55 protein-coding genes and 4 tRNA genes (1 of these 59 running past the window's edge) are annotated in these 57,671 nt (G+C 43.8%); 24 read left to right on the top strand and 35 right to left on the bottom strand.

What is annotated here, in order from left to right; all coding sequences use genetic code 11:
* Nucleotides 1-276: 276 nt before the first annotated feature.
* The 7 genes from B0E43_RS29105 (at nt 277) to B0E43_RS29135 (ending at nt 11,248) form a co-directional block, all read left to right on the top strand.
* The gene (locus tag B0E43_RS29105; RefSeq protein ID WP_077348922.1) at nt 277-1,575 is read left to right on the top strand and encodes an ammonium transporter; all 1,299 of its coding nucleotides are present in this window, start codon (nt 277-279) and stop codon (nt 1,573-1,575) included.
* 103 nt (nt 1,576-1,678) lie between these two features.
* Nucleotides 1,679-3,133 carry a porin gene (locus B0E43_RS29110; RefSeq protein ID WP_168171928.1) on the top strand — a complete coding sequence of 485 codons (1,455 nt, stop codon included), beginning with the start codon at nt 1,679-1,681 and terminating at the stop codon, nt 3,131-3,133.
* Between the two features lie 829 nt (nt 3,134-3,962).
* The gene (locus tag B0E43_RS29115) at nt 3,963-5,231 is read left to right on the top strand and encodes a TolC family protein (RefSeq protein ID WP_077348928.1); all 1,269 of its coding nucleotides are present in this window, start codon (nt 3,963-3,965) and stop codon (nt 5,229-5,231) included.
* A gap of 5 nt (nt 5,232-5,236) precedes the next feature.
* Complete coding sequence (locus B0E43_RS29120; protein ID WP_077348930.1) at nt 5,237-6,349, top strand: efflux RND transporter periplasmic adaptor subunit; 1,113 nt, start codon at nt 5,237-5,239, stop codon at nt 6,347-6,349.
* Nucleotides 6,350-6,351: 2 nt separating this feature from the next.
* On the top strand, nt 6,352-9,474 hold the full coding sequence (locus B0E43_RS29125; RefSeq protein WP_077348932.1) for an efflux RND transporter permease subunit: 3,123 nt from the start codon (nt 6,352-6,354) through the stop codon (nt 9,472-9,474).
* 10 nt (nt 9,475-9,484) lie between these two features.
* Nucleotides 9,485-10,174: an outer membrane beta-barrel protein gene (locus B0E43_RS29130; RefSeq protein WP_139352721.1), complete on the top strand. Its 690-nt coding sequence runs from the start codon at nt 9,485-9,487 to the stop codon at nt 10,172-10,174.
* Nucleotides 10,175-10,492: 318 nt separating this feature from the next.
* Nucleotides 10,493-11,248, top strand: a complete 756-nt coding sequence (locus tag B0E43_RS29135) for a transporter (protein ID WP_077348938.1) — start codon at nt 10,493-10,495, stop codon at nt 11,246-11,248.
* A 285-nt stretch (nt 11,249-11,533) separates the two neighbouring features.
* Here B0E43_RS29135 and B0E43_RS29140 read toward each other — a convergent pair whose 3' ends face one another.
* Both B0E43_RS29140 and dnaK read right to left on the bottom strand, forming a co-directional pair.
* Complete coding sequence (locus tag B0E43_RS29140; RefSeq protein WP_077349356.1) at nt 11,534-11,908, bottom strand: co-chaperone GroES family protein; 375 nt, start codon at nt 11,906-11,908, stop codon at nt 11,534-11,536.
* A gap of 126 nt (nt 11,909-12,034) precedes the next feature.
* Nucleotides 12,035-13,948: a molecular chaperone DnaK gene (gene dnaK / locus B0E43_RS29145; RefSeq protein WP_077348940.1), complete on the bottom strand. Its 1,914-nt coding sequence runs from the start codon at nt 13,946-13,948 to the stop codon at nt 12,035-12,037.
* 431 nt (nt 13,949-14,379) lie between these two features.
* Between dnaK and B0E43_RS29150 the strand changes: the two genes are divergently transcribed.
* Nucleotides 14,380-15,189, top strand: coding sequence for an MOSC domain-containing protein (locus B0E43_RS29150; protein ID WP_077348944.1), 810 nt, complete (start codon nt 14,380-14,382; stop codon nt 15,187-15,189).
* Nucleotides 15,190-15,317: 128 nt separating this feature from the next.
* On the opposite strand, the gene hemE is transcribed toward B0E43_RS29150, so the two are convergent.
* From hemE to truA, 6 genes are all read right to left on the bottom strand, one after another.
* Complete coding sequence (gene hemE, locus B0E43_RS29155; RefSeq protein WP_077348946.1) at nt 15,318-16,343, bottom strand: uroporphyrinogen decarboxylase; 1,026 nt, start codon at nt 16,341-16,343, stop codon at nt 15,318-15,320.
* Between the two features lie 124 nt (nt 16,344-16,467).
* A complete protein-coding gene (locus tag B0E43_RS29160; protein ID WP_077348948.1) occupies nt 16,468-16,983 on the bottom strand; it encodes a hypothetical protein in 516 nt (171 codons plus the stop codon).
* A gap of 73 nt (nt 16,984-17,056) precedes the next feature.
* The gene (locus B0E43_RS29165) at nt 17,057-17,569 is read right to left on the bottom strand and encodes a hypothetical protein (protein WP_077348950.1); all 513 of its coding nucleotides are present in this window, start codon (nt 17,567-17,569) and stop codon (nt 17,057-17,059) included.
* A 3-nt stretch (nt 17,570-17,572) separates the two neighbouring features.
* Nucleotides 17,573-18,157: a hypothetical protein gene (locus tag B0E43_RS29170; RefSeq protein WP_077348952.1), complete on the bottom strand. Its 585-nt coding sequence runs from the start codon at nt 18,155-18,157 to the stop codon at nt 17,573-17,575.
* Nucleotides 18,158-18,189: 32 nt separating this feature from the next.
* On the bottom strand, nt 18,190-19,962 hold the full coding sequence (locus tag B0E43_RS29175; RefSeq protein ID WP_077348956.1) for an ABC transporter ATP-binding protein: 1,773 nt from the start codon (nt 19,960-19,962) through the stop codon (nt 18,190-18,192).
* A gap of 6 nt (nt 19,963-19,968) precedes the next feature.
* Nucleotides 19,969-20,727 (bottom strand): tRNA pseudouridine(38-40) synthase TruA, encoded by a 759-nt coding sequence (gene truA / locus B0E43_RS29180; RefSeq protein WP_077348958.1) that lies wholly within the window; start codon nt 20,725-20,727, stop codon nt 19,969-19,971.
* A gap of 104 nt (nt 20,728-20,831) precedes the next feature.
* Here truA and B0E43_RS29185 point away from each other — a divergent pair, with 104 nt between their 5' ends.
* A complete protein-coding gene (locus tag B0E43_RS29185; RefSeq protein ID WP_139352722.1) occupies nt 20,832-21,314 on the top strand; it encodes a DUF4293 domain-containing protein in 483 nt (160 codons plus the stop codon).
* A 119-nt stretch (nt 21,315-21,433) separates the two neighbouring features.
* On the opposite strand, the gene B0E43_RS29190 is transcribed toward B0E43_RS29185, so the two are convergent.
* From B0E43_RS29190 to B0E43_RS29200, 3 genes are read right to left on the bottom strand one after another with little or no spacing between them, the layout of a single operon-like run.
* On the bottom strand, nt 21,434-22,192 hold the full coding sequence (locus B0E43_RS29190) for a hypothetical protein (protein ID WP_077348960.1): 759 nt from the start codon (nt 22,190-22,192) through the stop codon (nt 21,434-21,436).
* A gap of 23 nt (nt 22,193-22,215) precedes the next feature.
* Nucleotides 22,216-22,896 carry a hypothetical protein gene (locus B0E43_RS29195; RefSeq protein ID WP_077348962.1) on the bottom strand — a complete coding sequence of 227 codons (681 nt, stop codon included), beginning with the start codon at nt 22,894-22,896 and terminating at the stop codon, nt 22,216-22,218.
* The gene (locus B0E43_RS29200) at nt 22,893-23,423 is read right to left on the bottom strand and encodes an RNA polymerase sigma factor (protein ID WP_077348964.1); all 531 of its coding nucleotides are present in this window, start codon (nt 23,421-23,423) and stop codon (nt 22,893-22,895) included. The genes B0E43_RS29195 and B0E43_RS29200 overlap by 4 nt, the downstream gene beginning before the upstream one ends.
* A gap of 150 nt (nt 23,424-23,573) precedes the next feature.
* Between B0E43_RS29200 and B0E43_RS29205 the strand changes: the two genes are divergently transcribed.
* On the top strand, nt 23,574-24,674 hold the full coding sequence (locus B0E43_RS29205; RefSeq protein ID WP_077348966.1) for a PLP-dependent aspartate aminotransferase family protein: 1,101 nt from the start codon (nt 23,574-23,576) through the stop codon (nt 24,672-24,674).
* 201 nt (nt 24,675-24,875) lie between these two features.
* Here the strand turns inward: B0E43_RS29205 and B0E43_RS29210 are convergent, their stop codons facing one another.
* The 5 genes from B0E43_RS29210 to B0E43_RS29230 form a co-directional block, all read right to left on the bottom strand.
* Nucleotides 24,876-25,640 carry a LytTR family DNA-binding domain-containing protein gene (locus B0E43_RS29210; RefSeq protein WP_077348968.1) on the bottom strand — a complete coding sequence of 255 codons (765 nt, stop codon included), beginning with the start codon at nt 25,638-25,640 and terminating at the stop codon, nt 24,876-24,878.
* Nucleotides 25,641-26,729, bottom strand: a complete 1,089-nt coding sequence (locus B0E43_RS29215) for a histidine kinase (RefSeq protein ID WP_077348970.1) — start codon at nt 26,727-26,729, stop codon at nt 25,641-25,643.
* Entirely contained in the window at nt 26,726-27,769 is a 1,044-nt protein-coding gene (locus B0E43_RS29220; RefSeq protein ID WP_077348972.1) for a sensor histidine kinase, read from the bottom strand. The genes B0E43_RS29215 and B0E43_RS29220 overlap by 4 nt, the downstream gene beginning before the upstream one ends.
* 67 nt (nt 27,770-27,836) lie before the next feature.
* Nucleotides 27,837-28,958: a hypothetical protein gene (locus tag B0E43_RS29225; RefSeq protein WP_077348974.1), complete on the bottom strand. Its 1,122-nt coding sequence runs from the start codon at nt 28,956-28,958 to the stop codon at nt 27,837-27,839.
* Nucleotides 28,959-29,159: 201 nt separating this feature from the next.
* Nucleotides 29,160-31,118, bottom strand: a complete 1,959-nt coding sequence (locus B0E43_RS29230; RefSeq protein ID WP_077348976.1) for a M1 family metallopeptidase — start codon at nt 31,116-31,118, stop codon at nt 29,160-29,162.
* A 158-nt stretch (nt 31,119-31,276) separates the two neighbouring features.
* Here B0E43_RS29230 and B0E43_RS29235 point away from each other — a divergent pair, with 158 nt between their 5' ends.
* Entirely contained in the window at nt 31,277-33,103 is a 1,827-nt protein-coding gene (locus B0E43_RS29235) for a TonB-dependent siderophore receptor (RefSeq protein ID WP_077349360.1), read from the top strand.
* A gap of 119 nt (nt 33,104-33,222) precedes the next feature.
* Here the strand turns inward: B0E43_RS29235 and B0E43_RS29240 are convergent.
* From B0E43_RS29240 to lpdA, 13 genes are all read right to left on the bottom strand, one after another.
* Nucleotides 33,223-33,292, bottom strand: a tRNA-Cys gene (locus B0E43_RS29240).
* Nucleotides 33,288-33,536 carry a GIY-YIG nuclease family protein gene (locus B0E43_RS29245; RefSeq protein ID WP_077348978.1) on the bottom strand — a complete coding sequence of 83 codons (249 nt, stop codon included), beginning with the start codon at nt 33,534-33,536 and terminating at the stop codon, nt 33,288-33,290. The genes B0E43_RS29240 and B0E43_RS29245 overlap by 5 nt, the downstream gene beginning before the upstream one ends.
* Before the next feature lie 45 nt (nt 33,537-33,581).
* A tRNA-Cys gene (locus tag B0E43_RS29250) sits at nt 33,582-33,651 on the bottom strand.
* Nucleotides 33,647-33,895 (bottom strand): GIY-YIG nuclease family protein, encoded by a 249-nt coding sequence (locus B0E43_RS29255; protein WP_077348978.1) that lies wholly within the window; start codon nt 33,893-33,895, stop codon nt 33,647-33,649. The genes B0E43_RS29250 and B0E43_RS29255 overlap by 5 nt, the downstream gene beginning before the upstream one ends.
* A gap of 110 nt (nt 33,896-34,005) precedes the next feature.
* Nucleotides 34,006-34,254: a GIY-YIG nuclease family protein gene (locus B0E43_RS29260; protein ID WP_077348980.1), complete on the bottom strand. Its 249-nt coding sequence runs from the start codon at nt 34,252-34,254 to the stop codon at nt 34,006-34,008.
* 45 nt (nt 34,255-34,299) lie between these two features.
* Nucleotides 34,300-34,374: transfer RNA gene (locus tag B0E43_RS29265), tRNA-Val, on the bottom strand.
* Nucleotides 34,375-34,422: 48 nt separating this feature from the next.
* Nucleotides 34,423-34,497: transfer RNA gene (locus B0E43_RS29270), tRNA-Val, on the bottom strand.
* A 159-nt stretch (nt 34,498-34,656) separates the two neighbouring features.
* Nucleotides 34,657-35,919 (bottom strand): replication-associated recombination protein A, encoded by a 1,263-nt coding sequence (locus B0E43_RS29275; protein ID WP_077348982.1) that lies wholly within the window; start codon nt 35,917-35,919, stop codon nt 34,657-34,659.
* A gap of 85 nt (nt 35,920-36,004) precedes the next feature.
* Nucleotides 36,005-37,018, bottom strand: coding sequence for a low specificity L-threonine aldolase (locus tag B0E43_RS29280; protein ID WP_077348984.1), 1,014 nt, complete (start codon nt 37,016-37,018; stop codon nt 36,005-36,007).
* Nucleotides 37,019-37,020: 2 nt separating this feature from the next.
* On the bottom strand, nt 37,021-37,470 hold the full coding sequence (locus tag B0E43_RS29285; protein ID WP_077349362.1) for a DUF2721 domain-containing protein: 450 nt from the start codon (nt 37,468-37,470) through the stop codon (nt 37,021-37,023).
* 97 nt (nt 37,471-37,567) lie between these two features.
* A complete protein-coding gene (locus B0E43_RS29290; protein ID WP_077348986.1) occupies nt 37,568-38,389 on the bottom strand; it encodes an anti-sigma factor domain-containing protein in 822 nt (273 codons plus the stop codon).
* Complete coding sequence (locus B0E43_RS29295; RefSeq protein ID WP_077348988.1) at nt 38,389-38,922, bottom strand: RNA polymerase sigma factor; 534 nt, start codon at nt 38,920-38,922, stop codon at nt 38,389-38,391. The genes B0E43_RS29290 and B0E43_RS29295 overlap by 1 nt, the downstream gene beginning before the upstream one ends.
* A 92-nt stretch (nt 38,923-39,014) precedes the next feature.
* Nucleotides 39,015-40,412: a dihydrolipoyl dehydrogenase gene (lpdA, locus tag B0E43_RS29300; RefSeq protein ID WP_077348990.1), complete on the bottom strand. Its 1,398-nt coding sequence runs from the start codon at nt 40,410-40,412 to the stop codon at nt 39,015-39,017.
* A 292-nt stretch (nt 40,413-40,704) separates the two neighbouring features.
* On the opposite strand from lpdA, the gene fabG reads away from it, so the two are divergent.
* Nucleotides 40,705-41,451: a 3-oxoacyl-[acyl-carrier-protein] reductase gene (fabG, locus tag B0E43_RS29305; protein WP_077348992.1), complete on the top strand. Its 747-nt coding sequence runs from the start codon at nt 40,705-40,707 to the stop codon at nt 41,449-41,451.
* 51 nt (nt 41,452-41,502) lie between these two features.
* On the opposite strand, the gene B0E43_RS29310 is transcribed toward fabG, so the two are convergent.
* The 5 genes from B0E43_RS29310 to B0E43_RS29330 form a co-directional block, all read right to left on the bottom strand.
* Nucleotides 41,503-41,880 carry a type II toxin-antitoxin system PemK/MazF family toxin gene (locus B0E43_RS29310; RefSeq protein WP_077348994.1) on the bottom strand — a complete coding sequence of 126 codons (378 nt, stop codon included), beginning with the start codon at nt 41,878-41,880 and terminating at the stop codon, nt 41,503-41,505.
* A complete protein-coding gene (locus tag B0E43_RS29315; RefSeq protein ID WP_077348996.1) occupies nt 41,840-42,070 on the bottom strand; it encodes a hypothetical protein in 231 nt (76 codons plus the stop codon). The genes B0E43_RS29310 and B0E43_RS29315 overlap by 41 nt, the downstream gene beginning before the upstream one ends.
* Nucleotides 42,071-42,151: 81 nt before the next feature.
* Complete coding sequence (gene pruA / locus B0E43_RS29320; RefSeq protein WP_077348998.1) at nt 42,152-43,786, bottom strand: L-glutamate gamma-semialdehyde dehydrogenase; 1,635 nt, start codon at nt 43,784-43,786, stop codon at nt 42,152-42,154.
* A gap of 72 nt (nt 43,787-43,858) precedes the next feature.
* A complete protein-coding gene (locus B0E43_RS29325) occupies nt 43,859-44,554 on the bottom strand; it encodes a YjjG family noncanonical pyrimidine nucleotidase (protein WP_077349000.1) in 696 nt (231 codons plus the stop codon).
* A 7-nt stretch (nt 44,555-44,561) separates the two neighbouring features.
* Nucleotides 44,562-44,945, bottom strand: a complete 384-nt coding sequence (locus B0E43_RS29330) for a metalloregulator ArsR/SmtB family transcription factor (RefSeq protein ID WP_077349002.1) — start codon at nt 44,943-44,945, stop codon at nt 44,562-44,564.
* Nucleotides 44,946-45,052: 107 nt separating this feature from the next.
* On the opposite strand from B0E43_RS29330, the gene B0E43_RS29335 reads away from it, so the two are divergent.
* The 12 genes from B0E43_RS29335 to B0E43_RS29390 all read left to right on the top strand — a co-directional run bounded on the left by B0E43_RS29335 (nt 45,053) and on the right by B0E43_RS29390 (nt 55,150).
* The gene (locus tag B0E43_RS29335; RefSeq protein ID WP_139352731.1) at nt 45,053-45,697 is read left to right on the top strand and encodes a carboxypeptidase-like regulatory domain-containing protein; all 645 of its coding nucleotides are present in this window, start codon (nt 45,053-45,055) and stop codon (nt 45,695-45,697) included.
* A 163-nt stretch (nt 45,698-45,860) separates the two neighbouring features.
* Nucleotides 45,861-46,106 (top strand): type B 50S ribosomal protein L31, encoded by a 246-nt coding sequence (locus tag B0E43_RS29340; protein ID WP_077349004.1) that lies wholly within the window; start codon nt 45,861-45,863, stop codon nt 46,104-46,106.
* 69 nt (nt 46,107-46,175) lie between these two features.
* Entirely contained in the window at nt 46,176-47,372 is a 1,197-nt protein-coding gene (locus B0E43_RS29345) for a GlmU family protein (protein ID WP_077349006.1), read from the top strand.
* Between the two features lie 11 nt (nt 47,373-47,383).
* Nucleotides 47,384-48,526 (top strand): DNA polymerase III subunit delta', encoded by a 1,143-nt coding sequence (locus B0E43_RS29350; protein ID WP_077349008.1) that lies wholly within the window; start codon nt 47,384-47,386, stop codon nt 48,524-48,526.
* Between the two features lie 4 nt (nt 48,527-48,530).
* Nucleotides 48,531-48,971 (top strand): RimK/LysX family protein, encoded by a 441-nt coding sequence (locus B0E43_RS29355; RefSeq protein WP_077349010.1) that lies wholly within the window; start codon nt 48,531-48,533, stop codon nt 48,969-48,971.
* Entirely contained in the window at nt 48,968-49,876 is a 909-nt protein-coding gene (rimK, locus tag B0E43_RS29360; RefSeq protein ID WP_077349012.1) for a 30S ribosomal protein S6--L-glutamate ligase, read from the top strand. Before B0E43_RS29355 ends, rimK begins: the two co-directional genes overlap by 4 nt.
* Nucleotides 49,873-50,814, top strand: coding sequence for a hydroxymethylbilane synthase (gene hemC, locus B0E43_RS29365; RefSeq protein WP_077349014.1), 942 nt, complete (start codon nt 49,873-49,875; stop codon nt 50,812-50,814). The genes rimK and hemC overlap by 4 nt, the downstream gene beginning before the upstream one ends.
* The gene (locus tag B0E43_RS29370; RefSeq protein ID WP_077349016.1) at nt 50,811-51,656 is read left to right on the top strand and encodes a peptidylprolyl isomerase; all 846 of its coding nucleotides are present in this window, start codon (nt 50,811-50,813) and stop codon (nt 51,654-51,656) included. Before hemC ends, B0E43_RS29370 begins: the two co-directional genes overlap by 4 nt.
* Nucleotides 51,628-52,563: an SDR family oxidoreductase gene (locus tag B0E43_RS29375; RefSeq protein WP_077349018.1), complete on the top strand. Its 936-nt coding sequence runs from the start codon at nt 51,628-51,630 to the stop codon at nt 52,561-52,563. Before B0E43_RS29370 ends, B0E43_RS29375 begins: the two co-directional genes overlap by 29 nt.
* 39 nt (nt 52,564-52,602) lie before the next feature.
* Complete coding sequence (locus tag B0E43_RS29380; RefSeq protein WP_077349020.1) at nt 52,603-53,991, top strand: sodium-dependent transporter; 1,389 nt, start codon at nt 52,603-52,605, stop codon at nt 53,989-53,991.
* 122 nt (nt 53,992-54,113) lie between these two features.
* Nucleotides 54,114-54,485, top strand: coding sequence for a response regulator (locus B0E43_RS29385; RefSeq protein ID WP_077349023.1), 372 nt, complete (start codon nt 54,114-54,116; stop codon nt 54,483-54,485).
* 65 nt (nt 54,486-54,550) lie between these two features.
* A complete protein-coding gene (locus B0E43_RS29390) occupies nt 54,551-55,150 on the top strand; it encodes a porin family protein (protein WP_077349025.1) in 600 nt (199 codons plus the stop codon).
* Nucleotides 55,151-55,233: 83 nt separating this feature from the next.
* Here the strand turns inward: B0E43_RS29390 and B0E43_RS29395 are convergent, their stop codons facing one another.
* Nucleotides 55,234-57,671, bottom strand: the 3' portion of a protein-coding gene (locus B0E43_RS29395; protein WP_077349027.1) for a glycosyl hydrolase. 73 nt of this gene lie beyond the right edge of the window; only the last 2,438 of its 2,511 coding nucleotides appear in the window; its start codon lies off the right edge, out of view; the stop codon is at nt 55,234-55,236.

Raw genomic sequence — 57,671 nt, forward strand, 5'->3', positions numbered from 1 at the left:
GTTTGATGCCTTCCGTAATCGTTTTCAAAAAATTTCCTGAAGATTAGCCGAATTTTATTTTTTGATATATGTGGTTCATGAAATATCCATCTTTTGATAAAAAAATGAAAAAAAGGCAAAAAATGGATGTAAATTCATCAATAAAACTTCAATAGTTTGATAAAAATTGAAATTGCAGTTTGTTTTTATGCTTTTTTTATAATTACATTCGAATGAAGCTTAGGCTTTCAAACCTATTTTAAATTCTGAAAACGTTCAAAATTTATCCTAAAACCTATGATGTATTTCTCTACCCTGTTAGCCAATGACTTGGCTGTGCCTTTAGAGGTTTCTACCGCCTTGGCCGAAAATCTGTTCACGACCAACAATGTCTGGATGATGTTGTGTACTGCGCTCGTGTTTATTATGCACCTTGGCTTTGCCACTGTTGAGACCGGATTCGGTCAGGCAAAAAACACCGTTAACATTCTGTTTAAAAATACGGTGACTCCAGTGATCGGAATTCTATCCTATGCTGCCGTTGGATTTTACCTGATGTATCCAGGATTTGAGACTCCCGGATGGTTTAGCTTCAATACTGCTGGCTGGAATATGTTTTGGTTCTCACCGGCAAGTGCCGATGTCTCTGCCGGATATGCTGCAGGTGGCTATACATATTGGACTGACTTTTTGTTTCAGGCTATGTTTGCTGCAACTGCTGCCACTATTGTCTCTGGTGCAATTGCTGAGCGGGTTAAGCTGTGGGCATATTTGATCTTTACCTTGGTTTTCGTTGGAATTGTTTATCCATTGATTGGCAGCTGGCAGTGGGGAGGAGGAGCATTAAAGGCTATGGGTTTCTATGACTTTGCCGGAAGTACTCTAGTACACTCTGTAGGAGGTTGGGCAGCTTTGGCAGGTGTGATTCTAGTTGGGCCAAGGATCGGCAAATACGTAAATGGCCACACAGTAAACAAACCTGCTGTAAGTGTGCCACTTGCCGTGATCGGAGCATTTTTGCTTTGGTTAGGTTGGTTTGGATTTAACGGTGGATCCGTTCTATCGGCAAATCCTGCATTGGTTTCCCTTGTTTTGGTTACCACTTGCTTAGGTGCTTGTGCCGGTGCGATTGGTGGATTGTTTACCTCGTATTTGGCATTCAAGCGCTTGGATCTAGGAATGGTACTAAATGGAATTCTTGCCGGATTGGTTGGAATTACTGCTGGTGCCGATGTAATCACTCCTGGATCTGCAATTTTAATTGGGCTAATTGCCGGAATTTTGGTGGTATTGTCATCCTTACTTCTAGATAAATTAAAGCTTGACGACGTTGTAGGAGCAGTTTCGGTCCACTTGACTTGTGGTGTTTGGGGTACTTTGGCTGTAGGTATTTTTTCAACGAACCCTGATCATACTTTTCTTACCCAACTCACAGGGGCGGCAATTTGCGGGACAACGGCTTTTGCATCTGCATTTGTGATCTTCTACATCCTTAAAGTGACCATTGGTATCAGAGTTTCTGAGGAGCATGAAATTTCCGGGCTGGATTCACATGAGCACGGAATGCGTGGATACACTATCGTATACGACAAATAATCAAAAAAAAGAGCCCCGTCCGGTGAAAAAAACGCGACTCTCTTTCGATCGGATTGGGGCTCTTATTGGTCAACTCTATCATTCACCAACAAACAAAATTAAAATGAAAAATTTTGCACTACTACTATTATGCCTGTTAATTGGAGCAGAAACATCGGTTTATGCTCAGGGTGAAGAAAAAACCAAGGGTCTTAATTCTCAGATTGCTGAATCGAATACTTCAGCAAAAGAAAATTCAAAGACTCCTAAAAAGAAAATAAATATAACGTCACCATCCACGTCCGGAGAAGATCTCGGTGATCCTTCAACGGAAACCACCTCTACGTCAGATTCTCTAAATTTAGCGAAGGAAGCCGAAATGGTGGGCAAAGAGGGAGAAGAGGCGGATGAGGAGGTTGAAGGCAAACTCTCAATTTCAGGCTATATTGACTCCTACTACTTTACGAATTTTAACAAACCTGCTTCCAGGGATAACATGGGGGTTTCAGGGGTAGGTCGTGGTTTTGATAGAAAAGTGGACCAGTTTGCTTTGGGTATGGTTCAAACTATGTTCACCTACACAAACCAAAAATCAGAAGCTGTATTAGATCTGGCATATGGGCCAAATGCTCAATATGGTAACTATGGTAACGTGCCTACCGCCCTGCCTGCCTATGGATACCAGTTTGGTAAGGATGATCTTTTTTCTGCTCTAATTATCAAGCAAGCGTATTTCAAATACCATCTTACAGAGAAGTTGTCTTTTACACTTGGTCAATTTGGGACTCATATAGGATATGAATACATCGATGCCCCGCTTAATTTCTTTTACTCCATCAACCACACGTTCAATAGCGGGATCCCATTCTACCATACCGGTTTGAAATCGACTTACGTGTTTAATGATAAAGTATCCTTGATGTTGGGTGTGGTAAATGGGTTTGACTATGTACAAGATAACAATCGGTCCAAAGGGCTAATTGGGCAACTTTCTTTGGCTCCAGTAAAAGGTTTGAGCATCTATTTCAATTACATTAACACCAATGAGGCAAGCGCAGATGAATTAGGTAAAACTCCCGATGGAAATTTTACTGTTTACGATCTGAATGGTGGATTTCAAGTTTCTGAAAAATTCAACATTGGATATTGGTTTATGCTTGGGAGTCAAAAAGGAGCTTTGGGCTCACCAGGAACATTTATCCCAGCTGACGGTGACGTAATTTCCAAGAAGGAGTGGTATGGTGCTAATTTGTACTTAACGTTTGCGGCATCTGACGTGGTTAGTTTTGGATTAAGAGGCGAACATTTTAACAACGAGGATGGAGCAAGAGGTCTCCGTAATTATGATAATGCCAGTGGTTCATATCTTGGTACGTCTGTTAATGCATTAACTTTTACTACAAACGTCACACTGGCAGGTGGTCATTTACTGCTTAAGCCTGAATTGAGGATGGATGTGTTTAAGAAAGTGGATGATGCTGGATATGAAGAAGGATCTCAGCAATTTATGGACGCGGATGGCTTATATACTAAGAATAGCCAGACCACTCTTGGTATGGCTGCGATCTATAAGTTTTAACCAAAATACTTGAAAACCATTTCCGATTCTAATTTTGCAGCCACTACGATGTTCCATTGAACTTAACAAAAGCATGAATTTTGGCAAGAAAACAAGAAAAGCAGATATTTTGCCGTCAGCAGGCTTTTCTCAGCAGGGATTCAGATGCTCCAAGACTACAATGGAAAACATATAAAAGTTAAACAGGGTCTATTGTTAATTAAGCCGGGGCGAATTTCGCCTCGGTTTTTTCAGCGGCCCGGTGACATGCTGATTTCCTTGATTTCATAATGTTTTAAATTTTAGGTTTTTTTTTGTTTGAATTCAATGCATTGGCGTAGGATTTTTAATTCTGAAAAAAATCATCTTTTCGATTGGGAAAAATATTCTTTCCTGTAAGTTTGCAAAAAAATTGGGCTAAATGATTCGAATAGGCCTTCTGATAATCTTGTTTTTCTCCACCTTATCTTTGGGTAGAGTGGAAAATAATGCTTTAGATCATCAGAATAGAATCGAAAGCGAGAGAACGGTCGATGAGATTTCTCAGGTCGACGGAGATTTTATTATGGGGGGAAGGGAATCCTCCAATTTTACCAATTATTCGAGTAACCAAAAACTCGTTGAAACCATTTCGTTTTTTTTAGTTTCTAAATTCTTTCTATTCTTTAATGCGAAAGATTTATTACGAGAGTACAATGCCCCTAACCCATTATCAACATTTGTTGAGTTGGTTATTTTTAATCGGGTATTGAGGATTTAAAAAACTTAATTTTTCTTGAATACTATTATAACGACCTAAATTAATAGGCCGTACGTTTTTCTATTTTATTTATTAACCAATCTCGTATTTATGTATAAATATTTACTGGCAATGCTATGCATTGCCATACCAGGAAAGATATTGTCTCAGGAATTGGAGGGAGATAAAAAGGTTCTTGAGTTGACTTATACGGAAGCTGTAGGTATTCTTTTGGATCAAAGCCTACCACTCCTAAGCTCACACTATGAAGTTGAAGCATCTGAAGGCGATTTGCTTCAGGCCAGAGCTTGGAACAATCCGCACTTCAACTGGAATCAAGACTTGTACAGTGCTGAGCGAAATGAATATTTCAATCAGAGAAATCAGCGATTGATTCAATTGGACATCATGTTCTCAGTCTCAGGGAAGCACACGAGGGCAGTGAAACTCGCAAAAATAGGGGTTGAACAAAATCAGCTTCTTTATGAAAACACTAAAAGAAGTCTCGTATTCGAGTTGGGTTTGAAATTTCATCAGTTGATGATGCTTCAAAAGAGAAATGAACTATACAATGTAGTATTTAGCCAATTCAAAACTCTTATCGATGCCTATGAGATTCAGTTTAAAGTTGGTGCAATACCTGGTAGTGAATTGATTCGACTCAAGTCAGAATTGCTTACTCTTCAGAATTCAATTGTGTCGAATCAGAACGAAACTGAAAAAGAGATGGCTGAAATCCGTGCCTTAATGAATCTGAGGCCGGAGGTCTATATCAAAACAAAAGAAACAGTTGTTGCATTGCCTGATTCAAGCATTTTGAATTATGGTGATCTGATCAGTCATGCAGAAGAAAACAGACCGGATTATTTAGCCCGACTAAAGGAAATTTCTTATCAGGAAATGAATCTTAAACTTCAGTCAGCAAAGGCTATTCCAGATGTAATGTTGGGATATCAGCCACATGACAAAGGTAGTAACTATGTAAGGCCATATTCGGGTTTGGTATTTGAAATGGACGTGCCCATTTTTAATAGAAACCAAGGGAATATTGCTTCTTCAAAGGCTAATGTAAGCCGTGTAAAAGTCGAAGCAGAGCAGGCTTTAGTATCACTTCAAAATGAGATTTTTTCTTCGGTGAATAAATATTTTCACTCTAGGACAGCCTTGGATAATTATAATTTAGAATTCTTGAAGGAGTTAGAAGAACTCAATAACAGTGCTCTTAAAAACTACAATAACAAGAATATTAATATACTTCAATATCTTGATATGCAAAGAACGTATATTAATACCATGTCAGAATATCTTGGGTTGCAATCTGAGATTTTACAAAGAGTAATTGACATAGAGTTTACTACTGGTTATCAACTTTACAACTAAAAAACATGAAATACTATAAATTTCCATTCTTAATATTACTGACTTCCCTTATATTCAGCTGTACTAAAGAAGAAGCTAAAAATGAGGAAATAGCAAATGCGATAAAGACTAGTGTACAAATAAGTGAAGAAGCACTAAAAAATGTTACTACTGTTAAAGCAGATAGTATTACAGATTACAGTAAGTTTAATACAGTAGGTGAAATTAGTTTTGACGAAGATAATGTTGTTAGAATCTTTCCTATTGTAAGTGGTAGTGTTGAGAAAGTATATGTATCACTGGGAGATTATGTTAAAGCTGGGCAAAGGCTATCTACTATTTTAAGTACAGATGTTATAGCCTTTCAGAAGGAATATGCCATAGCTAAATTTAATCTGGAAGTTGCTGAAAAGGGATTTGCCAGAACCAAGGAGTTGTTTGAGTCAAATATTGCCTCTACCAAGGATTATACAGAGGCAGAAAACCAATATAATAATGCGTTAGCAGAGTTTCGTGAAAAGGAGAAAAAGCTGGAATTGTATGGTGCATCCAATAATCCAGATGCTGTATTTGAATTGTATGCCCCAAAGAGCGGCTTCATTGTTGAGCGAAATGTCAATGAAGGTCAGCAAATTAGAACAGATAACAATGCTTCTCTTTTCACAATTTCTGATCTGAAGACTATTTGGGTTTGGGCAAATATTTATGAAAGTGATCTTTCCAAAGTACACGTTGGTGATACGATGGAGGTAACTTCTCTCGCTTATCCAGAAAAACTATACAAAGGGACAGTTTCCAAAATCAATACAATTCTAGATCACGATTCCAGAATAATCAAAGTCAGAACTGAAGTGAATAATTCCGATGCGCTGTTGAAGCCGGAGATGTTTGCCTCGGTCACTATGGTTTCTTCCATTGGACACAGAGTGTTAGCCCTACCTACTGAATCGGTTATTACAGAGAGTAACAAAACGTATGTAATGAAACAACTTGGGAAAAATGAATTTACCAAAGTTGAGGTAACAGTTGGTAAAACGATCGGTGACTACACTGAAATCCTGAGTGGTATTGTGGTTGGGGACATCATTGCTCAAGAATATTCTCTTTTTTTGATGACGGCATTTAATAACGCGAAATAAACATGAACAAGTTATTAAGTGGATTAATTTCCTTTTGTCTAAAGAACAAACTAACTGTTTTTTCGGCTACAGGAATTCTAGCAGCTTGGGGGTATTTCAGTTTTACAAACACACCTATTGAGGCCTTTCCGGATGTAATTAATACCCGAGTGGTCGTGATTACCCAATGGCCGGGTAGAAGTGCAGAAGAAGTAGAGAAGTTCATCACTATTCCCGTGGAAATAGAGATGAATGTGGTTCCAGATAAAACCAGTTTGAGATCCATTTCGGTCTATGGCTTATCTGTGGTGACCATGATTTTCGAAGATGATGTGGATTATTTTACTGCCAGGCAGCTTGTGGGAAATCAACTACAGAATATTGATTTACCAGAAAATGCTGAAGCCGAAATTCAGCCACCATCAGGTCCTACCGGAGAGATTTACCGCTATACCTTAAAAGGCGAAAATAAGTCCGTTAGAGAACTCAAGGAAATCCAAGATTGGGTAATTGATAAGCGGCTTAAAGCTGTCCCAGGCGTAGCCGACGTCATCAGCTTTGGGGGAGAGGTGAAAATTTATGAAGTCATAATTAATCCCCTTCAGCTTAATCAATACAATCTGGCTACGGATGATGTATTTAAGGCTTTAAGGGAAAACAATTCAAACGTTGGTGCGGATATTTTGGAAATCGCCCCCCAATCCTTTATTGTCAGAGGTATTGGTTTGGTTAAAAATATTCAGGACATCAAACAAATCCCAATCAAATCGGTAGAAGGAACACCAATCCTAATTTCAAACGTCGCGGAGGTAAAAGAATCTTCAAAACCCCGACTTGGAAAAGTAGGGCGCGATGGTCAGCCTGATGTTGTTGAGGGAATCGTTTTGTTGAGACGGGGAGAAAATCCAAGCGAAGTGCTCAAACTTCTCAACGAAAAAATCACCGAGCTTAATGAACGTGTTTTACCTGAAGGGACTGCAATTGATCCGTTCTATGATCGAACCACCCTGGTCAATCTTACGACCCATACCGTAATGGAAAACCTCATCGTAGGGGTATTGTTGGTCACATTTATCTTGTTGGTGTTTCTGGCGGATTGGCGTACGACTCTGATCGTATCTATCATCATTCCATTGGCTCTGCTATTTGCCTTCGTCTGTCTGAAGCTCCGGGGAATGTCAGCAAACTTGCTTTCTATCGGAGCCATTGATTTTGGGATTATTGTGGACGGTTCGGTGGTCATGGTAGAAGGAATGTTTGTCTATCTCGCTCACCAGCAAAGCCGGCTTGGCGTCAAACGTTTCAACGTGATTTCGAAAATGAGTATGATCAAGAAAATATCTGTGGAAATGGGTAAGCCAATTTTCTTCTCAAAACTTATCATCATAACCGCATTACTTCCAATTTTCGCCTTCCAAAAGGTGGAAGGCAAAATGTTTTCCCCGCTTGCCTATACCATTGGGTTTGCCTTGTTGGGAGCGCTGATATTTACCCTGACCCTAGTCCCTGTGCTGGGACATCTTCTTCTGAACAAAAATGTCCGAGAGAAAAGTAACCCGCTGGTGAATTTCATCGAACGTATCTATAAGCCAGGCCTGGAGTGGTGCTTGAAAAAGAAGAAAACAGCGCTAATGATCTCAGGCGGGCTTCTTTTTGGAAGCTTGGTCATCGGAACCAACTTGGGAACGGAGTTTTTGCCTCAACTCAATGAAGGCTCGATTTATGTCAGAGCGTCTATGCCTCAAAGTATCTCCTTTACCAATGCCAATCTTCAGTCTGAAAAAATGAGACAGATCGTCAGGAAATATCCGGAAGTGAGAGGCGTCATCTCTCAGAATGGCCGACCTAATGACGGGACTGACCCGACAGGATTCTTCAACGTAGAGCTGTTTGTCGATCTTTTTCCAAAGGATGAATGGGAAAGTGGATTGATGAAAGAGGAGCTGATTGCCAATATGCAAGGTGAACTTGAGGAAGCTTTCCCTGGAGTGGTTTTTGGCTTTTCCCAGCCTATCTCTGACAACGTGCAGGAAGCCGTGTCAGGGGTGAAAGGGGAAATGGCGATCAAGGTATTCGGGGATGACTTTACCAAAATCGAAGCCAAGGCAGACAGCATCAAAGCCATCATGGGAAAAATAGAGGGTGTGAGAGATTTAGGGGTGTTCAAAAGTCTCGGCCAACCCGAACTGAGCGTCAATCTAGACCATGCTAAAATGTCCCGATATGGAGTCAACATGAAGGAAGCCCAGGATATCATAGAAATGGCAATTGGCGGTAAAACTGCTTCCCTGATCTACGAGGGCGAACGGAAATTCGACATCAGAGTTAGGTATTCTTCAGAATATCGCAATAGTCCGGATGACGTCGGAAAACTATTGGTTCCGAGCGCAAACGGCGTGAAAATTCCTTTGAGTGAAATCGCGGATATTAGACTTGTCACTGGTACAGCATTCGTCTATAGAGAAAACAACCAGCGATTTGTACCAGTCAAGTTTTCTGTGAGAGAGCGTGACTTGGGTAGTACTATTGCAGAGGCTCAAGAAAAAGTAGCAGCAGCCATCCCTGAGGAAAAAGGCTACTCCCTAACATGGAATGGTGAATTTGAAAACCAGGTAAGAGCTACCCAAACCTTATCTTATGTGGTGCCGGTATCTGTATTCCTAATTTTCATTCTCTTGTATATCATGTTCGGTTCGACCAAAGATGCCAGTATTGTGCTACTGAATGTCCCTTTTGCATTGATTGGGGGAATTTTGGCCTTGTACCTTACGAATATTAACTTCAGTATTTCTGCCGGTGTTGGATTCATTGCACTTTTTGGTGTCTGTATTCAAAACGGGGTTATTCTCGTTTCGGTCTTTAACAAAAATGTCGAGCTGGGTATGTCCACCTATCAGGCAGTGATGGAAGGAGCGATGACCCGAGTCCGACCGGTAGTAATGACCGCGTTGATGGCCGGACTAGGTTTGTTGCCAGCAGCACTTTCCTCAGGGATTGGTTCGGAAACCCAGCGCCCTCTCGCAGTAGTAGTGATCGGGGGCTTAGTCACAGCCACAGTCCTTACCCTTCTGATTTTGCCGGTGATCTATCTGATTTTCGTTAGAAAAATCGAAAAGAAATCCTCCAAAGGAAGTGCAACTCATTAATGAAAATCTCATGAAAAAAACACTAATAGTTATAGCATTTTTGTTTGGTGCCAATTTGGCTTATGGCCAAAACCAAGCAATTGAAAATTCTGAACCAAAAAAAGACAAATTCAGATGGGGTTTTACCTTTCTAAATGTTTGGAGTAATGTGGAAGGCAATACACCAGATACCTACACCAAGCCTTCGCTCGGTGGAAATGTGAAAGTGGAGTATTTTCCATTGGACTTTCTTGGTTTTACAGCAGGTGTCGGATATCAGCAAAGGGGATATGGCCTGACTTTACCAGATACTGGATTTGTAGCACCCTCTATGAATACTTATCGAAATAGAATTCGAATGAATAGCGTGGAGTTTCCATTGGGAGTTATACTTAAGACTCCCAAGCCCCTCGGCGGGGGATCCACTTGGTTAATGGCCTCAGTCGGAGTCTCACCACTTTATATGTTTGAAGCCAATGATGTCTACTTAAGTGTGGAAGACGGTTTTCATGTTGTCAAAGATGTAACCAGTTCCTTCAACCAATCAGATATGCCGATTTTTGTATCCATTGGACCTGAAATTGACACATCTGCAGGGTTTTTTCAGGTTCAGTTAATAGGATCTTTCGGGACATCTGAAGTTTATTCCACTTCAAACAATCCGAATGGGTATTCCGGGAAAAACAAATATTTAGGATTTTCCATCGGTTGCACGTTCTAATCTCGATTTTAGCTGAATTGACAGGGGCGGAATGGCCAATCTGGTACTTTCCGCCCATTGTCCAACCGCTTGAATGAGCTCGTCAAGAAATGGGTTTATCCTCCCGATCAAATTGCATGATTACTATTCTGGACAAAAGAGGCCAATTTCCAGCCTCTTTTGTTTTGTTTCAAAACTCCGTCTGCACTTCAAGCATTCAATTCAGGATTTTTCTAAGGGTGAGTCCAAAATGACTAATCTGGCCAAATTCACTCTGTCCAAATCTTGACCTATTCTATAATCCGAATTCATCAAGAAATTCCAACTGCAAGATATTTAATGATTAAAAAGTCGATTCTTCTAATCTTTCTGGCCATTTATTATGGAGAAGTACTTTCCCAAGAGCTGATTCAGACCGACCGCCCAGATCAAACGGAAGGGGTTTTTGTAGTGGACAAAAGGACTTTACAGATCGAAACAGGATTTTTGGCCGGGAAAAACCAGGATCAAACATCCAATTACCTTATTCCTACTGCCTTGATAAAATTTGGCCTTGCCAAAAATTTTGAACTCCAATCGGTAATTGATGTCATTAGCATAAATGGGAAATACGGTTTGTCCCCTGTTGCCCTTGGCTTCAAAGCCAATTTTCTCAAGGAAAAGGGAATACGACCGGAAATTGCATTGATTGGAAGAGTCCAAATCAAGGATCTTGGTGGTAAGGAATATAATATCAACCGGACCCTTACCATGTTTAGGGTAGCTTTCCAAAACACACTCTCGGACTTGGTCGTCCTGGGTTACAATGTGGGAATGCAATGGAATGAATTTGAAAAACCGAGTTATATTCTTTCGGTGTCATCCAATTTCAACCTCTCCAAGCAACTGACTTTGTACACTGAACTGTTCAATTTCACCAGTGAAGATTCCTTTCTAAATCCCATTGTTGATTTTGGAGGTATGTATGCCTTCAAAAATCGATTCATTGTGGACGGAGCTTTTGGAAAACATCTAAACTCATCGAACAATCAGAATTATTATTTTACCCTTGGTTTCACAACTCGGTTTAAATTTCAGAAAAAGGATAAAAATTAGGGGAAAACCACTTTGGGAATATATCTCATGCACTCGGTTTTAAAATTTTAAACTTGAGATTTGGAATAATTTCCTTTCCTGACTGATCAAAAATTTGTTAAAAAAATGTGAAATGGATCGTAGGATTTGATTGGGGACTTCCCTGATTTCTGTTAAAAACTTCCTTCATAATTTTTAGGAGCTGCCCCCTTCGAAAGTGTCATTTTTAGGTTAATCTATTGAATCCTGTTGAAATCCATCGTTTTTCAGTTGAAAGGAAAAAACGAATTTGGCTGCATTTCTGGGTTACAGATCCTGCTCCCGCTCTAGCATAAGAATCGCTGCCTGTGATACAATAAAGTATTTTTCACCTTCATAGATTACTTCATGGGCTCCCGAAAGCAGGAAAATTGCCAAATCACCTTCTTTGGCCTGGAGCGGGACATATTTGACTTTTTCCTCCTGTTCCATCCAAGGCTCGCTGTCTTCTACTGCCATCGGAATCGGATAACCAGGTCCAGCTTTGATGATATAGCCTTGTTGGATTTTCTCCCTTTCCTGGAATCCTGGAGGAAGGTAAAGCCCTGATCCGGTTTTTTCGTTTGGTTTTTTTAAGCGTATCAAAACTCGGTCGCCTACTACGATCAGTTTCTTCAATTTATTTTCAGCTGTAAGTTGCATGTAATAGTCGTCTAATTCCAAGGAAAAAGAGCCAAGAGTCATGATTCTGTGATCTTGATTCTTGGCTCTCAAAAGTGGAATGGCACCTGCCAAAAACAGATGCCACTTCCTTTAAATTCGCTTGGATTATTTTTTGTCCTCGCTTACTTCTTCGTAATCAACGTCCGAAACCCCATCACCGGCACTGGACTCGGCAGAAGATGACTCAGGTCCTGGCTGAGCACCGGCACCCTGAGTGGAATTGTACATTTCCTGAGAAGCACCTTCCCAAGCCTTGTTCAAGTTTGCCATGGCAGCATCAACACCTTCAATGTTTTTGGATCCATGTGCAGATTTAAGGGTTTCCAAAGCAGAACTGATATTGGCCTTATTTCCATCGGAAAGCTTGTCCCCATATTCTTTCAACTGTTTTTCAGTTTGGAAGATCAGGCTGTCGGCTTGATTGAGCTTTTCAATTTTTTCCTTTTCAGCCTTATCAGATGTTGCATTTGCCTCAGCTTCACGCTTCATTCTTTCGATATCATCCTGAGAAAGTCCTGATGATGCTTCAATTTTAATCTTATGCTCTTTGCCAGTTCCTTTGTCCTTGGCAGAAACATTCAGGATTCCATTGGCATCGATGTCAAATGTTACTTCAATTTGAGGAACACCTCTCTGTGCGGGTGGAATGTCGGAAAGCTGGAATCTTCCAATTGATCTGTTGTCTTTTGCTAAAGATCTTTCGCCTTGCAAGACATGAATGTCTACGGCTGGTTGATTGTCAACCGCTGTTGAGAACACTTCAGATTTCTTTGTTGGAATGGTCGTGTTGGATTCGATCAATTTGGTGAAAACACCACCCATGGTCTCGATACCCAATGAAAGTGGGGTCACGTCCAAAAGAAGTACATCCTTCACTTCACCGGTCAATACACCACCTTGGATAGCAGCACCGATCGCTACTACTTCGTCAGGGTTTACACCTTTAGAAGGCTTTTTGCCGAAGAATTTCTCGACTTCTTCCTGGATTTTTGGAATTCTAGTGGATCCACCAACCAAGATTACCTCATCGATATCAGCAGCAGTCATGCCTGCATCTTTCAAAGCTTTGATACAAGGATCCATAGATCTTCTTACCAATTTTTCTGAAAGTTGCTCAAACTTCGATCTGCTCAACTGTCTTACCAAGTGCTTTGGTCCAGTCTGGGTAGCTGTGATGTATGGAAGGTTGATTTCTGTAGAAGCAGAACTGGAAAGCTCGATTTTGGCTTTCTCAGCAGCTTCTTTCAGACGCTGAAGTGCCATTGGATCTTTTCTCAGGTCGATCTGCTCTTCGGTTTGAAATTCAGATGAAAGCCAGTCGATGATTACTTGGTCAAAGTCATCACCACCCAAGTGCACGTCACCATTTGTGGATTTTACTTCAAATACACCGTCTCCCAATTCAAGGATGGAAATATCGAAAGTACCGCCTCCAAGGTCATACACGGCAATCTTCATATCCTGATGTTTCTTGTCCATCCCGTAAGCCAAAGCTGCTGCTGTAGGCTCGTTGATGATACGCTTCACTTCAAGACCTGCAATCTGTCCGGCTTCTTTGGTTGCCTGACGCTCAGCATCATTAAAGTAGGCAGGTACGGTGATGACAGCTTCAGTTACGGTTTGTCCCAAGAAATCTTCTGCAGTGCTCTTCATTTTTTGGAGAATCATCGCAGAAAGTTCCTGTGGAGTGTAAGATCTGTCGCCGATTTTCACGACAACGGTGTCATTTGATCCTTGCTCTACTTTGTAAGAAGCATGTTTTTTCTCCTCAGAAACTTCGGAGAATTTCTTGCCCATGAATCTTTTTACTGAGGAAATGGTGTTGGCCGGGTTGGTGATTGCCTGACGCTTTGCGGGGTCGCCCACTTTTCGTTCACCGTTTCCATTGTCAAGAAAAGCCACGATAGAGGGTGTGGTTCTTCTTCCTTCGCTGTTTTGGATGACTACAGGCTCGTTACCTTCCATTACGGCTACGCAGGAGTTGGTGGTACCCAAGTCAATGCCTATAATTTTTCCCATGATTATATAGATTTAGATAGTTGCATTAATTGTACAATCCCCTTTCTTCAAGGGATGTGCCACCAGAGAAATTCATCGATTTGATGTCAGTTTGTCAGTCAAACTGCCATGGTTTTTATGCAGGAAAAATCGAATTGTCACTTTTTGTGAAAATTGTGCTGTCGGTTATGGCAGGTTTTGGAAAAAGTAAATTTCCCCTGCAACCAATTATTGGAAATTTGCATCTAAGTAGAAATGCAACTTTTTTCCTCTCCCCGCAACCGTGACCGTGCCAAATGGCTTTTTGTTATTCTTCTTGGAATGACGGTGATTCAACTTACCCGACATTTTGAGGTTTTTCCATCAATTTGGCAATTACTCAAAGCAATGAGTTCTGGAAGATTCTTCTTTTTTGGGTAAAAGCACTTGCCGATTTCCCTTATTTTTAGGTAATGGAAAAGAAGCTAATTGTACAGGATATTTTTATTTATCCCATTAAATCGCTCGGTGGAATTCGGCTTTCCGAAGCAATAGTAGAGGAAAAAGGCTTCCGGTACGACAGGCGCTGGATGTTGGTTGATGAGGAAGGTGTATTTGTGACACAGCGCGAATACCCACAATTGGCTTTATTGGAGGTCACATTGGGAAAGGATGTACTGGTGGTTTCTCACAAAATGGATCAGGAAAAATCGGTTAGAATCCCTTTTGAATTGGCAGTCGGTCCGGAATTGATGGTAACAATTTGGGATGATCAGGTTTTGGCCAAAACTGTCGATCCTGAGCTTGATCAATGGTTTTCCGATTTTTTAGGATTCAGGGTGAGTCTGGTCATGATGCCAGAATCCACGCATCGAAAGGTCAATCCAAAATATGCCGTCCATTCAGAATCTGTCAGCTTTGCAGATGGCATGCCTTATTTGCTGATCGGTCAAGAATCGCTGAATGACCTAAATTCCCGCTTGGAAAACCAGGTACCCATGAACAGATTCAGGCCCAATATTGTCTTTTCGGGCGGAAGTCCGTATTTGGAAGATTCCCTAAGCAAAATCAAAATTGGTGAGTTGGAATTTCAGATTGTAAAGCCCTGTGCGCGCTGTGTGATGACGACTGTGGATCAGGAACATGGTGTCAAAGGAAAAGAACCGTTAAAGACACTTTCGACTTACAGGACTTTGAATGGCAAGGTTTATTTTGGTCAAAACGTCGTGGCGCTTCAATCCGGTAAAATCAGGATCGGTGATGTGATTTTACCGCAGGATTGAAATCAGAAATCAGGTCGTTTTTGGAATTTTAATCAACCGCTTTCAAAGCAAAAAGCTGTCCGAAATTGATCCGAACAGCTTTTCGTGCATTTTTAGTAATACTTCTTTTCTGAAAGAAGCTTCTTGAATTACCTAAACTCCTTTACGGTCCCAATGAAGACTTTAACCATTTCCGGATCAATATCCGGGTACACACCGTGACCGAGATTGGCAATATGTCTGGAACCGCGGAACTGCTCCATCATTTTGATTGTGGCAGCTCGAACCTGATCAGGATTTCCATAAAGTGCCGCCGGATCGAGGTTGCCCTGAAGTGTTTTGTTTGGTCCGACCAGTTTTCTGGATTCTTCAATTCCCATATTCCAGTCCAGTCCGATGGTTTCGCAATTGAGCTGTCCCATTTCTTCCCTGGCGAAAAAGGCCCCTTTTGCAAAAACTGTCACTGGTGCTTCAGTGATTGCATCACAGATCTGAGAGATGTAGTTAAGCGAAAATTCCTGGTATTGCTTTGGTCCCAAAATCCCCGCCCAACTGTCAAATATCTGCACCAGATCTGCCCCTGCACGGATTTGAGCTTTGAGGTAGTTGATTGTAGAATCGGTAATCAGCTGTAAAAGTTTGTGCGAGAAAACAGGATCCCGATAGAGCATCTCCCTTGATTTGGAGAAAGTCTTGCTGCCGCTGCCTTCGACCATGTAGGCAAAAATCGTCCAGGGTGCGCCTGCAAAACCGATCAAGGGGACTCTTCCGTTAAGTGCTTTTTTGGTGATTTGGATTGCATCAATGACGTACTTGAGATCATTGTCCCCGTCTGCAACTCTCAGTTTCTTCAAATCCGACATGCTGCGGACGGTATTGGGAAACCAAGGACCGCGCTTTTCTACCATTTCGTATGGCAAACCCATCGCCTCGGGGATGACCAGAATATCCGAAAAAATAATCGCCGCATCGACTCCCAAGATATCAACTGGTTGGATAGTGACTTCGGAGGCAAGTTCAGGGGTTTGAGCAAGTTCTATGAAACCGCTGACCGACTCACGTACCGCACGATATTCCGGAAGTATTCTTCCGGCCTGCCTCATTAGCCATACCGGAGTTCTTTCAGTCTTTTCACCTCTGGCTGCACGGAGCAGCAGATCGTTTTTAAGTTGCATGGCGCAAAGATAAGGACCAAATTATTTTTGGCAGAATTGGATAAAAATAAAAAAAACAAAGCCCGGAACCCCGAGCTTTGCATGTGGATATTAGTTGGTTTACTCTTGAAATTATCAGATGGTATTAAATTCTTTGAAAGTCCTCGTCTGTAATGCCGAGCATTTTGGTGACTGCGTCATAGTTAGAATAGTCAATTCTTCCCGATGGCAAATCCGATGGGACAACAATTATTCTGAAGATTTGATCGGTGGCCCATTGGGCGGGCAAAATGGAGCGATCTATTGCACCATCCAGAAATATTGAATAGTCATCTATTGTGAAGTCAAAATTATACATCAAAACGCCTTCGTTAAAAAAGTAGGTTTGGGGCAATAATCTCCAAACATCCCGACCATTGTCTATTGCCGATAAGCGATAAACAAGTACTGCATCGCCATCTACCAGTTTTTCAGGAAAAGTGTTAATCTTCATGTAGTCATTGGCTTCACTGAAGTCAATTTCTACTTCATAGGTATTGCCGACGATCACGATCCCAGGTTCACCCTGCGGACCTTCAGGTCCAATTGGGCCTTCAGGCCCTTCACAAGCTTGAAAGGCTGCCAGGCCAATCAGTGCAAAAATGGTAAGTATCTTCTTCATGAAACAGAGTTTTCTTTTTTCCTTTCACGGCAGGTTTCATGCCAAGGTTGGTTAAGAATCCTTAATATTTCATTTACTTAATCGGTGCGACCACCACTACCTCTTTATCGCTTATGATTTTATCAATAAAAAGTCCGGTTAAGGTGAGGTTGTTTTCCTTTGCAAAATCTTCAATTTTTGCCTTTACTTTTTCGGGACCGGGCATCACCCATTTACTGGCTTTGATCGTTGCCAAAATATACCTGCTTTCAGAAAAGGACTTGGACTCCATGCCCACGGGTGCAAAGGGCAAATCCAAACCTACAAAAACTTCCATGGTGTCCAGTTTCCCGGCGGGTTCCTGGAAGTATATTGTATGGATTTTCTTTCCTGGATTCAGAGACAAAAGGGTTTCAAAGTACTGAAATGTTTCACCCAGTTCTTTGTCTTGAGGAATTCCTTTAAAAGTTTTACCGGCAAGTGTCGGCGGGGTTTTGTCCACAATTTCTACCAAAATGGGGTTATTCCCCCCAAGTCGGTCAAAAGCAATATAAGCTAGGGTAAATAAGCCCAACAAAACAGCAAAAGCAATCCCGATTTTTTTCATCACTTAAAATAGATATCTGACTCCGATACCCCCTTGACCTTTGATATTAATGCGGTCAATCAATTCCAAAAACATCCCAACTTCAAGGAAAATACTGATTGGGGTTTCATCAAAATAGTATTCAGCCCCGGCAAACACTTCCGGACCAAAGTCGAAATTTGTTCGTTCTTCTCGCATCATGGTTTCTGGTATTCCGGGGTTACTTTGGATATAAGTATAATCCACATTGGTAGTTCTAACTTGTATCCCAGCACCGCCATATCCTAAAAGGTAGCCCTGGGTGATTTCAAACACATCCGTGATGTCTTCATGAAGAGCCATTCGGAAATTTATTGAAACGCCCTTGTTTGCAGAATGTCCCTGGTAAAAAGCATTGGAAGACGGTGGATTGTTTTCAAAATCCTTTCTATAGTAATCAGAACCATTTACTCCTGCGCCTCCAAGCATCACCTCATAGGAAAGATAATCTTCTATAAAGTCTTTGTAGGTGAGCGAAAGGGGTTCGCCTAGTCTGATTCCTGCGCCTCTTTCCTGGGCAAACCCAAGGATTGGTAGAAGTAGGAAAAGCAATGAAATTCGGTATTTCACTTGAATCTATTTTGGTTTAAAACTGATAAGACCTAGATCGCCATCATTTTTAGCTGCATCTGATGCAGTTGGGTATAGTAGCCCCCAAGTTCGAGCAAGGAATCATGGGTGCCAGTTTCTACGATTTCACCTTTATGGAGGACAATGATCTTGTCAGCTTTTTGGATCGTGGAAAGCCGGTGCGCGATTACGATGGAGGTCCTTCCCTTCATCATTTTCTCGGTAGATTCCTGAATCAGTTCTTCAGTTTCGGAATCCACGGAGGAAGTAGCTTCGTCTAGGATCAGGATTTCAGGATTGTAAACCATCGCTCTGACAAAGGAAATCAGCTGCCGCTGGCCTACAGAAAGGGTTGCGCCCCTTTCCATTACGTTGTAATCCAATCCTCCCGGCAATCTTTCTATGAATTTTCTGGCCCCGACATTTTCAGCAGCTTCCAGTACCTGTTCTTTGGTTATGGAAGGATTTCCCAGGGTAATATTGTGATAGATGCTGTTGGAAAACAGAAACACATCCTGAAGCACGACTCCGATGTGTTTACGCAAAGTTCCCAGTTCATATTCCCGGATTTCAGTTCCGTCGATGTAAATATGGCCTTGGTTGATTTCGTAAAATCTTGAAATCAAGTTGATGATCGAAGACTTTCCGGCGCCTGTGGCTCCCACTAAAGCGACGGTTTGCCCAGCTTTGACTTCAAAGCTGATGTTTTTCAATACATAATCTTCATTGGTGTAGGCAAACCAGACATTTTCCAGTCGGAGATTTCCCTGAATTTTCGCGGGTTTCTTGCTTCCTTCATTCGCGATGTGCTCAGTGCTTGCCAAAAGTTTGAAAATCCGAGACGAACTTACCACGCCCATTTGAAGGGTATTGTACCGGTCGGCGATCATTCGGATCGGTCTGAAAAACAGCTGCAGATACATGATGAATGAAATCAGGACCCCGATCTGCAGATCCAAACCCAATACACCCACTGCACCGTACCATACAACCAATCCAATTCCGATAGCCTGAATGATTTCTGCTACGGGAAAATAAACCGAATAATAAAGTACCGAGCGGATATGTGCAGACCTGTGCTCTCGGTTGATTTCTTTGAATTTTTCAAATTCACGCTGTTCCCGGTTAAAGACCTGGACGATGTTCATCCCGGTGATGTGCTCCTGAAGAAATGAATTCAGATTGGAAACGGCGTTTCTGACATCGTTGAAGGTGACTTTGATTTTTTCCTTGAATACATAGGTGGAAATAATCAAAAGCGGAAGCGTGCTCAGGCTGACTAGGGTCAGTTTCCAGTCGATGTAAAACATCACTCCCAAAATCGTGATGATCTGAAGTAAATCTCCAATGATCGCTGCCAAGCCTTCACTGAAAACATCAGCCAGGGTCTCAATGTCTGAGACATTTCGGGTCACCAATCTGCCGATAGGAGTATTGTCAAAAAATTTCAGGCGGAGTTTCAGCAAGTGCTTATACAGCCTGATTCGGATATCCTTGATGATCACCTGACCGATCCATCCGGAATAATAGGTGTGCGCCCATTGCACGATTGCCTGCAAAACCATCAGCCCAACCAGAATGTAAACAATCCGAATCAATCCTACGGTATCTCCCAAGGCGATGTATTCATCGATTGCAATTTGGATATAATAGGGTCGGGTCGGTGCCAAAACCGCCATGGCGATCGTCAAAAAAACCAGAAAGTAAAACTGGGGCTGGTAGGGCTTTACAAAGGAGTAAAGCTGCCTCAGTACTTTCATATCGACGATTTCGCCGGACGATTCTTTTTCTTTTTCTAAGCTCAAGGCAGGTTAGTCTAGGTATATTTCTTTGCGGTATTCAATTTTACTGAGGAAAAGTCCCTTGGCAGGTGCAGCTTTTCCGGCTTTTGCACGATTACGGGAACGAATCAATTCATCCATTTCTTCGACTTGTCTCAGGCCTGTTCCCACTTCCATCAAAGTTCCGACAATCGTCCTTACCATACCACGCAAAAATCTGTTTGCGGTAATATGAAATAACAATTGATCGTCCTTTTGTTCCCAGCGGGCGGAGAAAATTTGACAGCGAAAGTGAGTCACCGCGGTGTGTACCTTACTAAAACACTCAAAATCCTCATGCCTGAGCAGGGCTTCCGCAGCCAGATTCATTTTTTCCACATCAGGTTTGTAAAAACAATGCCAAGCCAACTGATCCAGAAACGGATTTTTTCGGAAAATGATGCGATAAAAATAAGACCGACGAACCGCATCAAAACGGGCATGTGCATCAGATTTGACCTCAAAGGCGGAATGAATAGAAATTTCTTTGGGTAAAATGGAATTGATCCCTTTGATGAAATTCTCTCCCAAGACAGCATCCACCAGATCAAAATGGCAAACCTGCATACTGGCGTGGACTCCGGTATCGGTTCTCCCGCTTCCCAAAATTGAAATAGGTTGTCTGAGGTAGGTAGAAAGTGCACTTTCCAGACATTCCTGAACAGTAAATGCGTTTTTTTGGATTTGCCAACCGTGAAAAGGGGTGCCTTTGTAGCTTAATTCCAGAAAATACCGCTTGGTCTCAGTCATACGGCTGCAAAGATACAATTCCCCGCCAAATCCTCAGGGAGACTTTTCCATCCTTGGTTATGATTGGATTTGATCTTTTCTTTGCCAAAAAAATTCAGAGAAAAATGATTCAGCGCGTTCAAACCATATTTCTTTTCCTCGTGGTCGTAGCCATGGGAATTACCATCGGATCTCCGATTTGGGAGCAAACAGATGCAAGTTCAGCAACGGCAAATTCCTGGAACCTTTCGGCATTTATGCTGACAAACTTAGATCCGGCTGGAGAGGAGATTCAATCTACCTCTAAGTGGTACATTGCAGCCTTGGCCTCCTTTGTAGGATTATTGGCATTGATTTCAATTTTTCAATACAAAAACCGAGGAAGGCAAATGATGCTCAATATGGTCAACAGCTTGTTGATGGTCGGCCTGGTGGCGACAGTTTTTTTGACAACGAATGGGGTCAATAAGGAAATTGCCTCTGAAGTGGCTGGCTCTTACAATATGGGTTTTTGGGCAATTCTTGCCGCAATGGTCTGCAATATGCTGGCTAATCGATTTATCCGAAAAGATGAAGCTTTAGTCCGCTCGGTGGACAGAATTAGGTAGAAACAAGATTTAAGACACAAGTATCAAGATTTGAGATCTGAAAATTCCCTAAACAAATTTCAAAATAGAGAAAGCCGACGATTCGCTGGCTTTCTGCATTTCATTCAGTTTGTACCGAATTACCAAAACCGAATACCTATCGTCGGATAGAAAGTCTTGAAGTTTTCGGTCGCGATGATTCCCACCTGGATTGAAATATTGTTGTTGATCCCTCGCTTATAAAACGCCTGCATAGTGGTGCCCGAGAAAAGCTGGCTTTTATCCTCATTAACTAAAATCCCAACTCCAAACATATTGGCACTGTTGGACTTGGGATCACTTTTGTCCCATCGGTATTCCAGATTTGCAAACCAATTGCTGTTTACCTTGACATTTCCGTCGATTCGTTCGGGGAAGAATATCTTGTTTGTAAATGATCCGCCGATGTCGAACTTCCTGAAATTGAACATCACTCTTCCGCCGATTTCAGGAGTAAAATCCCCTCCGGTATAGTCCATTCCTATGACGCCTCCAAATTCAAGCTGATCCAAATGTGGAAGGTAGTTTTTTTCCAAATCCAGAATCACTGCATCTACTTTAGTCTGCGGATAGTCCTCACTTAGCCGATAGGTGAGGGTCTTAAACTCCGGAAATTTGGTGGTTTCCTTCAGAACGGGCGTAAATTTTTCTTCCAAGAAGTCAAGCTCATATTCGGTGTTATTAAAGAATAGGAGCAATTTTCCATCGTTTGGAAAGTCAAAAACCAGGGTGTCAGTAACCGGGTATTTTTCATTTAGCTTATCCAAATAGTTTCCAAAAGGTTTGTTTTCAATGTCCTGGGCCATGGCGAGTTGGCAAAAGAGCATGGCAATGCCAGTGAGAAGGGTCAGTCTTTTCATTTTTTGAGCGATTTAAAAGAAGGTTAGTTGTTTATTTCTAGGGTGATCTGGCTGTTTTCGTTGGAAGATGCTTGTGGTTTTTGTCCCAGCCCAGATTCCATCCGTCCAAAGGAAGTCTTGATTTGCAGTCCTGGTTTGATCTTGCTCCAGGAGATGCTGACCTGGTGGAGGGTTTCCTGAATTTTCGCTTCCGGGACTTTTGTTTCAGGGATTATGAGGCTTTGGTTTTTGGACTGTGAAAGTTCAAGTTCTGGCAAAGTCATTTTTGGGGCCTCAATAATTTCAATTGATCGTTTGGTTTTCTTTTTAGGAGAAAACTTTCCGGGAGCATTTTCGGCACTTGAGGTGAAGGTTTCTTTACTAGTTGGCACTTCGGAGGGGACGACTTCAACTGCTGAATTGTCAATCTCGACTGGATTTTCCGTTAGCAGCTCCGCATCTTGGATTTTTTCTTCAGTCCTGTTTATGGAAAACAGGGAAAACAAAAGAATCGCTATCACTGCGGCCGCAGCACTCCAGCGAATCCAAAGAGGAATAACTTTCTTCCGATCCAGTTCCGTCGTGATTTTTTCCCATGCCGCATCCTGCGGAGCAAACTGGGGAAGTGTCGGCAGATGATTATCCAGCTGGCTTTGGAAGGTTCCTTTCTTCAGCAAGTCTTCCCAAGCGCTTGCCTTTGGCGAATGTTCAGGGAGCTTTTTCATGCTTGCAGGAGGGTTTTGATTCTCGTTTTCAGCAGGTTCTTGGCGTAATTCAGCTGGGACTTGGAGGTGCTTTCGCTGATTCCAAGCATCTTTCCGACTTCCTGGTGGGGGTAGCCTTCGACCTCTACCAGCATGAATACCGCCCTGGAGCCAGGAGGAAGACTTCGGATCGCCTGATCCAGAAGCTCTGCATCAAACCACGCTTCGAAATGATCTTCGCATTGATCCTCAGCCGAACTGAGTTTTTCGAATACAATTTGCTTTTTGGCTTTCTCCACCGCTTTTCTGGCAGTGATCGTTTTCATCCAGGAAACCAAAGCCTCGGGATGCTTTAAGTTTTTGATTTCCTGAAACACCTTGACGAACGTATCCTGCAGCACATCATGGGCTGTGTCCTCGTCATTGAGAATCCGGAAAGCAAGCGAATAGACCATCTTTTTGGTCAGTTCGAAGAGCTGGAATTGCGCCTTTCTGTCCTGGGCAATTACGGCTTCGATCAAGTTGTAGTCTATTCTTTCTTTTTCCATAAATGTGCTTCTGAATCAAAGAGGGGAAGAAGTTCCAAAAGGTTGGAATGGAGTCCAATTCTTTTAGGAAATTTTAAAAAGTGGTTTTCCTGTAAAAGACCTTCTTATCCTTGGGAGACTTTTCTAATTTGATCCCAAATCCCAGAAAGCATGAAATTTGAAACACTCAGCATCCATAAAGGAAATAACATCACAGACTCCACCAAGCCCGTGGTGCAGCCGGTTACGCTAAGTACCACTTTTGAGCATGGGAATGAGCAAATGCTCTACACCAGACTAAATAATCCTAACCGGCAATCTTTGGAGCAATTGGTAGCGGCCTTGGAGAAAGGGGAGGAGGCAGCTGCATTTTCATCGGGAAACGCAGCGGGGACTGCAGTTTTTCAAGCCCTTGAGCCAGGTTCTCACATAATTGCTCCGGATGACATGTATCATGGGTTGCGGTTTTCCATCCAGCAACTTTTTGTGGGAATCCATGAGGTCACCTTTGTGGATATGAGTAATCCAGAGGAAGTGAAATTGGCAATCCGCCCGAATACCAAGCTTATTTGGACAGAAACTCCCTCCAATCCGCTATTAAAAATCACGGACGTACGAAAGATATCAGCACTGGCAAAAGCTCATGGAGCCATTCTAGCCTGCGATAGCACCTTTGCGACCCCTGTTTTTCAAAATCCGATTGAACTTGGAGCTGATTTGGTGATGCACAGTAGTACCAAATTTTTTGGAGGACATTCAGATGTCCTTGGGGGAGTTTTGGTTACGAAAGAAAAGGATGGTTTTTGGGAAAAAATCCGGACAGTTCAACGCATTGGCGGAGCAGTCCCTTCTCCTTTGGATTGTTACCTGCTTTGCAGAAGCATCCGGACGCTGGCCTATCGGATGAAAGGACATGCGCAACATGCTATGATTTTGGCAGATTTTCTCCAGAATCATCCCAAAATTGAAAAGGTTTTTTATCCTGGGTTGAAGTCACACCCTGGGCATGAAGTAGCAGCGGCTCAGATGAGTGGGTTTGGTGGGATAGTTTCTTTTATGGTGAAAGGTGGGGCAACCGAGGCGGATCAGCTTGTCTCCAAACTTCGTTTTTTCGCCAATGCCACAAGCCTTGGCGGAGTAGAGAGCTTAATTGAGCGTAGAGCTGCGGTGGAAGGCCCCACGTCCAAAACTCCTCCGAATTTGCTCCGCGTTTCAGTTGGCTTAGAGCATACGGATGATTTGCTGGAGGATTTGGCTCAGGCATTGGAATAAAGAGAGAGTGCCTTTTTTTCACCCTCCAAAAATCGGATTTACGAAGTACGATTTACGAGGGAATTGCTAGTGTCGGGAGTGCGGTTCGTAGCTGTCGCCTACTGCCAGGCATTAAGAAATTCGAGATTAGGAAGCTTCGAAAAATGGGGAAATTGGCCGGATGCTGCCTTTAGGTCGTAAATCGTATTTCGTAAATACTCACTAATCGTTTTTCCGCTCTCCGTCCAACCACTGTTTGAATGCATTCACACGGTCCCGGCTGACGATGATTTCCTCTGAAAACGGGAAGTTTGGATTGATCTTCAGCCTGCTGTTGGAGTACACCAACACGTCTTTGATGGCGTCCAGATTGATCATGTGGCTTCTGTTGACCCGGAAAAAGATCTCCGGATTCAGGACTTCTTCGAGCGTCTCCATCTTGTAGTCCGTGATCAGGCTTCTTCCGTCCTCCCGGATCAGGTAGGTGTTTCTCCCTTCTGCAAAAAACAGCCGAACCGAAGGAGCTGGCACCGAGTGAATGTGTTCTCCGATTTTTACCATAAAACGTTCCTTGTAGACCGGTTTGGCGAGCTGTTCCCAGACTTTGGGATGGAGCGTGACTGGCTTGTCACGAAGCTGACGGAATTTATCCAGGCTTGCAGCAAAGGCGGCATAGCTGATTGGCTTGACCAGATAGTCGATTCCATTTGCCTGGAAGGCTTCCAGCGCGTATTGGCTGTGTGCCGTGATGAAAATCACCGGTTTGAAAAATCCAACCCGATCCAGCGCCTGAAAAGACAGCCCGTCTTCCAAATGGACATCCATCAAAAGCACATCGGCTTGGGGTCCTTGCTCGATCAGCAGCGGAACGGCTTCTGCAATGGATTTGGCAACCCCCAGCAGCTCAGAGTCCGGATCGTATTTGGCCAGGAAATGGGTGATTTTTTCAATCGCAGGAATTTCATCTTCAATCAGTAGGACTTTCATCTAGGCCTGGTTGGTAGTGGTGGAAAACAGCGGATTTAGACTCTTTTCCGAAGACGGATGAAAGGGCTTTTCCAAAGAAATATAAATGAAAAAGGTTCCGTTAACGGTCCACTTCATTTCCTTGTTGAGCCAGACATATTGCTCTTGGACTTCCTTGAGTGTACGGTATAATTGGTCTTCGGAGACCAGAGAAAAATTGCAGGGAAAGCTTAAAATCAGTTGGTCAAGATGTGATTCAACAGCGATTTTTAGCGGTGAGGAGGATGAGGAAAGTTGGGAATAGGCGATAGCTTCCAAAAGTTTGGTCAGTGTGCGTGGAACCAACAGGTACTCCCCCTTAATAACAGGGTTTTGAATGTCTATATTCCGTGAGTTAAACTGGTTGAGATAGGCAGCTTTGGTTTTCATTGCATTCAGTTCTTCTTCCAGCGAAACCAGCTCTTCTTGGGTATTGAGCGAATATCGGTAGATTTCTGAAAGCAAAAGAATCCCTTCATCAGCCTGATCAAATTGTTTTTCCCCGAGTCGCAGCAGAATTGAATCCAGACAAGTCAATAAGAAATTGGGGTTGAGTTGGTAGTGAAAGAGATTTACATTCCGATCCAGAGTTTCTTTTTCGCGGGCCTCCTTTTCAAGTTCCCGTTCAAATCGTTTGTGAATGAGGTAGAATCCGAGAAAGTGACTTTGAAAAAGCAGGGTGACAAAGAGGAAGATGCCGTTGAAGATTTTCAGCTCAGTGGTATAGACTGCTACCTCGGTCATATTTTCAAACCAAGAAAAATAGCCGATAAGAAAGCTGCTGACCAGGAAAATGCAGGTAATCACGGAGAGGACAATCAGTGTTGCGGCGTACTTCCCGAAATCTCTGGAATACACCAGTTTTTTCTTAAAAGCCAATAGTAGCCCCCGGTTTGCCTCCAAAAGGACAATGCTTACCACAACGCAAAAGAGCATCTCGCGCGTGAAAAAATCCTCCATCATGCGCTCCACAGTATCGAAAGCCAACAGGATCGCCAAGTAGGCCAGTATTCCTACCAACAGGGGAAGGAGCAGGCGATAGATGGGTTTGATGTCTGGAAAAGGCGTCATCTGTCAGTCTCGCTTTGGGTGATATAGGGGAGTCGGACTTCGTAAAATCCTCCCGTTTGAGAAATCGAAGGGATTGACCTTCCATAATGGAGGTAACGCTCCTTTAGATTTTGAAGGCCTATCCCAGTCGATTGGATGTTTTCTGGTTTATGGGTGATTTTGTTGGTGACCACCACCTGCAGCTGATCTGCTGTGATCATGATCTTCAGCGGAGATTCCAGGCTTGCTACATTGTGTTTCAAGGCGTTTTCCACGAGCAGCTGGATTCCCAAGGCTGGGAGGAAATTGGGTTCAGTTCCGGCTTTGATCCGTTTTTCTAAGGTTACCTTATCTCCATAGCGGACTTTCATCAGGTGCATGAAGTTGTCCACGATTTCCAATTCCCGACCGAGTGTATTGAGTGGCTGGATGCCATTTCGGAGAAGGTTGGTGAAATTGAATCCCAGTTTCCGGATGAATTCTTCCGCTTGCTCAGGATGTACGGATGTCAGATGCGAGGCAGTATTGAGCGAGTTGAATAGAAAGTGGGGAGTCAGCTGTGACCTGAGCAGATTAAACTGAAGCTCCTTCTTGCTGCGGGTATTCCTGAGTCGATGGATGGTCTCCTTGGAATATCTGGCAAAAGCAAACCAGGAATAATCGATCCAGATAATCAGCAGACTAAGTATCAAACTTACCAATGCTCCCTTGAGCATCAAGCTTCCGCTTAGAGATGTTGCTATTTCTTCAAGATTGACCAACCAATCCTTGACCATCACGTCCAAAAAATAGGAATAGGCGGTGAGGGCGCCGGTTAGGATAGTTAGAAGTGCAAAAGACCGCGTGATATGTCCTTGATCCCAAGGTCGAACCTGGATGACAAACAAGTAGCCTTGGGAGATGATCAGTCCTGCGGAGCAGACCATCACTGCCAAAATGCCCCACTGACTCCAGGACAGCTCCGTCATCCAGCTGATCAGTCCCACATGGTAAAAGAGGTAGCCGGTCAGGCTGGTAACCAGCGCCGTCGCAAGCAAAAAGTACAGAAGTTTTTCCTTCATTTTTCGTTAACGAAACATAAGCCCCGATCCTATCGACCGAGGCAATAATTTACAAAACCTTCTGGGCTTATGCTGCGCATCTCATGACATCACCGAGGAAGTGGGATGACTGGATGCTTGTCTTTGCTGTTTCACGGATTTGTTGCTTCACGCGTTCAGAAGCTTGTTTCCCGCAAACGTATTTGAGGATATCTGCCTTGAAGTGGTCGCTATCCATGGAATTGACGCCGGAGATGACGATCAAAGCCCTGGCTTCTGTGAAGTTTCCTGCGTTGACGATGGATTTTAGGACGTCGTTTTTGAAATGATCAGAGTCAAATTTGCGGATGACATCCTCTACAACGAAACGCAGGTCTTGGTCTGACATTTTGTCGAAAGGGATGCTTTTGGCGATGTCGGCCTTGAAGTGATCGCTGTCGAGCAGGTTGATGAGTTGCAGTGCTTTTTCACCCTGACCATTCATGACATTGGTTTTGTAGATCGGTTTGAGCAGTTGGGCTTTGAAATGGTCGGAGTCAAGATTGCTGACCACTTCGGTGAGCTGATTGATGTCCTCAAAGTAGGATGCAGGGATTTGTTTGTACACTTCTAACTTGAAATGATCTGAGTCCATGTTAGAAGGGACAGCGTCAATGACCGCAACCATGTCTGCCTTACTCAGATTTTTCTTCATCAAAAGGGAAAGGTAGGTAGACTTCACATGGTCCCCTTTGAGTTGTGGGAGAATACCCAAGACTGATTTCGTGCCACCTTTGGCGTAGAATCGATCCACCCGTGACTCTGCAGCGATGGTCGTGGAGTTGAGCAGCTCTGGGAGGATTTCGCTTAGCCAGATTTTTCCATCTGGCTCGAAGGGCTTTGTCCGACCACCTTCCTTGTATTCGTAGTCCAGACTGCCACTTTTGTTGGTGATGAACAGGGATCTGGAATTGCCGAAAGTGGTTTTTTCGATCTTGAGGTAGCCTCCCTGAGAGATGGCGCTGATGCTTTTCTCGTCATCTGACACGCTGATCTTTCCATTGGTCTCCAGGCTGGATTTTTGGTTGTCGTCATTGACTGTCCATCTTGAGGTACCTTTCGATTGCGCAATGGTTGTTCCGGACTGAGCGAGTACTTCACCGCAAAACAGCGGACAAGAAAGAGTCAGCAGCAGCAAAAAAAGCCGGTAAATAGTGTAGTAGTTTTTCATAGGTCTTGTTCGATTTGGAATTATGATACCAAGATGGAAGATGGTGTGTCGGTTAAAAAATCAATTGCAGCCAGTTGTAAGATTAATGGACTGAATCGTAGTAGGATTGTCCTGAATCTTTTGCCGATTCTTTGGCTGGTAGTGGTAAGCATCGGTGAAGCAAACAAAAAAGGCTCCCAAATTCAATTGGGAGCCTTTTCATTATTTTTTGTAGAGTTCTACCGGCCAAAGGTCATTTCCAAGATTGATGTCGGTCATGATTTTGTCGGGATCGATTTCCACTGATTTCACTTTCTTGTCCGTTTTGTGGAGATGGGACCAAGTGTCACCTCGCTGCCAGATTTCCACAGGAAGTTTCACTCTTTCTTTTGAACCATCTTCATAGGCTACTTCTAAGACCACAGGCATTGGGAAGTCGCCTTTGTTTTCGAGATGGATCAGGTAATTTCCACCGTAAGGCTGCACAGCAGTGATTCCAAGGTCGATGTTTCCGTTGCCATAGAACCAGCCTTTCCAAAACCAAGAGAGATTTTCTCCAGCCACATTTTCCATGTGATTGAAGAAATCAGCAGGCTGTGGATGCTTGTATGCCCAGGTTTTGATGTAGGATTTGAAAGCATTGTCAAATCGCTCAGGACCGAGGATATATTCTCTCAACATCACTAAGCCGATTCCAGGCTTGCGGTAGGCCACCATTCCAAGGTTTCGGAGGTCGGTCACGTCGGGATAGTTGTCGATTCCTTCCCGGCTTTCACTGGTGAAATAAGAATTGAATCTACGGGTTTGATTCAAATTAGAAGGATACTCGCCGTTGTTGAACGCGTTGGAGCTGTAGTGGTTGATAAAGGTGTTGAATCCTTCGTCCATCCAGGCATAGCGTCTTTCGTTGGTGCCTACAATCATCGGGAACCAGTTGTGCCCAAATTCGTGATCGGTCACTCCCCAAAGGGACGCGCCTTTGGAATTGTAATGGCAGAAATTCAGCCCCGGATATTCCATTCCGCCGATTTCGGCTGCGACATTGGTGGCTGTTTCATAAGGGAATTCATACCACTGCTCGGAATAATGTTCGATGGAAGCTTTAGTGTATTCGGTGGATCTGGTCCAGGCGTCCTTTCCGTTGCTTTCCATCGGATAGACGGACTGGGCCAAAGCTGTTTTTCCAGAGGGAAGATTGATTTTTGAAGCATCCCAGATGAAGGAATCTGAGGTGGCAAAAGCGATGTCTCTTGCATTTTGAATTCTAAAGTGCCAGGTCACTGTTCCTTCCTGCTTAGGTCGGGTGAGTTGGGTGTTTTTGATTTCTTCAGGAGAAACCAAATAAACGGTTTCGTCACTTGAGGAAGCTTTCGCCAAGCGGTTTTGAAGTTCCTTGCTCAGCACTTCATTCGGATTCATCAGTTTGCCGGAACCAACCACGATGTGATTGTAGGGCACAGTCACTTTGTAATCAAAGGTTCCGTATTCGAGATAAAATTCTCCAGCACCCAGGTAAGGTTCGACATTCCATCCTTCAATTTCGTCGAAAACCGCCACTTTTGGATACCATTGGGCAAAGGCATAAATCCAGCCGTCTTTCACTTTCAATCTGCCCATCCGGTCCATTCCTTTTTGGGGAACTTTGAAAGAAAAATCCATGGAAACGGTGGCTTTGCCACCTTTTGCAGGAATCGGTTCAGCAAACCAAACTTGCATCCGGGTGTCTTCGATCAGGAACTTGGAGGAATTGGCTCCTTTGGCACCGACTTTAGCAAGGACATTAGTAATGTCATTTCCACCATCAGTATCTCCGTTGTATCGGTTTCCCTGAGGAGGAGTGGTCAAAGTGCCTCTGGAAGTTGGAGTGAATCGGTTTTGCTCCAGTTGCAGCCAGATGAAATCAAGCGATTCGGGGCTGTTGTTGGTGTAGGTGATGGTGACTTTTCCGGAAAGCCTGAAGTTAGCTTCATCCAGCGCCACTTCGATTTGGTAATCCGCGGCATTTTGCCAGTAGGCTTCGCCGGGTTTTCCTGAAGCGGTTCGGTAGCTGTTTCCCTTTCGGTCCAGAAATTCCGAAAAGTCCTTCTGATTATTTTCTTTTGCCTGCTGGGCAAAAACGGATAGACTTCCTGACAGAATACACAGAGACAAAGTCAATCCCAGTAATTTCATTTTTCTCATCAAACTTTTTATTTGGGGCCGAAAATAGGGAGAATGTAGTTTTCGATAAATGCTTTTTTGATGAATGAAAAACCATTTATCAAATTTTTGATTTCCGTTTTGGTTGGATGGAGGGAAAAAAGCCCTTTACCTTTAGCCTAAATTTCACAACCACCTTGATGAAAAAAGCACTGTTAATTGGAGGTTTGGCCCTTTTGTCTGCCCAGGCAAAAGCACAAACTGACACCACTACCCAGAAATTGGATGAAATTGTCATCCAGGAAAACCGAATTCAAATCCCTTTTTCAAAGCAAAGCAGAAACATTTCTTTGGTTGATCGGCAACAAATCGAAACAACCCCGGCAAGAAGCCTCCAGGAGGTTCTGAGTTTTGTTCCGGGTGTAGACGTGCGTCAGCGCGGCGTGACGGGAGTTCAGGCGGATATTGGGATCCGAGGGGGATCCTTTGAGCAGACGCTGATGTTGCTCAACGGGATCAAGCTCAGCGATCCCCAGACTGGCCATCACATGATGAATATTCCAGTTCCTTTGGTCAATATCGACCGGGTGGAGGTATTGAAGGGCCCGGCATCCCGGATTTTTGGTCAAAATGCCTATACCGGAGCGGTGAATGTCATCACGAGCCTGAGCGACACCAGAAGCCTGAAACTTCAGGGATATGCCGGAGATTTTGGAATGAAGGGGGTCAATTTTGCAGGCTCACTTCCAGCTGGTAAATACAAACAAAACCTGGCGATTTCATACGACGATTCCGATGGTTACCAATACAATTCCGATTATCAGGTGAGCAATATTTTTTACGAAGGAGGGATTGACCTGAATACCAAAAACTCAATTCGGGCCATGATCGCCTATGCCGATAGAACTTTCGGAGCAAACGGTTTTTACACTTCAGCCTTCCCGGATCAGTGGGAAAGTATCCAAACGACTTTGGGTTCTTTGAGTCACACATTCAATTCAGGGGCATTTTCACTCAATACCAGAGGGTATTGGAGAAGAAATGAAGATAAATACAGGCTACGAAAAAATGAGCCGGAGTTTTATCAAAACTTCCATACTTCAGATGTCTTTGCCCTCGAAACTAACGGAAGCTACAAAAGCAAATTGGGAGTCACCGGGTTTGGCTTGGAGGTCAGAAAAGAACAAATTGAAAGCACAAACCTGGGTGACCATGACCGTACCTTGACCGGGATTTTCCTGGAGCAACTTGTCAATTTGGGCGATAAAACCGATATCCGGGCTGGCTTGTATTCCAACTATTATTCCGAATATGGCTGGAAGCATTTTCCTGGTTTGGAAGTAGGATTCCAAGCAACGAAGTCAATCCGCTTGTATTCAGGAATCGGGTCTAGTTTTCGTATTCCCACCTATACCGATTTGTATTATGTCGGTCCAACCAATATCGGGAACCCGGATTTACAGCCCGAGCAGGCAAGGTCATTTGAGTTTGGAGGAAAATGGTCCCATTCCAACTGGAGAGGGGAATTGGTTTACTTCAACCGGTACACCGAAAACCTGATCGAATGGACCAGAAATTCAGCGGATCAACCTTGGCAGCCTCAAAATTTCAATGAAGTTACTTTCAACGGAGTAGAAGCCTCTGCTTATTATCGGGTAAATCCCAGTGGTAAGACTGTTCAGCTCAAAGAATTGATGCTGTCCTACAATTTCATTGATTCCAAGTTTGACGAGCAACCTGGTGTGGAGTCCCGATATGCCCTTACTGCATTGAAAAATCAATTGATCGGAGGTGTTTTGGTTGGATTCGGGAAAAAGATCGAATGGAATACCAAAATGCGCTATGTGGAGCGCATCAGCCAAGATCCTTATTTTATCCTCGACATGCGCGTAGACTACAATCGTCTGGGCAAGCTGGGATTCTTTGCAGAAGCGTCCAATATCACCGATACAGATTATGTGGAAGCAGGGACAGTCCAAATGCCCGGAAGATGGTTTAGAGCCGGGTTTATGGTGAATTTGGAGTAGCCGGACGTTGCTGGAAAAAAAGCATTTAGGCCATTCCATTTTTTGGGATGGCTTTTTTATTTATCCTTTCACAAAGGTCTAGAAACAAAAAAGCCTCAGATAGATCTAAGGCTTTGATGTGGGAGTTGAGGGATTCGAACCCTCGAACCTCCCGATTGCATCGGGATGCACTAAACTAGCTGAGCTACGAGTGGATTAATTGTTCGATTTTAGCTCTTGACTTCCAAGATTTTACTTGTCTTTCTCTAGAGTGAGCAGAAGCTTTTTCAGAGAATTCTTCGGAGTAAACGATTGTCCAATCAGCAGTTGAGCCAGTAAACCCTCTATGATTTGAGTTGTGTTTTCTTAGTCTTTCTTGCAAGGCTTCACAGGTATGGCCAACATAGAATCTGTCTTTAGACTTTGAGAAAAGGACGTAGAAAAAGCAAGGCATGGGCTAAAAATAAAAAAAGCCTCAGAAAAATCTGAGGCTTTGATGTGGGAGTTGAGGGATTCGAACCCTCGAACCTCCCGATTGCATCGGGATGCACTAAACTAGCTGAGCTACGAGTGGATTAATTGTTCGATTTTAGCTCTTGACTTCCAAGATTTTACTTGTCTTTCTCTAGAGTGAGCAGAAGCTTTTTCAGAGAATTCTTCGGAGTAAACGATTGTCCAATCAGCAGTTGAGCCAGTAAACCCTCTATGATTTGAGTTGTGTTTTCTTAGTCTTTCTTGCAAGGCTTCACAGGTATGGCCAACATAGAATCTGTCTTTAGACTTTGAGAAAAGGACGTAGAAAAAGCAAGGCATGGGCTAAAAATAAAAAAAGCCTCAGAAAAATCTGAGGCTTTGATGTGGGAGTTGAGGGATTCGAACCCCCGACCCTCCCGATTGCATCGGGATGCACGAAACCAGCTGAGCTAAGTGTGGATTAATTGTTCGATTTTATCTCTTGACTTCCATGATTTTACTTGTCTTTCTCTAGAGTGAGCAGAAGCTTTTTCAGAGAATTCTTCGGAGTAAACTATTGTCCAATCAGCAGTTGAGCCAGTAAACCCACTATGATTTGAGTTGTGTTTTCTAAGTCTTTCTTGCAAGGCTTCACAGGTATGGCCGACATAGAATCTGTCTTTGGACTTTGAGAAAAGGACGTAGAAAAAGCAAGATATGGGCTAAAAATAAAAAAAGCCTCAGATAGATCTAAGGCTTTGATGTGGGAGTTGAGGGATTCGAACCCCCGACCCTCTGCTTGTAAGGCAGATGCTCTGAACCAGCTGAGCTAAACTCCCTAAGGACTAACTTGAAAAATTCTAATCACTTGCGATTAGATCTGAATGTGGGAGTTGAGGGATTCGAACCCCCGACCCTCTGCTTGTAAGGCAGATGCTCTGAACCAGCTGAGCTAAACTCCCGTTGCTTATCAAACGGATTGCAAAGGTAGATTCTAATTTTTTAAAGGCAAATAAAAATTTGGCTTCGCTTACAATTATTTGAAAATGAGAAGAATTAATTTTTTTAGGGTTTGTGATTCTAGGAGTATTTCAAATTTCAAATTTCAAACCTCAAATCCATCAATATCCATATTTCCCCTTCCACTTTCCCGAAAGGTATTTCCTCAACTCATTTTCACGGGCATTTTCCCCAGGATCGTAGAGTTTGGTTCCTTTGATTTCATCAGGTAAAAACTCCTGCTCTACAAAGTTGCCGGGAAAGTCGTGGGAATACTTGTAGGCTTTGCCGTAGTTCAGATCCTTCATCAGCTTGGTCGGCGCATTTCTAAGGTGAAGTGGAACGGATAAATCACCTTTTTCCTTAACCAAAGCCTGCGCTTGATTGATGGCCATATAAGAAGCGTTGCTTTTTGGTGAGCTCGCCAAATAGGTGACGCATTGGGACAGGATAATCCTTGCCTCCGGATAGCCGATGATTTTGACCGCCTCAAAGCAATTTGTCGCTAAAAGCAGCGCATTTGGGTTGGCATTGCCGATGTCTTCAGACGAAAGGATCACGAGTCTCCGGGCGATGAATTTGACATCTTCTCCTCCTTCAATCATTCGTGCCAGCCAGTAAACTGCAGCATTGGGATCCGAGCCGCGGATGGATTTGATAAAAGCCGAAATGATATCGTAATGCTGTTCGCCGGATTTGTCATAAAGAGCAACCTTTTGCTGGGCGATCTGCATGACGATCTCATCGGTGATCACGCAGGGATTCTCATTGATCCCGTCGATGACGATTTCGAGCAGGTTGAGGAGCTTTCGACCGTCTCCACCTGAGATTCGAAGCAAGGCATCGATTTCTTTGAGTTCGACGCGTATTTTTTTCAGGTCAGAATCCTTTTCCAAAGCTTGTCGCATCATGGCTTCAAGCTCAGGTTTCCCCAGGGAATTAAGGGTAAAAACCTGGCATCGGGAAAGCAAAGCTCCATTGACCTCAAAGGAAGGGTTTTCGGTAGTGGCACCGATAAGTCGAATTGTGCCTTTCTCCACAGCACCCAAAAGTGCATCCTGTTGTGATTTGTTGAAGCGGTGGATCTCGTCGATGAAAAGCACGACACCTTGCTGGAACCTGGCTTTTTCAATGACTTCCCGGATATCTTTGACCCCGGAATTGATCGCACTTAGAGTATAAAATGGTGCTTTGATCTCATTGGCTATGATGTTGGCAATGGTGGTTTTCCCTACTCCGGGAGGCCCCCAAAGGATCATTGACGGCACATTTCCCGCCTTGATGGCTTTGTAAAGAAATGAATTGGGAGAAGACAAGTGCTCCTGACCGATCAGATCTTCCAATCGGGTAGGACGCATTCGCTCGGCTAGGGGAGTGGGGTTCATTTTATTAGATTCAAGACGTTAGATACAAGACTTGAGACTTCGAAAGCAAAACAAATCTATTGTCTTGCGTCTTAAATCTGAGGTCTCACATTTTTATAATCCTCTTCCCAAACGCCTCCAGCTGGTCATCTCCAAAATCATGATGGGTGACAAAGCGAACCAGATCTGCACCGAATTTGACGGATTTAATGTCGTGCTCAGCGAGTTTTTTCATAAGGCTTTCGGGTGAAATTCCCTCCAACCGTGCGATCACGATGTTGGTTGCAACGGGGAAGACATCACTTACTATTGGTAGCGCTTCGAGCATTTTTCCCAAAGCCCTCGCTCTCGCGTGATCTTCCTTCAATCTGTCGACTTGATGATCGAGGGCATAGATTCCGGCAGCAGCCAGAAAACCGGCCTGTCGCATACCGCCACCAAAAACTTTGCGGACTTTTCTCGCGCGCTTGATATCTGCTTTGGAACCCAGCAAAACCGAACCAATCGGACAGCCTAAGCCCTTGCTCAGGCAAATGGAAATTGTGTCAAACTGCGCTCCCCAATCTGAAGGTCTTTCACCCGTTTCCACCAAGGCGTTAAAAAGCCTTGCGCCGTCCAGATGGAGTTTGATGCCTTTTTCTCTGCAAAGCGCATGTATCGGTTTGATTTCATCCAGCGTATAAATGCTTCCTCCGCCTTTGTTCATGGTGTTTTCCAATGAAACCAAAGCTGTTTCCGGTGCATGGACATCATCTGGATTTATTGAAGTGGCGATCTGTGTCGCATCTATTTTTCCCAAATTCCCATCCAAAAGCTTCACCGAAGCAAGGGAGTTGGCCATGATGCCGCCGCCTTCATAAAGGTAAATGTGGGAATGCTGATGACAGATTACTTCCCGTTGCGGTCCAGTATGGAGGCGGATCGCGATCTGATTGGTCATGGTGCCGGATGGGCAAAAAAGTGCCGCTTCCATTCCAAAGAGTTGGGCGATTTTCTCCTCTAAGGCATTGACTGTCGGATCCTCTCCAAAGACATCATCCCCTATCTGGGCAGAAAACATGGCTTCCTTCATTCCCGGAGTCGGCCGGGTCACTGTATCACTTCTCAGATCAATTAACATTCTTAATTCTTTTCGTCTTTTTTAAAGAAAATGTCCAAGCTGCTCTTCCGCTTTTCAAAGATTCCCTCCATATCCGAAAGTTCCAGGTTCAGGGCTTTGGTTGAAATCTGGATTTCTACCAAAGAAATTCCGAGGGAGATCAAGAGTGAAAGCATGCTGACTACAAACACCCAATTGGCTGCGGAAGTGTAGCCTTGGAAAAGCAAATACATACAAATCACGCAGAGTAAAAAACTGAAAACTCCGAAAAGCTGCATGTTTTTGATGAGTGTCAGCCTGTGGCGGAGATTGTGAATTTGCTCGACGATTAGTTCGGAATCCGGTTCCTTGAGGTAGTTTTTGTGCAATCCCCGGATCAGAGTGGCAATCGCCAAAAATCGGTTGGTAAAAGCCAGCATCAATAACGTGATTGCCGAGAAAAGTAGGGCAGGGGTGGAGAGTTGGAGTTCCATGGATTCAAAAGTGCAGGATAGAACCATAAGTTCAGCAAAAGCCACGAAAAAAGCCCGATTTCAAAACCGGGCTTTGAGAAGATTCTACTCATGACGCTTACGCAGTTTCTCCTAAGACCACCAATTTTTCAAGTGTTGGTGCTTTTGATCCACCTTTTGGCTCGATAGTGATCGCAAACGCGCCAGCCTCGGCAACGGCCTCCATTTGCTGGAGGGTGAATTTTTCACCGGGATTTACCAGCCCGATGCCCACCGGACCATCTTTGCCTATTGCCCAAAGTTGGTAGTCAAAATCTGCCGAAAGCGAATTTAGCGTGTTTACCGCGACGAATACCTCCTGGGCTTTTTGATCCCAGAAGACATCCACTTTGGCGTCTTTCTGCATCGGAAGTGTCTCTCCGATCATTTGTACCCGTTTGAAGTCGCCGGATACCAAGCGATCCAGTCGGGAATCTGTTTCTTCAAACTCGAGTTTGACCTGATTCAGATTATCAGCCATCACTTGCTGGTCCTGAAGCAGCGCGGTGAATTTCTCCTCCGTGTCGTAGAATTTGCCGGCAAAGTAGACCGCAGCTGCGCTTGCTATCACCGCTACAATTGAGGCAGCTACTGCAAAATTTTTCCAGGGAGAAATTTTCACAGTTTTGGCTTCGGTTGGTGTAGAAAGAGTTTTAGGTCCCTCCGCTTTCCGGAATTCCGGTTCCAGACTCGCCAAGATTTTATCTTTTACTTGTGCCGATGGGGCAGGTCCTGAAGCCTGATCAAAGGAAAATAAGGTTTCCTCCAAGGTATCAAGTTCCCGCTGAATTTCCGGGTATTCCTTAGCCAGTGTCAGCACTTCTTCGCGCTCACGCTCAGTCAGCTCTCCTAGAAGAAAGAGCTCGAGTTTGCCTGATTCGATGTAGTCTTGAATATTCACTAGATTCTGTCTAAGTTCTTTTTTAATACCTGAAGTGCAGCCCTGACGCGGGATTTGACCGTGCCGAGGGGAATATCAAATTCCTCCGAGACTTCTGAATGGGTGTAACCTTTAAAATAAATATACTCAATGATAAATCGTTGATCCTCGTTGAGATTATTCATCAATTCTTTGACTCCTATCCCCTCTATCTGTTCCATAGTGCCGGATTGACTTTCGAGGCCATATACGAAATCATCGATTGTGTTGGTCTTAGAAGATTGGGAGATTTCTTTTGATCGAAGCTTATCAATGGCAGAATTGCGGCAAATATTGGCCATCCAAGTGTATAAGCGGCCTTTTGACTCTTCGTAGGAATCAATTTTTTTGATGATTTTGATGAACGCGTCATGAAAGACTTCCTCGGCGATATCCGAGTCGGCGATGATTCTGGATATCACGGCAAACAAAGCTCTCGAATATTTTTCGTAGAGGTATTCGGTCGTTTTCCGGTCTCTGGTTCTCAGGCCGGCGATCAGTTCATCTTCCTGCAAAAGTGGTTGGGTTGTGGTGGTACACACTTAAAAGTAAAACACCAGGCTCAATGTTTAAGCCTGGTGTCAGATTATTTTAGAATTATATTTTTTTAAAGGTGGATTACCTCATCGTAAGCCGCTGCTGCTGCTTCCATGATCGCTTCGGACATGGTGGGGTGTGGATGGATGGTTTTGACTAATTCAAGACCTGTGGTCTCCAATTTGCGGATGGCTACGATCTCGGCGATCATTTCAGTTACGTTGGCTCCGATCATGTGAGCGCCAAGGAGTTCTCCGTATTTTTTATCAAACACAAGTTTCACAAAACCGTCTTTGGCTCCGGCTGCTGAAGCTTTTCCGGAGGCTGAAAATGGGAATTTGCCTATTCTCACTTCGTATCCTGCTTCGATGGCTTTTGCTTCTGTGAAGCCAACCGATGCAATCTCTGGAGAGCAATAAGTACAGCCCGGGATGTTTCCATAGTTAATTGGCTCAGGATGATGACCGGCGATTTTTTCCACGCAAGTAATGCCTTCTGCAGATGCTACGTGAGCCAAAGCCGGACCTGGGATCACATCACCGATGGCATAATAACCAGGCATATTGGTTTTGTAGTATTCATCTACTTTGATTTTGCCTTTTTCAACCAAAATCCCAACGTCTTCCAAACCGATGTTCTCAAGATTTGAAACCACACCAGCGGCTGAAAGGACAATGTCGCATTCCAGGAATTCATCGCCTTTGGCGGTTTTCACAGTCACCTTACAGCCTGCTCCTTTGGTATCGACCGCAGTCACTTCCGAAGAAGTCATGATCTTCATCCCAGCTTTCTTGTAGATTTTTTCAAGCATTTTGGACACTTCCGCATCTTCAATTGGAACGATTCGGTCCATGAATTCTACGATTGTCACCTCAGTACCAAGAGTAGAATAGAAATAAGCAAACTCAATTCCGATGGCCCCGGAACCTACCACGACCATTTTCTTTGGCAGTTTCTCCAGAGTCAAAGCCTTGCGATAGCCGATGATTTTCTTATCGTCGATCTTCATCGAAGGCAATTCACGTGATCTGGCACCGGTGGCAATGATGATGTTGTCAGCGGCATAGACAGTCTTATTTCCGTCTTTGTCAGCAACTTCGACTTTTTTGCCGGGTTGGATTTTGCCCCAGCCTGTGATGACTTCGATTTTGTTCTTCTTCATCAAAAAAGTAACCCCCTTGCTCATTCCATCCGCTACGCCTCGACTTCTTTTGACAATGCCTGTGAAATCAGCACTCGCATCCTTGACGGTGATCCCGTAATCCGCTGCGTGGTTGATGTATTCAAAAACCTGTGCACTTTTCAGCAAAGCTTTGGTCGGAATACAGCCCCAGTTAAGGCAAATACCGCCTAACTCGGCAGCTTCTACGATGGCGGTTTTCAGACCGAGTTGTGAAGCGCGAATGGCGGCTACATATCCGCCTGGCCCGCTTCCCAGCACGATCAAGTCAAATTTTGTCGAAGACATATCTAAAGAGGGTTTGATTACAATTGAAACTCTGCAAAAATAGGTCTTTTGCCTTCAGAAAAAAATCGGATATTATTCAAGTTATTCAATCGAAAAGCTGCTCAGACTGAATATTTTATGGGTTTTTGAGAATAATTTTACAAATTCTTCAATCACATGGCTAATCTTTTGTGATTCGCGTTTTTGAAGGATTAATTCTTTGGCTTTCAGGTAAAAACCATTTCGGAGAGCTGACAAAAAGCGGAAGTCCGGGCTTTTTTTCTAATTTTGGCCAAACAAAATTTTACACTTCATGGGATTACTTTCAGGAAAAACCGCCCTGGTCACAGGAGCTTCTAAAGGAATTGGAAGAGCTATTGCCATTCGCTATGCGCTCGAGGGAGCCAATGTCGCATTTACTTTTTTGTCCAGTGTGGAAAAAGGACAGGCATTGGAATCAGAATTGGCTGCTTTTGGGGTGAAAGCCAAAGGGTATCGATCTGATGCTTCAGATTACAAAGCTGCGGAGCAACTGATTACTGATGTAGTGGCGGATTTTGGTGCGTTGGACATTTTGGTCAACAATGCCGGAATCACCCGCGACAATCTGCTTATGAGAATGACTGAGGAATCTTGGGACGAAATCATGAACGTAAACCTGAAGTCCTGCTTCAATACAGTAAAGGCAGCTTCCAGAACTATGATGAAGGCAAAGGCTGGCTCGATCATCAACATGACCTCAGTAGTCGGTGTGAAAGGCAACGCCGGCCAAGCAAACTATGCCGCATCCAAAGCCGGAATCATAGGGTTCACGAAGTCAGTTGCTTTGGAGCTGGGATCACGAAACATCCGTTGCAACGCCATTGCCCCGGGATTTATCGAGACGGAAATGACTGAAGCTTTGGATGAAAAAACTGTTCAAGGCTGGCGAGACGGAATCCCGATGAAGCGTGGAGGACAGCCCGAAGAAGTGGCCAATGCCTGTGTCTTCCTAGCCTCAGAAATGAGCAGCTATATATCAGGACAGGTCCTTCATGTAAATGGAGCGATGTATACTTGATTTACGATTTTTGATTTACGATTTACGACGGCTGGAGAGATTCAGCCGTTTTTATTTCAAACCAAAAATTTCTTTAATTTTATGGTCAAGCTCATGTTTTTTGTCCTGGGGGAACATTCCTAATTCTCTCAATATTAGATTTTTTGGCAAAGCTACCATTTTGTGAAGCTTAAGTATTGATTTGGTTATTAAGCCGGTTTTCTGCCATAGATTATCCATTGGATTTAATTCCAGTTCTGTTTCTTCGAGCTGATCACTGATTTTACTTGAAATAAATGCAACGATAACATGTTCAAATTTCCCAATGGGTTCAGAAAGGCAAAGTGCTGGGCGAACTTTTCGAGTAGAAAAATCTTCAAATGGAAAGGGTACAAGGACGATCTTTCCTCTAATTTTTGAAAGGTTTTCCGTCTTTGATCGAGTAGACATCTTCTTCAGGTTCGTTTAAAAAATCAAGTGCTGGATTATTGGAGAGGAATCTTAGGTAATTCTTTTCCTCTAACTCCTCATCTTCTGAAAGAATCAAAACCCTCACCGCTATTCCTCCTTTCAATCCAGTAGATTCGAGAGAAATGCTTCCGTCAGATTTGGTAATCGTCTTAATTTCAATGGCTTTCATGGAGTTAAAAATACAAAAAAGCCCCGGGAAATTCCCGAGGCCCTTGAACTTTGAATTTGATTATTGAGACTTGATTATTTATCAGTCTTTCCCCAAAAACGGATACCGGTAATCCTCGGGAGAAACAAAGGTCTCCTTGATCGTTCGTGGAGAAACCCATCGAAGCAGATTGATCATGGATCCGGCTTTGTCGTTTGTTCCCGAAGCTCTCGCTCCGCCGAATGGCTGCTGACCTACCACTGCACCGGTTGGTTTGTCATTGATGTAGAAGTTGCCTGCGGAGTTTCTGAGTTTTTGCGTCGCAAGTTCTACCGCGTATCGGTCTTGGGAGAAAATCGCTCCGGTCAAAGCGTAAGGAGAGGTCTGATCGACCAATTCCAACACAGTTTCGAAATGCTCTTCGTGATATACATAGATCGTCAATACCGGCCCAAAAATCTCCTCACACATGGTGGTGTACATCGGATCTTGAGTCAGGATGACAGTAGGCTCGATGAAATAGCCTTTTGACTTGTCGTAGTTCCCGCCAGCGATAATCTCCACTCCAGGAGCGGCTTTCGCATTGTCGATGTATTTGGCGATTTTGTCAAAAGATTTCTCATCGATCACCGCATTCACAAAATTGGTGAAGTCTTCCGTTCCGCCCATTTTGATGGTCGCAAGATCTTCCAGCATGTATTTTTTCACATCTTCCCAAAGATTGGATGGGATGTATGCTCTCGAAGCAGCAGAGCATTTTTGCCCTTGGTATTCAAAAGCTCCTCGAACCAATCCCACTGCTACTGCTTTGGCATTTGCAGATTTGTGTGCCAGCACAAAGTCCTTTCCACCAGTTTCGCCGACAATTCTTGGGTAGGATTTGTAGCGGTTGATGTTTTCTCCGATGGTCTTCCAAATATGCTGGAATACACCAGTCGAACCGGTAAAGTGAATTCCCGCAAAATCAGGATGCTTAAAAATGATGTCTCCGGAAGTTGGGCCATCCACATAGATCAAGTTGATGACTCCATCAGGGATACCAGCCTCCTTGAAAACCTCCATCAAAACCTGAGCTGAATAGATCTGGGTGTAGGCAGGTTTCCAAACTACCGTGTTGCCCATCATGGCTGCAGAGGTTGGCAGGTTTCCAGCGATGGCCGTAAAGTTGAATGGGGTCAAGGCAAACACGAAACCTTCGAGTGGTCTTTGCTCCAGGCGATTCCAAACCCCATTTCCAGACACAGGCGGCTGTTGCGCGTAGATTTCGCACATGTACTTTACATTGAATCTCAGGAAGTCAATAAACTCACATGCTGCGTCGATCTCTGCCTGCATAGCGTTTTTGGATTGGCCTAGCATGGTGGCAGCATTGATTTTGGCACGATAAGGTCCCGCCAATAAATCTGCAGCTTTTAGAAAAATAGCTGCTCTTTGCTCCCAGGCAAGATTTTCCCAAGCTTCTTTTGCCCCCAAGGCCGCATTGATTGCCTGCTCCACGTGGGAGGCGTCGCCTTCGTGAAAATGACCCAAAATATGCTTGTGGTCATGGGGAGGGGACATCGGATGGGTGTTGCCGGTTCTGACTTCTTCGCTTCCGATGTACATCGGTACATCGATTTGCTTGGAACGCGCTTCGGCAAGTGCTTTTTGAAGTTCTTTTCGCTCCGGGCTACCCGGCGCGTAGGATTTTACCGGCTCGTTGACGGGCGTCGGTACATTGAAAAATCCTTTTAACATGATATTTGGAGTTTATTTGGTTTCTGTGATGCCAAAGATAAGCGATCGCCCACAAATGGGAGGTGATTTGGCTTACAAAAGGTCTTCCAACTCCCGTAAATGGGAAATGGTGTAAGTTGGCTTCAATTCGATTTCTTTTCCTTCAGGATTGAAAAAGACCTGGTCAATTTCGGCGCGCTGAGCTCCGAGAATGTCTGAATCAGGATTGTCTCCGATCATCAGGCAAAGTTCAGGGGAAGTTGAAAGCTGTTCCATCGCATATTGAAAAATCCTTGGGTCTGGCTTTTTGAAACCGGTGGTTTCGGAAGTCACAATCAGTTCGAAGAAGATATCCAAGCCGGAGGATTTCATCTTTTTGGCCTGGGATTCTTTAAATCCATTTGTAATCACATGGATTCGATATTTTTCCCTGAGATAGTTCAGGATTTCTTTGGAATAGGGGAAAACATGGGGTTTTGAAGATGTTCTGCTCATAAAATCCTCTTCAAATTCAGCAGGAATTGCCTCCGGTTTTGCTCCGGCATGGGTGAAAATCTTGGGGAAGCGCTCTTTTCTCAGGTTGTGTTTATCGATTTTTCCCACGTTGTACCAATCCCAAAGCTGAAAATTTACATGATGAAAGGCCTCATGAAAATTTTCAAAAGATGCCATTCCAAGGTCCTGGAGGCCATAGATTTGGTACAGTTCGGAAAGTGATTCCGTGACATTTCGGTCGTAATCCCAAAGGGTGTGGTCCAGATCGAAGAATAAATGTTGGTAAGTTTTCAAGGGGTAATCAGCGTCTGTATTGGTTATTCTGGATTTTGTTGATCGCCAGTTCCCGGTTGGATTTCAGGATTTCATAGGTTTCCTGATCCTTGATAAGGCTGGGATCTTTCTGAATAAACTTGAAAATCTGCAGAATGATTTCAATGTACTCCTCCAGAATGTAATAGAACATCCATTGATCGACACGGCGGCTTCCCAGAAGGCCCGCATTTTTCAGATAAATCAGGTGCCGGCTGGTTTTTGTTTGGGTAAAGTCAAGGATGTGTTCCAAATCTGAAATGCTCAATTCTTTGTTTAGCATCAGCAAATGGATGATTCTTACACGAGGTTCTTCGGAAAGCGCCTTAAAAATTCGCAATCCATAGTTTAAACTGATATTTTTGAGTCTCATTAGTAAGTTTTAACTTAGAATTCGGATCGAAAATAAAATTTCAGCCGAAATTAGATTAAAATCGCAACAGCTTTCCGAAGCCAACCACAGATTCAATATTCGTGAAAATTACGCAGCTTCTTCCTTTCATTCTGATTTTGGCTTTGGGAATTCTTCTGGTTCCTTCCCAAACTTTTGCACAAGATCAGCAAGACAAAAAAGTCATCCAACTCTCGGGGATTATCCTAAATGCGGACAGCACCGATGCGGTGCCTGGGGTGAATATTTATGTCCCGAAAAAAGGAAGAGGTACTTCCAGTGGTAGATTTGGGTACTTTTCGATGCCTGTGTTGGAAGGGGACAGTGTTGTATTCAGCTTTATTGGTTTGAAAAAACAGACTTTCAAAGTTCCGGACAAGGTTGAAAAAGACCGAATCAACCTAATACTGACCATGGAGGTGGACGAAATTGCGCTTGCGGAGATTGAGGTAATGCCCTATCCAACAGAGGAAGAATTTAAGCAGGCAATCATTGCCATGAACGTGGTGGACCCAATGGCAATCAGCCGAGCTAACATGAGTCCTGAAATGTTGCTCCGATGGGCGGAATCTATGCCAGCTTCTGGAGGGGAAAATTTCAGGTATTTCCAACAGGGACAAATGCTCCAAAATCAGGATCTCTACGGTCCAAGGCCACTTCGAATCCTCGATCCCTTTGCTTGGTCACAGTTTATCCGATCTATCAAGCGGGGTGATCTGAAGAGTAATAACTAAAAGAGTGTCCTAGGTTTGGTATCTCTCCAGCCAATTGTGAGCTTTATTTCAGAGATTTTCCAAGCCGATTTCAAATAAATCCTTTACAAACATTTGGTGAGATTTATTTAAAAGGATATCTTTGTGCCTCATTTCGAAAAGGCAATAGAAAACTAGCTATATCATGAAAAAAGATATTCATCCTAAGTACAGAGACGTTGTGTTCTACGACACATCCAGCGAGTTTAAGTTTTTGACCAAGTCTACTATCGAGACAAGTGAAACTATCGAGTGGACTGACGGCAAAACTTACCCTGTATTCAAAATTGAAGTGAGCGCTGAGTCTCACCCATTCTACACCGGTAAGAAAATGCTTCTTGATACCGCTGGTCGAGTGGAAAAATTCAACAAAAGATACGCGAAGAAGTAATTCTAAGCGGCGATCGCCGAAAAAGTCTCCCGGGGCATGGATTCCGGGAGACTTTTTTATTTTTGCCCTATGAATCAAATCTTATTGTTTGACGACCCTGCCATCCGGGGCTCTTTACTTCCTTTTACTTTTACCCGGCCGGTCGCGGATATCCGAATAGGTATCCTGAAAATCTCCGAGAAGTGGCAAAAATATACCGCTGCGCAGGTTTCTTTTCTGACACAAGAATATCTTCAAAAGAAATTCCCCAGATCTCCGGGACCGGCACTTGCCTTAAATGGAGCCTGGCTTCCTGAGGTGGATTCAATTGAAATCCTAAAAAAACTGGGGCCAAACCAAGCCCTGTTTTGGGGAAAGACCCTCTTGGCAACTTTTATCGGGGAGACCGAAAAGAATCTAGCTTTTACAGCTGAAAGAGAGATTATTCAGCTGGACAAAGAGCCTGTTTTAGTTCAGAAACCCTGGAATATTTTCCAATTCAATGCTGCTGAAATCAAGAAAGATTTTGCCCTGATCACGAAAGGTAGAGTTTCCCAACCAATAGGAGATCCTCATACCGTTGTCTATGCTCCGGAAAATGTTTTTATCGAAGAAGGTGCAAAAATCAGGGCTGCAGTGCTGAACGCTGAAAATGGTCCAATCTATATCGGTAAAAATGCAGAAGTCCAAGAAGGCGCTCTGATCCGAGGTTCCTTTGCGCTTTGCGAAGGATCTATCGTAAATATGGGTGCCAAACTGCGGGGAGATACCACCGTGGGGCCTTATTCGAAGATTGGAGGAGAAGTTTCCAATTCGGTGCTGTTTGGCTATTCCAACAAAAGCCACGAAGGATTTCTTGGCAATTCCGTACTTGGTGAATGGTGTAACATCGGAGCAGACACCAACACATCCAACTTGAAAAACAACTATGCTCCGGTCAAACTTTGGGACTATACAAAAGGTGGATTCGCCAACACCGGCTTGCAATTTTGTGGACTGATGATGGGCGACCATTCCAAATCGGGCATCAATACCATGTTTAATACCGGAACAGTTGTAGGTGTGGGAGCGCTTATTTTTGGCGAGGGCTATCCCAGAAACTTCATTCCTTCCTTTGCATGGGGTGGTGCAGCAGGGTTTTCTACATTTGACATGTCCAAATTTGAGGAAACAGCAAAGGCCGTAATGGCCCGAAGAGGAGTGGAGTGGTCTCCTGAGGACAAAGAAATTTTAGAGCGGGTTTTTGAATTGTCCAAAACATACAGAATTTGGGATAAAACTTCCTGATACATCTTACTATGCAATTTGCTGAAATCCCCGGCCTTCCGGAAACCAAAGAAAAGTTAATCAATGCCGTCAAGTTCAATCATCTGGCGCATGCACTGCTTTTCCATGGACCCGAGGGTTCGGCAAATTTGACTTTGGCATTAGCACTTGCCACTTTTCTTTACTGCGAAAATCGGACAGAAATCGACTCTTGCGGGACCTGTGCTTCCTGTCAGCGGATGAAAAGGCTGGTGATGCCGGATTTAAATTTCGCATTTCCGGTCATTGCCAAGCAAAAAGAAGACGACAAGGGTGAGGATGAGGACGAGGAGAAAACCGATGTCCTGACCAGTTGGAGGAAATTTGTGATCGCCCAGCCATATGGCAATGTTCATGATTTCATCTACTTCAATGGATTTGAGAAAAAGCAACTGAATATTTCCAAAGCGGCCGCAAGGAAAATGATTCAGGCTCTTTCCCTGATGTCATTTGAAGGAGGCTATAAAATCATGTTGATATGGGCTCCGGAATTTTTGAATCCATCAGCTGCCAATGCGCTGCTCAAAATCATCGAAGAGCCACCTGCTAAAACGCTGTTTATGTTGGTGACTTCGCAGGCTGATCAGTTGTTGACAACGATTCTTTCCAGAACCCAAAAAATACAAGTCCGAGCTTTTTCAGATCAGGAAATCAGAACTCACTTGGTCAATGCCGGGCTTTGCGATGTCAAGGCGGCAGAACAAATAGCCATGCTTGCTGACGGCAATCTCCGTGAGGCTTACCGAATGATTGACCAGGTGGAGGATAAACAGGTGTCTCAGGTTCGTGACTGGTTTAGGCTCTGTGCCACCAAAAATCTCAAGGAAATCTTTGAAGAGGCGGACCGATTTCACAAGAATGACAAAGAAGCTCAAAAATCACTTCTGCTTACCGGTCTTAATGTGACCCGCGAGATTTTATTGAAGAACTTTGACCTCGATCAATTGCTCCGTACTACAGAGGAAGACCGCAAATTCATCGAAAATATCAGTAAAAAGGTACTTAATGAGGACCATGCGGTGAAGCTTTATGAATCATTCAACCAGGCCCATTATCACTTGGAGCGAAATGGAAATGCCAAGATGATTTTCACCGACCTTTCCATGGATATTTTGGTCATGATGTCCAAAAAATGAGGCCATGGAAAAAAAGATCATCGGTAGAAAAGAGAAAATCTCACTCCCCAAATTGGGACTCAAGCTGGTTTGGGCCAAAATAGACACAGGTGCCTTCACCAGTAGCCTGCATGCCGAGAATATCCGTGAGGAAATCAAAGACGGAAAAAAAATGCTCTGCTTCGAAGTCTTGATGCCAGGGCACAGGAATTATACCGGAAAGGCTCTTAGCTTTGAAAAGTACCGGGAAAAAAAAGTAAAAAATTCCTTTGGCCAAACAGAAACACGATTTTTGATTGTGACCAAAATCAGAATTGCTGGAGAATCCTTTTCGGCAGAATTTACGCTTTCGGATCGCTCCAGTATGAAAAATTCCATACTTCTGGGGAGAAAAATCCTACAGGGCAAGTTCCTGGTTGATGTGAATGGGGCTAACCTTTCCAAAGCTTATCGCAAGAAAAAATGAAGATCGCTGTCCTTTCGAGGAACTCAAATCTATACTCCACCCGTCGGCTCGTTGAGGAGATCAAAAAAGCCGGTCACGAAGTCCTCGTCGTCGATCACAGTCTTTGTGATCTGATTATAGAGCAAGATGGCCCATCGATCATTTACAGGGGCCAAAAACTGGAAGGGGTCGATGCGATCATTCCAAGGATTGGGGCCTCTGTGACTTTTTATGGAACTGCCGTAGTTCGTCAGTTTGAACTGATGGGTGCATTCTCAGCAGTCAATTCCCAGGCTATTGTCCGCAGTCGGGACAAACTCAGAAGCTTGCAGATTCTTTCCAAAAACGGATTGGGAATGCCAAAAACGGCTTTTACCAATTATTCAAAAGGCGGAGAAAAGGCACTTATCGAACAGGTAGGCGGAGCACCGCTGATCATCAAATTACTTGAAGGAACCCAGGGTTTGGGAGTAGTTTTGGCAGAAACCAAAAAAGCAGCCCAATCTGTTGTGGAGGCTTTTCATGGACTGAAAGCAAGAATTATTGTGCAGGAGTTTATCAAAGAGGCAAAAGGAGCGGATATCCGTGCATTTGTGGTCAACGGAAAAGTGGTGGGGGCGATGAAGCGCCAAGGTGCGGAGGGAGAATTCCGATCCAACCTCCACAGGGGCGGAGTAGCGACTGTGATCAAATTATCCCGTGTGGAAAAGCAAGCCGCACTGAATGCTGCCAAAGCACTTGGCCTGGATGTGGCCGGTGTAGATATGCTTCAGTCCGCAAGAGGACCATTGATTTTGGAAGTGAACAGTTCTCCGGGACTTGAAGGAATCGAGCAGGCAACGGGGGTAAACATTGCCGGAGAAATCATCAAATATGTCATAGCAGGAGTGAAAAAGAAATCCTCCATTCGCGATAAGCATCAATGATCAGAAAAGTAAAAATTGGAACCAGAGGCAGTAAACTGGCACTTTGGCAGGCTTATCATGTGGAAAGCTTGCTAAAAGAAAAGGGCGTCGAGTCCGAGATTGTCATCATAGACACCAAAGGAGATCAGGTGCTGGATGTTTCCATCGCCAAAATAGGAAGCAAAGGAGTGTTTACTCAGGAGCTAGAGGATCAATTGCTCGATGGCCGGATTGACATTGCCGTTCATTCAGCCAAGGACATGCAGTCCTCGCTTGGGGATGAATTTGAACTGATCGCTTTTACTGAGCGGGAAAAAGAAAACGATATCCTGCTTTCAGGAAAAACTGGAATTGATATCCGTGATTCTTCCAAGCCGTTGGTTTTGGGGACATCTTCCACCCGAAGAGTGGCGACACTGAAACATTTTTATCCCCATGTGAAAACAGTCGATGTCCGTGGTAATCTTCAAACACGGATCCGAAAAATGGAGGAAGGGCTTTGCGATGCGCTTTTGTTGGCCTATGCTGGTGTACATCGGATGGGGTATGACTCGATGATCAACGCTGAATTGGATTTGACAGAGTTTACTCCGGCAGTGGGTCAGGGATCAGTAGCCATCGAGGCTTCTAAATCACTTGACCCAACTTTGCGTCAGCAAATCAAAAGCGCATGTAACCACCCCGAGACAGAATTCAGGCTCAAAGCGGAAAGATCCTATCTCCGGGTTTTGGAGGGCGGTTGTAGCATTCCTGTTTTTGCCTTGGCAACTTTGGAAAAAAACACCTTAATCCTTAGAGGTGGAATCATCAGCTTGGATGGTAAAAACCGCATTTCTCTGGAAGTTTCCGGAGAAAAAACCGAAGCTGAGGCTTTGGGGAAAAAATTGGCGGAGATGGTTTTTGCCGCAGGCGGAAAACAAATACTAGATGAAATCAAAAAAACACAATCAAACAAATGATCAAACTTTTAAAGATCCTAAGCCTCAATTTATTGCTGGTCAGTTCGCTGGCTTGTGGACAGAATAAGGACTATTTAATCACGATTTCCACTAGGCATGGAGAGATCAAAGCAGTTCTATTTGATGATACCCCTGAGCATAAGAATAATTTCATCGCACTGGCAGAGGCCGGTAGGTTTGATTCCACCCAATTTCACCGGGTGATCAAGGATTTTATGGTGCAGGGCGGGGATGTTTTTGGAAAGGAAGGACTTCCCGCCGAGGAATGGCCTACAGTCCCTGCTGAAATTTTACCGAATCACTATCACCGTAAAGGCATGATTGCCGCAGCGAGACAAGGAAACAACATCAACCCGAGCCGTGCAAGTAATGGTTCGCAGTTTTACATTGTTCAGGGCCGGACCTATGAAGAACTGGAGCTGACCACGGATTTTCTTGCACTGCAGAAAGCAGTGTTGCAGTATGTCCAATTGGAAAGTCAGAAACCACTAAAAGAGGAGTACAACCGCCTTTATGCGGCACAGGAATTTGACAGTCTGACTAATCTGATTCTTTCCAAGCGGGATGAAATCGCAAAATCTCTAAATATTACCCTCACCAAAGATTATACTCCTGATCAGATTCAAGCTTATGCCACAATTGGTGGAACGCCTCATTTGGATCAGGAATACACGGTGTTTGGTGAAGTGATTTCAGGAATGGATGTAGTCGAAAAAATCGCTGCTGAGCCAACTTCCCGAGAAGTGCCCAACAATCCTGTGTTTATGCAGGTAAAGGTGGAAAAAGTGTCTAAAAAGAAAATCACCGAAGAATATGGCTATGTCTACCCAGAAATCAAGTAAACCCAAAATCCTGATCACCGGAGCCAATGGCTTGTTGGGACAAAAACTGGTGGAGCAACTGGTCGAACAAGGCAAGTTTGAAGTGATCGCTACCGGGAAAGGGCCCTGTAGACTGACAGGGGGAGGTTTTATTTACCAAAGTCTGGACATCACAAATCCGAATGAAGTAAGTGAGGTAATCACTAGACTTGCTCCGGAGACGATTATTCACAGTGCAGCAATGACTAACGTGGATCAGTGCGAACTGAATCGGGAAGCTTGTGTGGAGGTGAATGTGAAGGCGACTGAATATTTGGTAAAAGCTGCTGAAAAGATCCAATCCCACTTCATTTTTGTCTCTACGGATTTTATTTTTTCTGGAGAAAATGGACCTTACGATGAGGAGGCTGAACCTTCACCGGTCAATTTCTATGGAGAAACAAAGCTCATAGGAGAAAGTCTGGTAATGAATTCAAAAACCTCCTGGGCAATTGCACGGACAGTTTTGGTTTATGGCATAGCCAATGACCTGAGCCGAACCAATATCATTTTGTGGGTAAAAAACTCCCTGGAGGCAGGTAAGGAAATCCAGGTTGTGGATGACCAAGTCCGAACCCCGACTTTGGCGGAAGATTTGGCCTTGGGCTGTATTTTGATTGCGGAGCAACATGCCCAAGGCATATTTAATATCTCGGGATCGGATGTTTTGACTCCCCACGATATGGCAATAATGACTGCGGATTATTTCGGGCTAAATAAAGACTTAATCAAAAAAACAGATTCTACCCGGTTTACCCAACCTGCCAAACGACCGATGAAAACTGGCTTTATTATCGATAAAGCAAGAAAACAGCTGGGATTCGAACCCGAAACTTTCCGATCTGGAATAGGTATTTTGGCAAAACAAATTATCTTAGCCCGCTCTTAAAAAACAGTCTACACCCCGAATTTTACTTTATCATAATTTATGGCAGTTAGTTCTAACGGCGAAGAAAGGGGCCAATTTGGCTCAAGCCTTGGTTTTGTCATGGCTGCAGCCGGATCGGCGGTTGGTCTTGGAAATATCTGGCGGTTTCCATATCTGACCGGTGAAAATGGGGGTGGTGCCTTCGTTTTTGTTTATATCCTTTGTGTGTTGTTGATCGGTTTACCCTTGCTTTTCAACGAGATTGCTTTGGGAAGAAAGTCAGGGAAAAATCCAATAGGAGCTATTCGGGACACTGGAGGCAATAAATTTTGGCAGCTTTCCGGGGTACTTTGCGTACTGGTTTGTTTTTTTGTGTTTAGTTACTATTCAGTAATCGCAGGCTGGACTGTAGCATACATTTTTACTGAAATCATCAATATTCCGGTAGATTTTAAGGTCTTCGTAGCGACACCGATGTATGTCATCCCCTTGACTTTTGTTTTTATTCTGGCCACTATCCTGATTGTTTTGGGGGGTGTTTCAGGAGGAATTGAGAAAGCTGCAAAATTTTTGATGCCACTTTTATTTATCATTATCATATTTATTGCAGGTAGAGCGGTTACACTGGAAGGTGCCCAGGCAGGAATTGAATACTACCTTTCCCCCGATTTTTCCAAGATTAACTCCAAGGTAGTTCTGATGGCCCTTGGACAGGCATTTTTCTCCATGTCAGTAGGTTGGGGGTTGATGATTACTTTCGGTTCCTATTTGCAAAAAGATGCCAATATCATTCAGGCTTCCAGTTGGATTGCGGGAATGGATACAGCAGTGGCTTTGTTGGGAGGGTTAATGGTCTTCCCGGCGTTGTTTGCTTTGCTTCCTGGAAAAGATCCTGCATCGGGGCCTGCCTTGGTATTTGATGTCCTTCCAATGGTTTTTGACGCCATGCCGGGCGGGAATTTCATCGGTGGTCTGTTCTTTATCCTGTTGATGGTGGCGGCTTTGACTTCTACGATTTCTATGTTGGAGGTTCCTGTGGCCTATTTGATTGACGACAGAAAGTGGAACAGAAAAAGAGCAACTTGGACCGTAGGAATTGCTGCAATGATCCTTTCAGTTCCCTCAGCACTTTCTTCTATTGAAGGAAATATCTTCAATACCATGAGTTTTAATTTCTTAGGACATGAATTGTTGTCCTTCTTTGGAATCATGGACTTCATTTTTGGAACATTCGCAGTAATCGTGATTTGTTTGATGCTGGCGCTATACACCGGTTGGGCACAAAAAATCTCTGTATTCGCAGATGAATTGGCTCTTGGTGCTCCCGGATTTAAAGGGGCATTTCGTGCAGGTTGGATTTTCTTCATCAAATGGGTTTGCCCCATTGTAATTGGATTGGTAGTGCTCGATTTGATGGGAGTATTTGGTACTCCTCAAGAAGGAGGATAAAGGCAAAACTATAATTTGATAAAGGGAGCTTGCAGGCTCCCTTTTTATTTTCAACCAAATCAAGAGGTTTAGTTTTTATTGTGAAATGCTTTTCATATACTTGAAAAAGCATTTCATTTTTTATGAAAGTTCTCCTTGTTGATGATGATTCTGTTCACCTTCTGATTCTCAGAAAAATCTTTGAGAAGTCAAATCATGAGGTTGTGATAGCCCACAACGGAAAGGAAGCGCTCCAATACCTGGAATTTGACTCGTCATTTCAAGTGATTCTTACAGATATAATGATGCCGATCATGGATGGTGTGGAATTTTTGGATCACCTAAAGGAAAGTCCCCGTACCTGCAAAATCCCTACTATTGGGTTTACGGCCGGGGATGTGGAATATTATCGAGCCCACACTAAAAACACATTCGACAGCCTGGTCGCTAAACCAATGGACTTTTATGATTTATACAATCTGGCCCAATCTGCAGTCAGTAGCCATTTAAATTGAAATTATTGGCAAGGGAATTGCAAAAAGTTCGTTTAGAAATAAACTAAACCAAAATTCCCTGAGCCATGAAAAAAATCATCATTGTCCTTCTCTTTAGCTTTTTTGCAATTCAAGGATTTGCCCAAAATTCTGGAATTGGCATCAAAGCAGGCTTAAGCAGCACCAAATTGGATTTTGAAAGCAAAGAATTTATCCCCAGCGATGCCCAAACCGGATATCATATCGGATTATTTGGGAGGTTTGGAGGAGCAGGTTTTTTTGTCCAGCCTGAGCTTTTGTTCACACAGACCAAAGGTAATTTTGCATATGTACCCGATGCATGGAGTAGTGCTAGTCCCGAAGAATATGAGGCGGAATTTAACAGATTAGACATTCCGGTGATGGTGGGATACCGGTTTTTTAAATTAGTTCGAGTAATGGCTGGTCCTATTGCCAGCATCAATATCAATTCTGAAATAAAAAACTCCATTGAAACGGTGGAAAACGTGGAATACAAAAATGCGACTTTTGGGTACCAAGCAGGCTTGGGAGTTGATATAGGCAATCTTTCCGTTGACGCAAAATACGAAGGCGGCCTAAGCAAAATCACTGAAAATATTGGAACATACGATACAGACAATCGAATCAACCAATGGGTGCTTTCGGTAGGTTTTAAAATTTTCTAAGCAAGGAATATTTAATGAGAAAGCCCTCTGAATTTGATTCAGAGGGCTTTTTTATTTCCAATTTCTAATCTCGAATTTCAAATTTACTTTTCCATCACCATGGGTCCTGGTTCAGCAAGTTCATGGATTTGCTTCAAATCAATCACATAGACACTCCGACCGTGGGAACCCACAATCAAGTGATTTTCCCGCTCCTGGATGACCATGTCATAGATTGCAACATTGGGTACTTCTCCTTCGAAAAGATTCCAGTTGCTGCCTTCGTCCATACTGACATACAGCCCATGATCTGTGCCCAGGTAGAGGATGTTTGGCATTTTAGGGTCCTCGATAATAATGTTGGTAGACTCCTCCGGTAAATTCGCCTTGATGGATTTCCAAGTCTTTCCGTAATCTTCACTTTTGAAGACATAAGTATCGAATTCATCGTAGCGATAGCCGTTCAGCGTGATGTAGACCCTTCCTTCTTTGAATTTGGAAGGTGAAATGCTGCTTACCCAGCGATCCTGAGGAAGTCCAGAATTGAGGCTCGTCCAGTTTCCTCCATTATTTCTGGTAATCCAGACATTGCCATCATCGGAACCTGCATAGATGGTTCCGAATTCAAGTGGCGATTCTTCAACCACAGATAGGGTAGCATAAGGCACATTTCCTTTTTTCTGATTTTTGGTTAAATCTGGGGAGATAGTTGCCCAAGTATTTCCCTGATCCATGGATTGATAGACATATTGGGAACCCATGTACACGATGTCCTGATTGTGATAGCTGAGCTCGGCCGGGGTTCTCCAGTTCCAGCGGTTGGGTGCATTGCCGATATCATGGCCTGGAGTGATTCTGCGTCTTTCACCAGTCCTTTTGTTGATTCTGGAGTAGCTTCCAAACTGAGATCCGGTATAAACCAGGTCATTGTCACGGGTATCCACTGCCACAACCATGCCGTCACCTCCCATCAGAGATTCCCAAGGATCTTCAGGTTTGTTGGTAGACTTGCCAAACCAAACTCCATTGTCCTGCATGCCTCCGTAAATGTTGTAAGGAGTCGCCTGATCCACCATCACAGAGTAAAACTGGGAAATCGGCATCTGAGTATTCAGGTGGTCCCAACGTGACCCCCCACCAAAGCTTTGGTACAGTCCTCCGTCATTACCGAGAAGAATATGCTTGCTGTCCTTGGGATTGATCCACATGGCCTGATGATCTGAATGTGGATCGCCGATTGAATCTGTATTCGCGAAGTTTTTTCCGCCGTCTCGAGAAACCATCAACGGAACGCCCAACACGAAAACTTCATTTTCATCCGAAGTGCTTACTCTGATTTCCCCGAAATAGTAGCCATAGGTGTTGTAGAGCCTTCTCAAGTCGGATTCAGAAACTTTTTTCCAGGATTTGCCGGCGTTATCCGACCGGAACACCTCAGCGCCAATGATCGGCTGACCAAACATGGCAGCATTGGCATCGACTGCCCCGCCATTGTAATTGGCAATTTGCGCGGTGGTGATTTTGCCAGTTTTCAATTGGCGTTTAATTTCTGTTGCAGTGTATTTGGTAGAAAACTGGCTTCGTCTCAGGAGTGATTCCAGCTTTTTATCATCCAAAGCCAAGGCCTGATCCAGGGTCATGTCTTTGAAATCTTCCAATTTTAGCGGATTTTCTTCCTGTGGTTGATTTCCACGTTGGCGAGGAGGTTCTGCAGGAGTGTCGGATTTGCCCTGATTATCATGCAAAGCATACACCACGTTGGGATTGGAGAGACTAAAGTCAAAACCGATTCTTCCCGTAAACTCATCTTGAGGAAAACCTTCGACGGCTTTTTTCCAAGTGTCACCTCCGTCTTCCGATCTCCAGATCGAGGAGCCTTTTCCGTTGCCTATGAAGTCATGAGCCTGTCGGTACCTTTCCCAACTTGCGGCAAGCAAAATGTCCGGATTTCCCGGATGAATCTGCATGTCGATGATCCCGGTATTGTCGTCGATGTACAGGACTTTTTTCCAGGATTTTCCTCCATCTGTGGTTTTGTAAATACCTCTTTCCTTGTTTTTGGAATAAAGCCCGCCCATCGAACCTACCCACACGATATCCGGATTGGTCGGATGGATCAGAATCTGACCGATATGATGAGAGTGGATTAGCCCCATGTGCTGCCAGGTTTTGCCTCCGTCGGTGGATTTGTGAATCCCGTTGCCGGCATAGGTGGATCGGCTGGAGTTATCTTCTCCTGTGCCAACCCAGAGGAAATTGTTGTCAGATGGAGAAAGTGCCATGGCTCCGATACCCAATGCGCCTTGATGGTCAAAAATGGGAGTGAATGACTGGCCATTGTCTTCGGTTTTCCATATTCCTCCCGAGGCTGCCGCCACATAATAGGTGTTGGTGTTAGCGGCCACTTCGATGTCCACGATCCTGCCGGACATATTTGTTGGCCCGACGTTTCGGGCTTTAAAGTCCTTGAGAGGGGTGGAGGAAAGTAAGGCTTTGTGCTTTTCCACCGATTCCTGAAGGGCTTTTTCGGAGGTGGGTTTGA

The organism is Algoriphagus sp. A40 (assembly GCF_002002735.1).
Lineage (GTDB): Bacteria > Bacteroidota > Bacteroidia > Cytophagales > Cyclobacteriaceae > Algoriphagus.

Excerpts from the sequence above, each read along its gene's own strand:
- B0E43_RS29105 (WP_077348922.1), top strand. The coding sequence starts at position 277 with ATGATGTATTTCTCTACCCTGTTAGCCAATGACTTGGCTGTGCCTTTA.
- B0E43_RS29110 (WP_168171928.1), top strand. The coding sequence starts at position 1,679 with ATGAAAAATTTTGCACTACTACTATTATGCCTGTTAATTGGAGCAGAA.
- B0E43_RS29115 (WP_077348928.1), top strand. The coding sequence starts at position 3,963 with ATGTATAAATATTTACTGGCAATGCTATGCATTGCCATACCAGGAAAG.
- B0E43_RS29120 (WP_077348930.1), top strand. The coding sequence starts at position 5,237 with ATGAAATACTATAAATTTCCATTCTTAATATTACTGACTTCCCTTATA.
- B0E43_RS29125 (WP_077348932.1), top strand. The coding sequence starts at position 6,352 with ATGAACAAGTTATTAAGTGGATTAATTTCCTTTTGTCTAAAGAACAAA.
- B0E43_RS29130 (WP_139352721.1), top strand. The coding sequence starts at position 9,485 with ATGAAAAAAACACTAATAGTTATAGCATTTTTGTTTGGTGCCAATTTG.
- B0E43_RS29135 (WP_077348938.1), top strand. The coding sequence starts at position 10,493 with ATGATTAAAAAGTCGATTCTTCTAATCTTTCTGGCCATTTATTATGGA.
- B0E43_RS29140 (WP_077349356.1), bottom strand. The coding sequence starts at position 11,908 with ATGCAACTTACAGCTGAAAATAAATTGAAGAAACTGATCGTAGTAGGC.
- dnaK (WP_077348940.1), bottom strand. The coding sequence starts at position 13,948 with ATGGGAAAAATTATAGGCATTGACTTGGGTACCACCAACTCCTGCGTA.
- B0E43_RS29150 (WP_077348944.1), top strand. The coding sequence starts at position 14,380 with ATGGAAAAGAAGCTAATTGTACAGGATATTTTTATTTATCCCATTAAA.
- hemE (WP_077348946.1), bottom strand. The coding sequence starts at position 16,343 with ATGCAACTTAAAAACGATCTGCTGCTCCGTGCAGCCAGAGGTGAAAAG.
- B0E43_RS29160 (WP_077348948.1), bottom strand. The coding sequence starts at position 16,983 with ATGAAGAAGATACTTACCATTTTTGCACTGATTGGCCTGGCAGCCTTT.
- B0E43_RS29165 (WP_077348950.1), bottom strand. The coding sequence starts at position 17,569 with ATGAAAAAAATCGGGATTGCTTTTGCTGTTTTGTTGGGCTTATTTACC.
- truA (WP_077348958.1), bottom strand. The coding sequence starts at position 20,727 with ATGACTGAGACCAAGCGGTATTTTCTGGAATTAAGCTACAAAGGCACC.
- B0E43_RS29185 (WP_139352722.1), top strand. The coding sequence starts at position 20,832 with ATGATTCAGCGCGTTCAAACCATATTTCTTTTCCTCGTGGTCGTAGCC.
- B0E43_RS29190 (WP_077348960.1), bottom strand. The coding sequence starts at position 22,192 with ATGAAAAGACTGACCCTTCTCACTGGCATTGCCATGCTCTTTTGCCAA.
- B0E43_RS29195 (WP_077348962.1), bottom strand. The coding sequence starts at position 22,896 with ATGAAAAAGCTCCCTGAACATTCGCCAAAGGCAAGCGCTTGGGAAGAC.
- B0E43_RS29200 (WP_077348964.1), bottom strand. The coding sequence starts at position 23,423 with ATGGAAAAAGAAAGAATAGACTACAACTTGATCGAAGCCGTAATTGCC.
- B0E43_RS29205 (WP_077348966.1), top strand. The coding sequence starts at position 23,574 with ATGAAATTTGAAACACTCAGCATCCATAAAGGAAATAACATCACAGAC.
- B0E43_RS29210 (WP_077348968.1), bottom strand. The coding sequence starts at position 25,640 with ATGAAAGTCCTACTGATTGAAGATGAAATTCCTGCGATTGAAAAAATC.
- B0E43_RS29215 (WP_077348970.1), bottom strand. The coding sequence starts at position 26,729 with ATGACGCCTTTTCCAGACATCAAACCCATCTATCGCCTGCTCCTTCCC.
- B0E43_RS29220 (WP_077348972.1), bottom strand. The coding sequence starts at position 27,769 with ATGAAGGAAAAACTTCTGTACTTTTTGCTTGCGACGGCGCTGGTTACC.
- B0E43_RS29225 (WP_077348974.1), bottom strand. The coding sequence starts at position 28,958 with ATGAAAAACTACTACACTATTTACCGGCTTTTTTTGCTGCTGCTGACT.
- B0E43_RS29230 (WP_077348976.1), bottom strand. The coding sequence starts at position 31,118 with ATGAGAAAAATGAAATTACTGGGATTGACTTTGTCTCTGTGTATTCTG.
- B0E43_RS29235 (WP_077349360.1), top strand. The coding sequence starts at position 31,277 with ATGAAAAAAGCACTGTTAATTGGAGGTTTGGCCCTTTTGTCTGCCCAG.
- B0E43_RS29245 (WP_077348978.1), bottom strand. The coding sequence starts at position 33,536 with ATGCCTTGCTTTTTCTACGTCCTTTTCTCAAAGTCTAAAGACAGATTC.
- B0E43_RS29255 (WP_077348978.1), bottom strand. The coding sequence starts at position 33,895 with ATGCCTTGCTTTTTCTACGTCCTTTTCTCAAAGTCTAAAGACAGATTC.
- B0E43_RS29275 (WP_077348982.1), bottom strand. The coding sequence starts at position 35,919 with ATGAACCCCACTCCCCTAGCCGAGCGAATGCGTCCTACCCGATTGGAA.
- B0E43_RS29280 (WP_077348984.1), bottom strand. The coding sequence starts at position 37,018 with ATGTTAATTGATCTGAGAAGTGATACAGTGACCCGGCCGACTCCGGGA.
- B0E43_RS29285 (WP_077349362.1), bottom strand. The coding sequence starts at position 37,470 with ATGGAACTCCAACTCTCCACCCCTGCCCTACTTTTCTCGGCAATCACG.
- lpdA (WP_077348990.1), bottom strand. The coding sequence starts at position 40,412 with ATGTCTTCGACAAAATTTGACTTGATCGTGCTGGGAAGCGGGCCAGGC.
- fabG (WP_077348992.1), top strand. The coding sequence starts at position 40,705 with ATGGGATTACTTTCAGGAAAAACCGCCCTGGTCACAGGAGCTTCTAAA.
- B0E43_RS29310 (WP_077348994.1), bottom strand. The coding sequence starts at position 41,880 with ATGTCTACTCGATCAAAGACGGAAAACCTTTCAAAAATTAGAGGAAAG.
- B0E43_RS29315 (WP_077348996.1), bottom strand. The coding sequence starts at position 42,070 with ATGAAAGCCATTGAAATTAAGACGATTACCAAATCTGACGGAAGCATT.
- pruA (WP_077348998.1), bottom strand. The coding sequence starts at position 43,786 with ATGTTAAAAGGATTTTTCAATGTACCGACGCCCGTCAACGAGCCGGTA.
- B0E43_RS29330 (WP_077349002.1), bottom strand. The coding sequence starts at position 44,945 with ATGAGACTCAAAAATATCAGTTTAAACTATGGATTGCGAATTTTTAAG.
- B0E43_RS29340 (WP_077349004.1), top strand. The coding sequence starts at position 45,861 with ATGAAAAAAGATATTCATCCTAAGTACAGAGACGTTGTGTTCTACGAC.
- B0E43_RS29345 (WP_077349006.1), top strand. The coding sequence starts at position 46,176 with ATGAATCAAATCTTATTGTTTGACGACCCTGCCATCCGGGGCTCTTTA.
- B0E43_RS29350 (WP_077349008.1), top strand. The coding sequence starts at position 47,384 with ATGCAATTTGCTGAAATCCCCGGCCTTCCGGAAACCAAAGAAAAGTTA.
- B0E43_RS29355 (WP_077349010.1), top strand. The coding sequence starts at position 48,531 with ATGGAAAAAAAGATCATCGGTAGAAAAGAGAAAATCTCACTCCCCAAA.
- rimK (WP_077349012.1), top strand. The coding sequence starts at position 48,968 with ATGAAGATCGCTGTCCTTTCGAGGAACTCAAATCTATACTCCACCCGT.
- hemC (WP_077349014.1), top strand. The coding sequence starts at position 49,873 with ATGATCAGAAAAGTAAAAATTGGAACCAGAGGCAGTAAACTGGCACTT.
- B0E43_RS29370 (WP_077349016.1), top strand. The coding sequence starts at position 50,811 with ATGATCAAACTTTTAAAGATCCTAAGCCTCAATTTATTGCTGGTCAGT.
- B0E43_RS29375 (WP_077349018.1), top strand. The coding sequence starts at position 51,628 with ATGGCTATGTCTACCCAGAAATCAAGTAAACCCAAAATCCTGATCACC.
- B0E43_RS29380 (WP_077349020.1), top strand. The coding sequence starts at position 52,603 with ATGGCAGTTAGTTCTAACGGCGAAGAAAGGGGCCAATTTGGCTCAAGC.
- B0E43_RS29385 (WP_077349023.1), top strand. The coding sequence starts at position 54,114 with ATGAAAGTTCTCCTTGTTGATGATGATTCTGTTCACCTTCTGATTCTC.
- B0E43_RS29390 (WP_077349025.1), top strand. The coding sequence starts at position 54,551 with ATGAAAAAAATCATCATTGTCCTTCTCTTTAGCTTTTTTGCAATTCAA.